Origin of the sequence: Alcaligenes sp. NLF5-7 (assembly GCF_024266725.1) — a bacterium.
GTDB classification, from domain to species: Bacteria; Pseudomonadota; Gammaproteobacteria; order Burkholderiales; family Burkholderiaceae_B; genus Alcaligenes; species Alcaligenes phenolicus.
The window spans coordinates 2,186,137-2,241,356 of the sequence record NZ_CP100755.1; the positions used below are offsets into that span (position 1 = coordinate 2,186,137).

The 55,220-nt window shown below is 53.5% G+C and carries 54 protein-coding genes and 1 riboswitch (2 of these 55 only partly in view); of the genes, 23 read left to right on the forward strand and 31 right to left on the reverse strand.

The window, feature by feature from the left end:
• Positions 1-1,011, forward strand: partial view of a F0F1 ATP synthase subunit beta gene (atpD, locus tag MID00_RS10065; RefSeq protein ID WP_003805012.1) — the 3' portion only. The gene continues 411 nt to the left of window position 1, outside the view; the window shows 1,011 of its 1,422 coding nt (coding positions 412-1,422); its start codon lies off the left edge, out of view; it ends in the stop codon at positions 1,009-1,011.
• Positions 1,012-1,023: 12 nt separating this feature from the next.
• Complete coding sequence (locus tag MID00_RS10070) at positions 1,024-1,446, forward strand: F0F1 ATP synthase subunit epsilon (RefSeq protein ID WP_009464130.1); 423 nt, start codon at positions 1,024-1,026, stop codon at positions 1,444-1,446.
• Between the two features lie 510 nt (positions 1,447-1,956).
• On the opposite strand, the gene rfbD is transcribed toward MID00_RS10070, so the two are convergent.
• From rfbD to rfbB, 4 genes are read right to left on the reverse strand one after another with little or no spacing between them, the layout of a single operon-like run.
• Positions 1,957-2,871, reverse strand: coding sequence for a dTDP-4-dehydrorhamnose reductase (rfbD, locus tag MID00_RS10075; RefSeq protein ID WP_254500269.1), 915 nt, complete (start codon positions 2,869-2,871; stop codon positions 1,957-1,959).
• 7 nt (positions 2,872-2,878) lie between these two features.
• A complete protein-coding gene (gene rfbC / locus MID00_RS10080; protein ID WP_254500270.1) occupies positions 2,879-3,427 on the reverse strand; it encodes a dTDP-4-dehydrorhamnose 3,5-epimerase in 549 nt (182 codons plus the stop codon).
• The gene (gene rfbA / locus MID00_RS10085; RefSeq protein WP_254500271.1) at positions 3,424-4,296 is read right to left on the reverse strand and encodes a glucose-1-phosphate thymidylyltransferase RfbA; all 873 of its coding nucleotides are present in this window, start codon (positions 4,294-4,296) and stop codon (positions 3,424-3,426) included. The genes rfbC and rfbA overlap by 4 nt, the downstream gene beginning before the upstream one ends.
• On the reverse strand, positions 4,293-5,369 hold the full coding sequence (rfbB, locus tag MID00_RS10090; protein WP_254500272.1) for a dTDP-glucose 4,6-dehydratase: 1,077 nt from the start codon (positions 5,367-5,369) through the stop codon (positions 4,293-4,295). The genes rfbA and rfbB overlap by 4 nt, the downstream gene beginning before the upstream one ends.
• Before the next feature lie 454 nt (positions 5,370-5,823).
• Here rfbB and MID00_RS10095 point away from each other — a divergent pair, with 454 nt between their 5' ends.
• The 4 genes from MID00_RS10095 to MID00_RS10110 all read left to right on the forward strand — a co-directional run bounded on the left by MID00_RS10095 (position 5,824) and on the right by MID00_RS10110 (position 10,401).
• Positions 5,824-7,050 carry an O-antigen ligase gene (locus MID00_RS10095; RefSeq protein WP_254500273.1) on the forward strand — a complete coding sequence of 409 codons (1,227 nt, stop codon included), beginning with the start codon at positions 5,824-5,826 and terminating at the stop codon, positions 7,048-7,050.
• A 1-nt stretch (position 7,051) separates the two neighbouring features.
• The gene (locus MID00_RS10100) at positions 7,052-8,290 is read left to right on the forward strand and encodes a flippase (RefSeq protein WP_254500274.1); all 1,239 of its coding nucleotides are present in this window, start codon (positions 7,052-7,054) and stop codon (positions 8,288-8,290) included.
• Between the two features lie 191 nt (positions 8,291-8,481).
• Entirely contained in the window at positions 8,482-9,474 is a 993-nt protein-coding gene (locus MID00_RS10105) for a hypothetical protein (RefSeq protein ID WP_254500275.1), read from the forward strand.
• A 27-nt stretch (positions 9,475-9,501) separates the two neighbouring features.
• Positions 9,502-10,401, forward strand: coding sequence for a glycosyltransferase family 2 protein (locus tag MID00_RS10110; RefSeq protein WP_254500276.1), 900 nt, complete (start codon positions 9,502-9,504; stop codon positions 10,399-10,401).
• Positions 10,402-10,429: 28 nt separating this feature from the next.
• On the opposite strand, the gene MID00_RS10115 is transcribed toward MID00_RS10110, so the two are convergent.
• The 3 genes from MID00_RS10115 to MID00_RS10125 are packed head-to-tail and all read right to left on the reverse strand — an operon-like array spanning position 10,430 to position 13,877.
• Positions 10,430-11,359 carry a glycosyltransferase family 2 protein gene (locus MID00_RS10115; RefSeq protein WP_254500277.1) on the reverse strand — a complete coding sequence of 310 codons (930 nt, stop codon included), beginning with the start codon at positions 11,357-11,359 and terminating at the stop codon, positions 10,430-10,432.
• Between the two features lie 32 nt (positions 11,360-11,391).
• Positions 11,392-12,807 (reverse strand): undecaprenyl-phosphate galactose phosphotransferase WbaP, encoded by a 1,416-nt coding sequence (wbaP, locus tag MID00_RS10120; RefSeq protein ID WP_254500278.1) that lies wholly within the window; start codon positions 12,805-12,807, stop codon positions 11,392-11,394.
• Entirely contained in the window at positions 12,804-13,877 is a 1,074-nt protein-coding gene (locus MID00_RS10125; protein WP_254500279.1) for a Wzz/FepE/Etk N-terminal domain-containing protein, read from the reverse strand. Before MID00_RS10125 ends, wbaP begins: the two co-directional genes overlap by 4 nt.
• A 1,760-nt stretch (positions 13,878-15,637) precedes the next feature.
• On the opposite strand from MID00_RS10125, the gene MID00_RS10130 reads away from it, so the two are divergent.
• The 4 genes from MID00_RS10130 to hpaI all read left to right on the forward strand — a co-directional run bounded on the left by MID00_RS10130 (position 15,638) and on the right by hpaI (position 19,185).
• On the forward strand, positions 15,638-16,651 hold the full coding sequence (locus tag MID00_RS10130) for an ABC transporter substrate-binding protein (protein WP_254500280.1): 1,014 nt from the start codon (positions 15,638-15,640) through the stop codon (positions 16,649-16,651).
• Positions 16,651-17,478, forward strand: coding sequence for an ABC transporter permease (locus MID00_RS10135; RefSeq protein WP_238441731.1), 828 nt, complete (start codon positions 16,651-16,653; stop codon positions 17,476-17,478). The genes MID00_RS10130 and MID00_RS10135 overlap by 1 nt, the downstream gene beginning before the upstream one ends.
• Positions 17,454-18,197 carry an ABC transporter ATP-binding protein gene (locus MID00_RS10140; protein WP_254500281.1) on the forward strand — a complete coding sequence of 248 codons (744 nt, stop codon included), beginning with the start codon at positions 17,454-17,456 and terminating at the stop codon, positions 18,195-18,197. The genes MID00_RS10135 and MID00_RS10140 overlap by 25 nt, the downstream gene beginning before the upstream one ends.
• 181 nt (positions 18,198-18,378) lie before the next feature.
• The gene (gene hpaI, locus MID00_RS10145) at positions 18,379-19,185 is read left to right on the forward strand and encodes a 4-hydroxy-2-oxoheptanedioate aldolase (protein WP_254500282.1); all 807 of its coding nucleotides are present in this window, start codon (positions 18,379-18,381) and stop codon (positions 19,183-19,185) included.
• A 120-nt stretch (positions 19,186-19,305) separates the two neighbouring features.
• Here hpaI and MID00_RS10150 read toward each other — a convergent pair whose 3' ends face one another.
• From MID00_RS10150 to rimO, 5 genes are all read right to left on the reverse strand, one after another.
• Positions 19,306-20,193: a LysR substrate-binding domain-containing protein gene (locus MID00_RS10150; RefSeq protein ID WP_009458583.1), complete on the reverse strand. Its 888-nt coding sequence runs from the start codon at positions 20,191-20,193 to the stop codon at positions 19,306-19,308.
• Between the two features lie 300 nt (positions 20,194-20,493).
• The gene (locus MID00_RS10155; protein WP_009458584.1) at positions 20,494-21,255 is read right to left on the reverse strand and encodes an aspartate/glutamate racemase family protein; all 762 of its coding nucleotides are present in this window, start codon (positions 21,253-21,255) and stop codon (positions 20,494-20,496) included.
• A gap of 122 nt (positions 21,256-21,377) precedes the next feature.
• On the reverse strand, positions 21,378-22,385 hold the full coding sequence (gene galE / locus MID00_RS10160) for a UDP-glucose 4-epimerase GalE (protein ID WP_254500283.1): 1,008 nt from the start codon (positions 22,383-22,385) through the stop codon (positions 21,378-21,380).
• Positions 22,386-22,422: 37 nt separating this feature from the next.
• Positions 22,423-22,947 (reverse strand): gamma carbonic anhydrase family protein, encoded by a 525-nt coding sequence (locus tag MID00_RS10165; protein WP_009458586.1) that lies wholly within the window; start codon positions 22,945-22,947, stop codon positions 22,423-22,425.
• Between the two features lie 161 nt (positions 22,948-23,108).
• Positions 23,109-24,428 carry a 30S ribosomal protein S12 methylthiotransferase RimO gene (gene rimO / locus MID00_RS10170; RefSeq protein WP_252605578.1) on the reverse strand — a complete coding sequence of 440 codons (1,320 nt, stop codon included), beginning with the start codon at positions 24,426-24,428 and terminating at the stop codon, positions 23,109-23,111.
• 159 nt (positions 24,429-24,587) lie between these two features.
• Between rimO and rsmB the strand changes: the two genes are divergently transcribed.
• Genes rsmB through MID00_RS10190 form a run of 4 tightly spaced genes read left to right on the forward strand, consistent with a single transcriptional unit; the run spans position 24,588 to position 29,623 of the window.
• The gene (gene rsmB, locus MID00_RS10175; RefSeq protein ID WP_254500284.1) at positions 24,588-25,937 is read left to right on the forward strand and encodes a 16S rRNA (cytosine(967)-C(5))-methyltransferase RsmB; all 1,350 of its coding nucleotides are present in this window, start codon (positions 24,588-24,590) and stop codon (positions 25,935-25,937) included.
• A gap of 48 nt (positions 25,938-25,985) precedes the next feature.
• A complete protein-coding gene (locus tag MID00_RS10180; protein WP_026483737.1) occupies positions 25,986-26,570 on the forward strand; it encodes a DUF4390 domain-containing protein in 585 nt (194 codons plus the stop codon).
• A complete protein-coding gene (locus MID00_RS10185) occupies positions 26,570-28,906 on the forward strand; it encodes an ATP-binding protein (RefSeq protein WP_035270606.1) in 2,337 nt (778 codons plus the stop codon). The genes MID00_RS10180 and MID00_RS10185 overlap by 1 nt, the downstream gene beginning before the upstream one ends.
• 21 nt (positions 28,907-28,927) lie before the next feature.
• Positions 28,928-29,623, forward strand: coding sequence for a response regulator (locus tag MID00_RS10190; protein ID WP_009458594.1), 696 nt, complete (start codon positions 28,928-28,930; stop codon positions 29,621-29,623).
• Positions 29,624-29,735: 112 nt separating this feature from the next.
• On the opposite strand, the gene MID00_RS10195 is transcribed toward MID00_RS10190, so the two are convergent.
• The 3 genes from MID00_RS10195 to MID00_RS10205 all read right to left on the reverse strand — a co-directional run bounded on the left by MID00_RS10195 (position 29,736) and on the right by MID00_RS10205 (position 32,521).
• Positions 29,736-30,230, reverse strand: a complete 495-nt coding sequence (locus tag MID00_RS10195) for a 6,7-dimethyl-8-ribityllumazine synthase (RefSeq protein ID WP_009458595.1) — start codon at positions 30,228-30,230, stop codon at positions 29,736-29,738.
• Positions 30,231-30,327: 97 nt separating this feature from the next.
• Positions 30,328-30,470: riboswitch (FMN riboswitch) on the reverse strand.
• A gap of 33 nt (positions 30,471-30,503) precedes the next feature.
• Entirely contained in the window at positions 30,504-31,844 is a 1,341-nt protein-coding gene (locus MID00_RS10200) for a HAMP domain-containing sensor histidine kinase (RefSeq protein WP_250756181.1), read from the reverse strand.
• The gene (locus tag MID00_RS10205) at positions 31,841-32,521 is read right to left on the reverse strand and encodes a response regulator transcription factor (RefSeq protein WP_250756180.1); all 681 of its coding nucleotides are present in this window, start codon (positions 32,519-32,521) and stop codon (positions 31,841-31,843) included. Before MID00_RS10205 ends, MID00_RS10200 begins: the two co-directional genes overlap by 4 nt.
• An 83-nt stretch (positions 32,522-32,604) precedes the next feature.
• Here MID00_RS10205 and MID00_RS10210 point away from each other — a divergent pair, with 83 nt between their 5' ends.
• Positions 32,605-34,626, forward strand: a complete 2,022-nt coding sequence (locus MID00_RS10210) for a TonB-dependent receptor (protein ID WP_250756179.1) — start codon at positions 32,605-32,607, stop codon at positions 34,624-34,626.
• A gap of 7 nt (positions 34,627-34,633) precedes the next feature.
• Here the strand turns inward: MID00_RS10210 and MID00_RS10215 are convergent, their stop codons facing one another.
• Complete coding sequence (locus MID00_RS10215) at positions 34,634-35,548, reverse strand: methyltransferase domain-containing protein (RefSeq protein WP_254498784.1); 915 nt, start codon at positions 35,546-35,548, stop codon at positions 34,634-34,636.
• An 81-nt stretch (positions 35,549-35,629) separates the two neighbouring features.
• Here MID00_RS10215 and MID00_RS10220 point away from each other — a divergent pair, with 81 nt between their 5' ends.
• Positions 35,630-36,379: a ComF family protein gene (locus MID00_RS10220; protein ID WP_254498785.1), complete on the forward strand. Its 750-nt coding sequence runs from the start codon at positions 35,630-35,632 to the stop codon at positions 36,377-36,379.
• Between the two features lie 54 nt (positions 36,380-36,433).
• Entirely contained in the window at positions 36,434-36,904 is a 471-nt protein-coding gene (locus MID00_RS10225; protein WP_009458610.1) for a tRNA (cytidine(34)-2'-O)-methyltransferase, read from the forward strand.
• 152 nt (positions 36,905-37,056) lie between these two features.
• Here MID00_RS10225 and MID00_RS10230 read toward each other — a convergent pair whose 3' ends face one another.
• The 5 genes from MID00_RS10230 to MID00_RS10250 all read right to left on the reverse strand — a co-directional run bounded on the left by MID00_RS10230 (position 37,057) and on the right by MID00_RS10250 (position 40,273).
• On the reverse strand, positions 37,057-38,055 hold the full coding sequence (locus MID00_RS10230) for a tripartite tricarboxylate transporter substrate binding protein (RefSeq protein WP_009458612.1): 999 nt from the start codon (positions 38,053-38,055) through the stop codon (positions 37,057-37,059).
• A 78-nt stretch (positions 38,056-38,133) separates the two neighbouring features.
• A complete protein-coding gene (locus tag MID00_RS10235; protein WP_254500298.1) occupies positions 38,134-39,183 on the reverse strand; it encodes an NAD(P)H-dependent glycerol-3-phosphate dehydrogenase in 1,050 nt (349 codons plus the stop codon).
• Positions 39,184-39,185: 2 nt separating this feature from the next.
• On the reverse strand, positions 39,186-39,674 hold the full coding sequence (gene secB, locus MID00_RS10240) for a protein-export chaperone SecB (protein ID WP_009458614.1): 489 nt from the start codon (positions 39,672-39,674) through the stop codon (positions 39,186-39,188).
• Between the two features lie 39 nt (positions 39,675-39,713).
• Complete coding sequence (gene grxC, locus MID00_RS10245) at positions 39,714-39,971, reverse strand: glutaredoxin 3 (RefSeq protein ID WP_009458616.1); 258 nt, start codon at positions 39,969-39,971, stop codon at positions 39,714-39,716.
• Between the two features lie 23 nt (positions 39,972-39,994).
• Positions 39,995-40,273, reverse strand: coding sequence for a rhodanese-like domain-containing protein (locus MID00_RS10250; RefSeq protein WP_228125827.1), 279 nt, complete (start codon positions 40,271-40,273; stop codon positions 39,995-39,997).
• A gap of 230 nt (positions 40,274-40,503) precedes the next feature.
• On the opposite strand from MID00_RS10250, the gene gpmA reads away from it, so the two are divergent.
• From gpmA to MID00_RS10270, 4 genes are all read left to right on the forward strand, one after another.
• Positions 40,504-41,250, forward strand: coding sequence for a 2,3-diphosphoglycerate-dependent phosphoglycerate mutase (gene gpmA, locus MID00_RS10255; protein ID WP_009458620.1), 747 nt, complete (start codon positions 40,504-40,506; stop codon positions 41,248-41,250).
• Between the two features lie 3 nt (positions 41,251-41,253).
• The gene (locus MID00_RS10260; protein ID WP_254498786.1) at positions 41,254-42,828 is read left to right on the forward strand and encodes a murein hydrolase activator EnvC; all 1,575 of its coding nucleotides are present in this window, start codon (positions 41,254-41,256) and stop codon (positions 42,826-42,828) included.
• A 164-nt stretch (positions 42,829-42,992) separates the two neighbouring features.
• Complete coding sequence (locus tag MID00_RS10265) at positions 42,993-44,504, forward strand: S41 family peptidase (RefSeq protein ID WP_021447177.1); 1,512 nt, start codon at positions 42,993-42,995, stop codon at positions 44,502-44,504.
• A gap of 15 nt (positions 44,505-44,519) precedes the next feature.
• The gene (locus MID00_RS10270) at positions 44,520-45,290 is read left to right on the forward strand and encodes a HesA/MoeB/ThiF family protein (protein WP_009458628.1); all 771 of its coding nucleotides are present in this window, start codon (positions 44,520-44,522) and stop codon (positions 45,288-45,290) included.
• Between the two features lie 19 nt (positions 45,291-45,309).
• Here the strand turns inward: MID00_RS10270 and MID00_RS10275 are convergent, their stop codons facing one another.
• Positions 45,310-46,239: an AraC family transcriptional regulator gene (locus MID00_RS10275; RefSeq protein WP_152978324.1), complete on the reverse strand. Its 930-nt coding sequence runs from the start codon at positions 46,237-46,239 to the stop codon at positions 45,310-45,312.
• 195 nt (positions 46,240-46,434) lie between these two features.
• On the opposite strand from MID00_RS10275, the gene MID00_RS10280 reads away from it, so the two are divergent.
• On the forward strand, positions 46,435-47,889 hold the full coding sequence (locus tag MID00_RS10280) for an aldehyde dehydrogenase family protein (protein WP_254498787.1): 1,455 nt from the start codon (positions 46,435-46,437) through the stop codon (positions 47,887-47,889).
• A 6-nt stretch (positions 47,890-47,895) separates the two neighbouring features.
• On the opposite strand, the gene MID00_RS10285 is transcribed toward MID00_RS10280, so the two are convergent.
• From MID00_RS10285 to MID00_RS10310, 6 genes are all read right to left on the reverse strand, one after another.
• On the reverse strand, positions 47,896-48,621 hold the full coding sequence (locus tag MID00_RS10285; protein ID WP_035270278.1) for a pyrimidine 5'-nucleotidase: 726 nt from the start codon (positions 48,619-48,621) through the stop codon (positions 47,896-47,898).
• A gap of 3 nt (positions 48,622-48,624) precedes the next feature.
• Positions 48,625-49,521, reverse strand: a complete 897-nt coding sequence (argB, locus tag MID00_RS10290; protein ID WP_009458643.1) for an acetylglutamate kinase — start codon at positions 49,519-49,521, stop codon at positions 48,625-48,627.
• 79 nt (positions 49,522-49,600) lie between these two features.
• Complete coding sequence (locus MID00_RS10295; RefSeq protein ID WP_021447175.1) at positions 49,601-50,101, reverse strand: peroxiredoxin; 501 nt, start codon at positions 50,099-50,101, stop codon at positions 49,601-49,603.
• Positions 50,098-50,787 carry a BON domain-containing protein gene (locus MID00_RS10300; protein ID WP_009458644.1) on the reverse strand — a complete coding sequence of 230 codons (690 nt, stop codon included), beginning with the start codon at positions 50,785-50,787 and terminating at the stop codon, positions 50,098-50,100. Before MID00_RS10300 ends, MID00_RS10295 begins: the two co-directional genes overlap by 4 nt.
• Positions 50,784-51,377, reverse strand: coding sequence for a phosphoheptose isomerase (locus tag MID00_RS10305; protein WP_009458645.1), 594 nt, complete (start codon positions 51,375-51,377; stop codon positions 50,784-50,786). Before MID00_RS10305 ends, MID00_RS10300 begins: the two co-directional genes overlap by 4 nt.
• Positions 51,378-51,563: 186 nt before the next feature.
• Positions 51,564-52,022: a YraN family protein gene (locus MID00_RS10310; RefSeq protein ID WP_254498788.1), complete on the reverse strand. Its 459-nt coding sequence runs from the start codon at positions 52,020-52,022 to the stop codon at positions 51,564-51,566.
• Positions 52,023-52,056: 34 nt separating this feature from the next.
• On the opposite strand from MID00_RS10310, the gene rsmI reads away from it, so the two are divergent.
• On the forward strand, positions 52,057-52,995 hold the full coding sequence (rsmI, locus tag MID00_RS10315; protein ID WP_254498789.1) for a 16S rRNA (cytidine(1402)-2'-O)-methyltransferase: 939 nt from the start codon (positions 52,057-52,059) through the stop codon (positions 52,993-52,995).
• An 11-nt stretch (positions 52,996-53,006) separates the two neighbouring features.
• Here the strand turns inward: rsmI and MID00_RS10320 are convergent, their stop codons facing one another.
• The 3 genes from MID00_RS10320 to hprK all read right to left on the reverse strand — a co-directional run.
• Positions 53,007-54,095 carry a septal ring lytic transglycosylase RlpA family protein gene (locus MID00_RS10320; protein ID WP_009458648.1) on the reverse strand — a complete coding sequence of 363 codons (1,089 nt, stop codon included), beginning with the start codon at positions 54,093-54,095 and terminating at the stop codon, positions 53,007-53,009.
• Positions 54,092-54,967 carry an RNase adapter RapZ gene (gene rapZ / locus MID00_RS10325; RefSeq protein ID WP_009458649.1) on the reverse strand — a complete coding sequence of 292 codons (876 nt, stop codon included), beginning with the start codon at positions 54,965-54,967 and terminating at the stop codon, positions 54,092-54,094. Before rapZ ends, MID00_RS10320 begins: the two co-directional genes overlap by 4 nt.
• Positions 54,968-55,065: 98 nt before the next feature.
• Positions 55,066-55,220, reverse strand: the final stretch of a protein-coding gene (hprK, locus tag MID00_RS10330) for an HPr(Ser) kinase/phosphatase (protein WP_009458650.1). The gene runs 772 nt beyond the window's last position; 155 of the gene's 927 nt are visible here — the last part of the coding sequence; its start codon lies beyond the right edge, outside the window; the stop codon is at positions 55,066-55,068.

Genomic DNA, 55,220 nt, shown 5'->3' on the forward strand with positions numbered 1-55,220 from the left:
GTGATTGACCTGGTTTGCCCGTTCGCCAAGGGTGGTAAGGTTGGTCTGTTCGGTGGTGCCGGTGTGGGCAAGACCGTGAACATGCTGGAGCTGATCAACAACATCGCCAAGGCACACAGCGGTCTGTCCGTGTTTGCCGGTGTGGGTGAGCGTACCCGTGAAGGTAACGACTTCTACCACGAAATGGCCGATGCTGGCGTTATCCAGATGGATAACCTGAGCGAGTCCAAAGTGGCCATGGTGTTCGGTCAGATGAACGAACCTCCAGGCAACCGTCTGCGTGTGGCACTGTCCGGTCTGACCATGGCCGAGAAGTTCCGTGACGAAGGCCGTGACATCCTGTTCTTTGTGGACAACATCTACCGCTACACGCTAGCCGGTACCGAAGTGTCCGCTTTGCTGGGTCGTATGCCTTCCGCAGTGGGTTACCAGCCTACGCTGGCCGAGGAAATGGGTAAGCTGCAAGAGCGCATTACCTCCACCAAGACCGGTTCGATTACGTCCATCCAGGCCGTTTACGTTCCAGCCGATGACTTGACTGACCCATCGCCTGCTACGACCTTCTTGCACTTGGACTCCACCGTTGTGTTGTCGCGTGACATTGCTGCTCTGGGTATTTACCCCGCTGTGGACCCTCTGGACTCCACCAGCCGTCAGCTGGATCCACAAATTGTGGGCGAAGAGCACTACGCAGTGGCTCGCGGTGTTCAGCAAACGCTGCAGCGCTACAAGGAGTTGCGTGACATTATCGCGATTCTGGGTATGGACGAGTTGTCTCCAGAAGACAAGCAGGCTGTTGCCCGCGCTCGTAAGATCCAGCGCTTCCTGTCTCAGCCTTTCCACGTGGCAGAAGTGTTTACCGGCTCGCCTGGTAAGTACGTTCCACTGGCTGAAACCCTGCGCGGCTTCAAGATGATCGTCGACGGCGAGTGTGATGCACTGCCAGAACAGGCGTTCTACATGGTCGGTTCGATCGACGAGGCTTTCGAAAAAGCCAAGACTATTCAGTAATAAGGATTACTCATGGCTAAGCTTCATGTTGACGTGGTTAGTGCTGAAGAATCGATCTTTGCTGGTGAAGCAAAGTTCGTGGCACTGCCCGGCGAGGCTGGGGAGCTGGGTATTTTGCCCGGTCACACTCCACTGATCTCGCGGATTCGTCCCGGCACGCTGAAGATCGTTATGGACGATGGCAGCGAAGAGCATATCTTTGTCGCTGGCGGCATACTCGAGGTTCAGCCTGGGAAAGTCACTGTATTGTCGGATACCGCGATTCGCGCACAAGACCTGGATGAAGCAAAGGCGCTGGAAGCCCGCAAGCATGCGGAAGAAGCCCTGCGTAACACCAAGGACAAGGCCGATATTGCTGTTGTGGAAGCCGAGCTGGCCATGCTGGCCGCTCAAGCTGCCGCAGCACGTCGCTTGAGCAACGCGCGCAAGCACTAAGCTCAAGTCGGTAGCATCCGTGAAAAAGCCACCCTTAGGGGTGGCTTTTTTGCGTCGGTAGATTCGTGTTGTGCATGTCTCATATTTTGCTACAGCGTCGATTGGGCATCATCTATCCCTATAGTTTGCTGACGGTATGAACTGCCTCAAGACTCGAGGAGGGGGGCAGTACAGCATTTATCGGCATGGCTTCAGGGCGAGTGCGATGATAGAGCTCTTCAGCTGAACCAAGGTTGTATCTATTGCCACGGCTGCCAACAGATAGCTCGATGCCTACTTCGGCTAGGTGGTCGGTATAGCGGATAGAAGTGTTTCGCGATCCTCGATCAGAATGGTAGACCTGGGAGTCGGTGGAACGTCGGCAATACGGAACATACTCCAGGTCATTGGGCATGGGGTTTTTATTCATGGTCTTGCTCACTCGAATTTTTCGCCACCACTTCAGCTTAGCCGCTGAGGGGCTGTTGACAAGCTAGCAAGCTCCCTGAGTTGTGATCTCATTTCTCTGTTTTATTGCCTCTTGGTTTTCTTTTCCTGTAGCAGCATTTGCAAGCTTTCCTGAATACCATCCCGCCAGTTGCGCGGTATGTGTTTCCGTCCCAGAACGTTATCCAGTATGTCCTGCCGTAATGTTGAATTGGTAGGACGGCGGGCGGCGGTAGGGTAGGCACTGGTGGGGATGGGCTCTAGTGTCGGGATGTGGCTTAAGTAGCCGCAAGCTTGAGCCTGGCTGAAGATCTCTATAGCAAAGTCATACCAACTGACAGCGGGTTCACCGGCAAAATGGTAGATTCCGCTTGGGGCTTCGGAGCGTGCTGCCAGGTCCAGTAGCACCCGGGCAATATGTGGCGCATAGGTGGGACCGCCGGTCTGGTCGGCCACGATGCTCAGGTTTTCGCGCTCTGCACCTAGGCGCAGCATTGTCTTCAGGAAGTTATTGCCAAATTGGCTGAAGACCCAGCTGGTGCGCAGAATAATGGCGCTTGGTGCACAGTCCAGAACCGCTAGCTCTCCGGCTCGCTTGCTGCGACCGTATTCGCTAGCTGGATGGGTAGAGGCGTCTTCTTGGTAGGGGTCCGCCTTTATGCCGTCGAATACATAGTCAGTGGATACGTGCAATAGCCTTACCCCATTTAGCGTGCACGCTTGGGCTAGTAGGCCGGGCGCTAATCCGTTGAGTTGCATCGCCTGTTCCGGCTCGGACTCGGCCTTGTCCACGGCGGTGTAGGCAGCAGCGTTTATTAGGATGTTGGGTCGGTGTTTAGACAGTGCGGCTTCGATAGCCTCTGGTCGAGTAATATCAAGTTCCGCTCGACTCATTAGAATTAACGACTGACCTGGTGTTTGACCTTGATTTTGCAACCAGTCCAAAGATTGCCCAAGCTGTCCCTGTGAGCCTGTGATAAGAATTTTTTGCGTGGGCATAATACGTTTATCCTTGCCGTGCTTGTGCCAGCTCGCTCAAGCTTGGGTAGTGCTTATCTTTTTCAGAAAGTTTTGGACTCGTTATAGGCCAATCGATTGCCACCTTAGCACAATCCCAGGCTAGGCCGCCTTCATCCTCTGGTTGATAGTAGTCCGTACACTTATAAGTGAAGTCAGCCACATCCGAGAGGACGCAAAAACCATGTGCATAGCCTGGCGGTATCCAAAGCTGACGGTGATTTGTATCGCTGAGCTCGACTCCAACATACTGACCGAATGTAGGAGAGGTCGGGTTGATATCGACCGCAACATCATAAACGCTGCCTCTACTGACTCCTACCAATTTCCCTTGTGGGCGGGTCTTCTGGAAATGTAGGCCGCGAAGTACGCCATGTTCGGAGCGTGACTGATTGTCCTGAACGAAGGCTAGCTTGATCCCTGCTAGTTCTTGATAGCGTTGGGCGTTGAAGGTCTCTTTGAAAAAGCCTCGATGGTCACCGAAGACTTTAGGCTCAATAACCAGAACCCCAGGTAGTTTTGTTTCTATGACGTTCATGCGTGCTCCTCGGCGAGTTTGATCAGATACTGGCCGTACCCTGTCTTAGACAGAGCTTGACCCTGACTTCGCAAATGTTCTCGAGTGAGCCACCCATTACGAAAAGCTATTTCTTCCAGGCAGGCTACCTTGAGCCCTTGACGATGTTCAATGGTTCGCACAAAGGTGCCAGCTTCCAGTAGGCTTTCATGAGTCCCAGTGTCAAGCCAAGCAAAGCCTCGGCCCAACAGGGACACATGAAGATCACCCGATTGCAGGTAGGCGTTATTAACGTCTGTAATTTCTAACTCGCCGCGGGTAGAGGGCTTGACCTGGTGAGCAATCTCGACAACGCGATTATCATAGAAGTAGAGCCCGGTCACAGCAAAGTTGGACTTAGGTTTTACTGGTTTTTCCTCGATAGAAAGCGCTTTCCCCTGACTGTCGAACTCCACAACGCCGAATCGTTCTGGATCGTTCACTTGGTAACCAAATACAGTAGCTCCAGTTTTGCGAGCTGCTGCCTCCTTCAGCATCTGGCTGAAACCGTAGCCGTAGAAGATGTTGTCTCCCAGAATCAGGCTAACACTATCTTGTCCGATGAATTCTTCTCCGATGATGAAGGCTTGTGCGAGTCCATCGGGGGAGGGCTGTTCAGCGTAGCTAAGTTTCACGCCGTAACGACTGCCGTCGCCAAGCAGCTTCTGAAAGTTGGGTAAGTCTTCGGGGGTGGAGATGATCAATACCTCGCGTATGCCAGCAAGCATCAGTACTGACAGGGGGTAGAAGATCATGGGTTTGTCATAAATCGGAAGCAACTGCTTGGAGACCCCCATAGTGATTGGATGCAGTCGTGTGCCCGAACCACCGGCCAAGATAATGCCTTTCATACTTTGTTTCCTATACGTGTCAGGCGGTAGCTGCCGTTTAGCACACGTTTCCACCAGTGGGAGTTTTCCAAATACCAAGTTACTGTCTTTTTTAACCCCGACTCAAAGGTCTCTTGGGGTGTCCAACCTAGCTGCTGAGCTATCTTGCTTGCATCGATAGCGTAGCGCTTGTCGTGACCGGGACGATCAGTAACAAATGTGATGAGATCCGCGTAGTGGTTCACTCCATCAGGTTTATTGGGAGCGAGTTCTTCTAGAATAGTACAGATGCTGTGCACTACTTCCAGATTCTGCTTCTCGTTATGCCCTCCAATATTATAAGTTTCACCCACTTGGCCATGAGTTACTACTTCCACCAATGCTCGAGCATGGTCTTCTACGTACAACCAGTCGCGCACCTGATCGCCCTTCCCATAAATGGGCAGCGGCTTGCCTCGTAGTGCGTTAAGGATGACGTGAGGTATCAGTTTTTCGGGAAAGTGGTAGGGACCATAATTGTTAGAACAGTTCGTTACTATCACAGGTAGGCCATACGTGCGATGCCAAGCGCGAACAATGTGGTCCGAACTGGCCTTGCTCGCAGAGTAAGGTGAGCTGGGAGCGTAAGGCGTAGTTTCCAAAAAAAGGTCGCCTGTACCATCCAAATCGCCATAAACTTCGTCTGTGGATATGTGATGGAACCGAAAGCTTTTCTTGCGCGTATCGTCTAAGCCAGCCCAGTACTTGCGAGCTGCCTCCAGTAGTGTATAGGTGCCTACGATATTGGTCTGTATGAACTCTGCGGGACCATCTATTGAGCGGTCTACGTGAGACTCAGCGGCTAGATGCATGATAGCGTCTGGTTGAAACTGGCTAAATAGCTGGGCCATGCTGGAGGCATCGCAGATATCAGCGCGAGCGAATTGATAGCGTTCGTTGTTTTGGATAGGCGCGAGCGAGTCAGTGTTACCAGCGTAGGTAAGCTTATCTACATTCAGGACCAAGTTAGGAGTGGTCTGAATGAGGTAGCGAATAACGGCAGAGCCGATGAAGCCAGCACCGCCGGTCACCAGAATACGTAGTGGGGTTGTCATGGAAAAGGCACCGTACGCAATTGAGTTAGGTTTCTGTGAAGTACTCGGAGATAGGAAGGATAAATAGTTAGATTACTGATGTGCCTTTCGCAAAAATAGAACTCATACTGCTTGACTATATAGATATAGACGATATCAGTGGTTCGTTAGGCTTGGCGGCACATCGAGTCTACTCCGTTCCTAAACGGAGGCTGGAGGGATTATACTCGTCCCGCTAACCAGCTTGTCTATGGGCTGCAAGCCGAACCCGCGGTAAAGTGCAAGTTTCATTTCAATATGCTTATTATATCGCTGGACTGTTCGAAGTCGACACTTACTAGAAGTATGAGCAGAGATTTGCATTTATACGCATTGCCAGTGTCATTGCTTTGAAAAAAATCTGTCAAGGCTTTACAGTGTGGATTAGACAGCCTTGTATACCCCTCAAATGGCTCCATTGTAGGCATCTAAATTTATGTATCCCCTCTCAACTCTCAGCTTACTTTCTAATGTGGGCATATTTCTTTTCTTTGCGCTTAATCTTGGTTTAAATCGTGGGCCACTAATTGGAAGCGTTGTTATTTTAATTTCTGCTATAGCGGCTTTACCCCTATATAAAGGCTTTTTTCAATTTAAAGAAAGCTTAGTTCTTCTAGTCTTGCTTTCGCTTACTAGTCTATGCATGATCTTGATTTCATTTCTGCATGGGAATTCGTTAAGTAATATCGATTTGTCATCCAGATATATATTGTCAGTGCCAGTTTTTTTGTTAATGTTGTATCTCACTCCAAATGTCAAATTATTTTTGACTGGTTGTGCGGTAGGTTGTTGGTTGGGGTTACTGGTCGGTGCTTGGCAAATTATTGGGCTAAACTTCGAACGTGCAATTGGATTTACTGGTGTAATTCAATTCGGAAATATTGCTTTGCTTATGGGGCTGTTTTCTTTAGCAGGGTTGTTTTATCAACCTGAAAAAAGTTCAACTTACTGGAAAATATTTTTAAGCATAAGTGGGTTAATAGGCATATATGTGTCTTTTCTTTCTGGTAGCCGTGGTGGCTGGGTAGCCATTCCTATAGCTTTAATAGTATTTATAACTCCACTATATAGCAGAGATAAGCTAAAGAAGCTCCTGTTTTACGTGCTAATTGGGGGGGCTGCAATAGTAACCATAGCTTCACAGTCCAACAGTCTGCATAAACGTTTAGAGGTCGCGAAAACTGATATTGTTGCTTATGGGCATGGTAACACTGAGACGTCCATAGGAGCGCGCCTTGGTTTATGGGCTTATGTAACAGAAATTATTAGCGAGAGACCTTTGCTCGGTTGGTCTGATAGTGATTATCAACAGGGGCTAAAAGAGCTGGTTAGGCTAGACCCTTCCAAAGCTACGATGGCTGGGCTAGCGAATACTCATAATTCTATACTGGAGGTTACTGTTTTCAGTGGAATTGTTGGGTTAATACCTTTTCTACTCTTGCTTGGTTATCCATTTATCTTTTTTTTGAGAGGTTTGCGTTCTATATCATCTTTGGAAAGGTTTGCGTCGGTAAGCGGCACATCATTAATAGGATGTTATTTCGTAATGTCTCAATCTCAAGTTATGTTTCATCGTAATAATACACTTATGTTTTTCCTAATAAGCTTAGCTATTTTTTGGTCTTATTTGAAGAAGTCGCAAGTTAGATCAGCTCAGGTGTAAGATGAGCTTGTTAAGAAATTCAGTCTGGAATTTGCTTGGGTTTATTCTTCCAGCTCTGGCAATTATTCCTGCATTTGGGGTTATAGCTCGCCTCTTGGATATCGAGCAATTTGGAATTTTTACCTTATGCTTCGCAGTTATGGGGTATGCGAGCGTCTTTGATGTGGGAATGGCGAGGGCAGTCATCCGCTCGGTAGCTATGAAACAGGGAGACGAACCAGAGGTAAAGAGGATCATAAGCACTGCAAGTGCAGTTGTGCTTATATTGAGCCTTGTGACTGGCTTTTTCTTCTACATTTACAGTGGTAGCCTAGTAAGAATATTAAGCGTGTCCACCGAGTATATGAGAGAAGCGCAGGAAAGCTTTGAGTTGTTAGCTCTTGCAATGCCCGCTTTTTTGCTAAGCACAGTATGGTTTGCATACTTAGAAGGCAGCCAGAGATTTTATAAACTTAACGTTTTAAAGTCCATATATGGGTTATTGATGGCAGTCATGCCATTAGGGGCAGTAGTTTATCAACCTAGCTTGGTGTCTTCGATTGCCGGTCTAGTTCTGGCAAGGTATTTAACTCTAGTTATTGCGTATTTTTGGAGCTTACCTAGGCTCACTCTGACTAAGCTCTTTAAGTTCTATACAGGAACATTTAAAGAGTTACTTGGTTTTGGAGGGTGGATTACCGTGAGTAATCTTATTAGTCCAATTATGGTTTACTTTGATAGATTTTTTATATCATCGATTACTGGAACAAAGGACATTGCGTTTTATACCACCCCTTCTGAGGCTGTCTCGCGCCTTTCTTTTCTACCTACATCAGTAGTGCGTGTGATTTTCCCTAAAATTAGTGCACGAGGCGAAAACTATAAAAAAGATACGATGTTAAGTTATTGGATTGTAGGGGCAGCTTGTGCAATAGTCTCCTTGATAGGAGTGCTAGGTGCAAAATATATCCTTCTTATATGGATGGGAGAGCCATATACAGGTATAGCTGCAACTGTGCTTTCTATTCTTTTAGTGGGTTATTTCTTTAACTCTCTAGCTCAAGTACCTTATGCTGTAATTCAAGCAGGTGGGCACTCAAAGGTGACCGCCCTTCTACATATGGCAGAGTTAATTCCGTATATAGGGCTGCTCTATATTCTCATTCATGGTTATGGAATGATAGGGGCCGCAATAGCCTGGTCTATCAGGGTTTTTATTGATTATCTAGCTCTTCTTATTTTATCAAGAAAATATCATTAATTTTCTTTGATGCGTTAAAGTGTGGCGGGAGGGGGAGATTGTTTAGAAATCTACACGTTAGTTCTACAAGTATTTATTTTTTATTTTTATTAATATTCGTTTTTCCGGGTATTTATCAAATACTTACAGTAAAAACCCCTCTTTTTCTGCGTATAGGGGGAATAAGAATCGAGAATGCTTGGCTGGTTTCTATGATTATTCTTATTCTTTCTTTCTTGTTTTTTTTGCTTTCGGTTTTTTTGGGTTTATTGGCAAAAAGAATGAGAAATGCTTTTTGTCTGGATCTTTCAGTGGTGTCGCGAGGTTTGCTGTGCAGCATATCTAGTATATATGTTGTGGTTGGAATGCTTGCCGCTTTAAAAATTAATTTATTACTTGATTCATTTAATCTCTATTTTATTGAGCCTGGGAAAATAGGTGTTATTTATGGTGAGCTCAATGTTTTCAGGTATTACATTTTGCTTTTTTTGTTTCCGATAGGGCTTTATTATTTATTTTACGATCGTTATGATTTTCGAGATAGGTTCTTTGTTACGGTTCTATCGCTGTTTTTTTTGGTTTTGATTTGGTTTACTACTAGGCGTGAGCAAGTACTTTTAAACCTAATTTTTCTTTTTTTCTACTATAATAAATTTAAATTCAGCTTTAGATTTCGTAGTGTATTTTTAGCAGTGATATCAGTGGTGCTGTTAACTTATTTTCAACTAAAACTGCGTGGGGTAAGCTTCAGCGAAGGAATAGGCAGCATAGAGGACTTTTCTCCTGTCTCTTTAGGGGGGTATCTCATTGAGAAATGGATGTTTTTTCCATTTTTCATTGATAACAGCATCAGTTATTTGTATGGAATAGTTGACGGATTGAGCTCTTTAGGTGTCAATGAAGCAATTCAATCACACCTCGGTGGGGGGTGGAATAATCCTACTTTAGGTTTCTTTGCTCTATTTTTTATTACTGGGTTTTTGCCGGCTACTTTATTATATATAGCTTATTCTGCATCTATAGATTATTTTTCCACTGACTCGATTTATAATAAAAGCTATACGTCTAGTATCTTGGTGCCGTTCTTGATATTGAGGTTTCTTTTATTTTTAAGAAATGGTGAGCTTTTTAATGCTTTTTTAGATAATGTATTTTTCTTTATTTTTCTTTTGCCTTTCTTTTTTGGGCAACGCCTTTATAAGTAAATACATAAATTTGCTATGAGAGAAAATATGAGTTTAAAGGTTGTAGCTCTATTGGTTTTATATTTCCCTGATAGAGATATAGTAAGAAGGGTAGAGAATACACTTGCTCAGTGTGATTTTCTAATAGTTTATGATAATACAACATATGAAAATGGAAGTGGATTTGATTACCCTTATGAGGAGGATCAGCGAATCTTATATGTATCAGAAAATAAAAATATGGGGATAGGGGAGGCGCTAAGTTTTGCGCGTAGGTATTCCATAGTTAATGATTTTGATTTTCTTCTAACACTTGATCAAGATACTGATTTGCCGCAGAATTATGTAAATAATATGCTTTCTTTATCTTATTTAAAGAGCGAGCATGCTATATTTGGGCCTAGATTTTATGATCGGAATAATAATAGGTACGCCAAGTTTCCCATTAAACACGGTCAGCTCCCTATTAGAAAAGAGCTGAAGAGCGAAGGTGAGCCAGAAGAGGCTTTTTGTATAATTACCTCTGGTGCGTTTCATAGAGTCAGTTCATTGCAAGAACTAGGTGATTTTCGGTCTGATTTTTTTATTGATTATGTTGATAATGAATATTGCCTGAGGGCATGGTTGAAAGGCTACAAGGTGCTTGTATGTCCAGACGTATGCATAGAACACTCTTTAGGGAATCGAACTGTAACTAGGGGAGCACTAAAATTTTCCCCAACTAATTATAGTCCTATAAGGAAATACTACATTACAAGAAATAGATTAGTGGTATATCGACAGTATTTTTTTAAGTTTCCAGTAATGATTGCCTATGATTTTTCTGCCTTGATTTTAGATCTCTTCAGAGTGTTTCTCTTTGAGAAAGAAAAAAAGAAAAAGCTTAAAGCCTACTTAAATGGAATTAGTGATTTTTTTAAAGGTAGGCTCGGCCCTTTTCAAGGTTAAATATTATTTGTAGAGATAGTAGAAGGCGTTAATTTTTCCAGTAATTTTTATGCATACTGAGTTTTTTCTTAAAGATACGAGGTATAAATTTTTGTTTTTTTCCCATATTGTAAAAAGTTAGCTTTAAAAAGACACGTATTAATGCATGTGGTATAGCGCTGGGTGCATTTTTTGATAAATAAAAGAGTTCTGAAATTACAAATCGCTTTCCTTCACCCTTTGGAGAGCCGAAGCTTTCTAGTAGCCAACGCTGTTCGCTAAAAAAAGCTCCTATGTCAAAGTAGCGTTTGGCCTCTTCAACGAGAGTATAGTTATGTGAGTGATGGCATTGTGCCGTACCCTCATATGCTATAAGCCAACCATTTAGGATCATCTTCGCTGCTACGTACATATCTTCCGATAGTATGACATTACTCGGAAATCCTCCCACGTCAAGCAAAGCCGTTCTTCGGTATGCGGAGAATGAATTGGACATGAAAGCTGCCTTAATACCTTTAGTTGGTATGTCTTGTGCGCTACGTACATGTGATGTAGACGGATAGTTGAATAACCTGGCATGAGCTGCTATAGGATTCGCGTCTATATGCGGAAGTTGTCGCCCACAGACAGCTGCTACCTTTTCATTTTTAAACTCCCTCACTAGTTGGATAAGTGCGTCAGGTGTGGCGAGGTAAGCATCCTGCGTAAGATATATAAAGATGTCATATTCGGGGAACATCTCAGCCATGTATTGCCGTGTTCCCCCGTGGTTAAATTGACTGGCGGATATCTGTACCACTTGATTTGCAGTTTGTAACGCAAACTCATGAGTGCCGTCAGTTGAGCTGGAGTCAACTACTAATATGTCAGTAGAAAGCGTTTGCTCTTTAATTGAAGTTATAAGTCTTTCTAAGTCTTTCAGCCCATTATAGGTAGGTATGATGCATGCATATTTAAAGGTACAGTCACCAGCATGCATTTTTTTACTAGAATCCTTTGGGGATGACGGCATTAATAAGCCCCTCTACGGTTTAAAACTACATTAACTGTTTTGAAAAGAATGGCGAGATCATTCCATAGGGACCAATTTTTAACGTACCAAGCATCGAAGTACACCCTTTTGTCGTAATCAACGTCATTGCGACCACTAACTTGCCAAAGTCCAGTCATGCCTGGTTTAGCGAGCAAATAATAGTCTGCATTTTCCCCATAGCGAAGTAACTCCTCTTGGACGACCGGCCGTGGTCCTACTAGGCTCATTTGGCCCAAAAGCACATTGAAAAGCTGAGGTAGCTCATCTATGCTCGTCCTACGTATGAAATGGCCTAAAGGCGTGATTCGGGGATCATTTTTCAGTTTAAAATCTTTTTCCCATTCGGCGCGAGCACTAGGATCTGTAGCTAATATATTCTCAAGAATTTCTTGGGAATTTTTCAGCATAGATCGAAACTTCCAGCATTTAAATTTTTTTCCACCACGCCCCACCCTTTCATGTCCATACATTGGGGCACCTCCATCCCTGATAATAAAAAGACTCAGGAATAAAAAGATTGGAGAGAGTAGTGATAATAAAATTAAAGATATGGTTATATCAAAAAATCTTTTTAGTATCTTTGACGATAACCGTGTTAGGCTTGTATTAAGATTTAAAATTAAAATTTCTTCACTGAATAAGAATGACATTTTAATATTGTTGAGAGGAACGCCACGTGTAGTAGGTATTATGGAAATAGAGTGGCAATGATTACTTGTTAAATATTTTATCCAATGTTCACGGGTTTTATCTTGCTCAATGTCTGTGGCAATAAAGTATTGTAGTTTTCGATAGTTATGAAGTTTCTTGAGCTCTGATTCTTCAGTCAGAAGGGGGAGTTTATCGGCTAATGGAGATTTTTCTCCCGGTACTGTTAATAAGGCAATAAATTCATAACCTAGATACTTTTCTCGCTCTAACGCTTCATATGCTTCAAGGGCATTTTCTCCACCACCTAATATAACGGCTTGTACTCGGTAATGATTAGCTTTTTGCCATGCGAATTTAATAGCAATCCGAAAAGTGGGGACAAGGATTAATATGAGTATCCAAGTGGCAAACCATAAGTAGCGTGAAAATTCCCACTTTGAAAAAGCGATGATGGCAAGATCTACTATAGAAAATATAACTATCGTTCTTAGTATTTCTTTAAGCTCAAACCAGAAAGGGAGTCTTTCTCCGTAGTGCTTTAGCTTGAAACCGTACCAGCCTGTCGTCAGAAGCGAAAGTAAAAAGTAACAAAGTAAGCGAGAATTTATTTCTGCTTGGGGTATATATCTATAAAGGTCTGTAGTAATAAAATAAAGAAAAAATCCCGCCAACAGTGGCGATATATTAAATGCTAGTAGATCTGATGCGATAAGTGTCGCTGGGATAAAGGAACGAAGCTTCATGCTGCTATACCATTGATCTTGCGATTTAAAGTTATGATGCCCACTATAGCAAGGCATGTGAGAAGACCTCCAGCTAGACCGAGGCCTAAGAGAGTAAACCAAGATAAATCCACCGACTCTTCTGGGACCTGAGCCTGACGGTCAATCGTAACGGGTTTTATGTTCGCGGAATTAATAGATATCATGCTTAAGAGGTTTTTATCCATAATCAAACCTTCTAAGCCTGTAATGTATGGATCATTATTACTACGGGTAAGAGTTATTTCAAGTTCAGAAGTAAGGGTTTTTACGCCACGCATGTAGAGATTATCGCCGCTATATGAAGTGATTAAATTTCCACTCAGTGGAGCTTCTTCTAGCCCGCTACCTTTAGCGATCTGCAATGCGTCTTTTAAACGTTGTACTCGTTTTAATCTCGCGTCTTCAGCTGTGATTCGTAGTGCTTCTATCTGTTGGTCTATTAGGTCTCTCTCGATCTGGATGTTGTCTATTAAGGTTTGCGCCAATTGCTCTCTGCTTGCCTTGGTCGCCAGATTTATGTATTCATTAGCCCAAGAGGAGATTAGCTCCCGGTCTTTGCCTGTTATTTCTATGGTCGAAATAAATTCATTTTGTTGTTTGGGGATTGTGATTCTTAGTTCTTTTTTCAGATCAGACCATAGTTCTTCTTCTGCTGAATTTATTTCTCGTTTTTGAGCAGGGAGATAGTATTCGTAGAAGAATCTTTGCTTGATCGTATTTGAAGTTAGATGACGAATAAAGATTTGATAAGCAGAGTCGGGTGAGATTTCCACTAAGGAAGTTTTGTTCGAATTTCGCTCACGTGCCCCAAAACCTATCATTTTTATCGATGAGGCTACAGAGTTATAAGCCATTAGATCAGCGGGGGTTGGAGGTAAAAGCTGTATTTCTGTTTTATAACTGGGTGTCTTGAAAAAGTATACACTACCTGCAAGTAATACACAGGCCAAGATAACGGCAAGGAGTAATTTTTTTTTGGAACGCGCCGTGGCAATAAGATCATGAAATGTTATTATTATAGCGGAATTATCTTGGCTGTCAGAAGTCATTTAGCGTCCTGGGGGAATTAAGCAAAGAGGCTAATAAGGAAAATTAAAATTAATCTAAGGTTAATTTTTGGTTTTTAAGTATTGGTTGTGGTGTTTTCGTTTTTTATTTTTGGGAGGTGGTTTATTTAATTATTTATCATACAATTTTAGTGGTTAATAATGGATTTTTTAAGTTCAGTGAGTGGTGTTTTTGAAAATCTATTTTATCTCATTTTTGATTCTATGAGTCTTAACGATTTTAAAGAAGTTTCATCTAAGCGGGAAAATGGCTAAAGGTTAGCTTAATTGTAAATTGGTTTTATTTTCATTTGCAGCCTGTATGCATCTTCAAAGCTACTGCTTGCTTATGGAGTATTAGCAGCTTTATTTGCAGCAGCACTGGTGATTTACAGTAAGAATTATCAGATTTGAGACTTGTATAGTGGCACTCAGGGGAAGCTGGGGTGAGTGTTTTTTTAAGGGTTGGCTAGGTCAGGTTGTAGGATACAGCCGTATGTGAAACCTGATCGAATGCTACTGCTTGCCTGTATTCTAGACAAGCTTAAGTGGCTATGGGCATGGCTTTAAAGAGGAGACTGGCAATTCTAAGAAGCGAGCCAAGAGCTATGTAATTAGCTAAGGATAATTATAAGCAATGAAACAGCTTACGCGTGAACTTGGTTAGATAAGCTACATATAGAAAGAAGATATCTCATTGTAGTATTTTGTTGCGTGTGCAAGTTAGCATGAGATCTAGGATTTTGTGGACGCTGTGTGTTGAAGTGAAACGGCGTCGTCGGTCGAGTACCGCGTTAGTTGTCAACCTTTGTCGTGGGTAGGGCGATTGAGGCTGGAATGCAGCTCAAGAGTTGACTGCTTGACAGATTTCTTGCCTTTGTTGGGCGCATGGCGGCGGATTGTACATATGCGGGCAGTATAGCGACGATCGGCCGACGAAGTGGCTAGTAACACTTTTCAGATCGACTCGATTCAGTTCACACCTTGTGCCGTTCAATGTAGACGTTTGTGGTTGAAGGCTCTGCTTGCGTGAGGAAAATGTTAGCCGTGTGCAAGATGTTATTGGCTCGCTGCAATTCGTAGACCTCCCACCCTGGCGCTATGACTGGTTTACGTTGGGTCGTGGTGATGCCTTCGCATGGCCTGCTACCGATCTTGTGATGCTTCGACTAGGCCAGCAACTGCTGTGTCAAATAGCCAGTCCTAGAGGAGACTGGTAATCATTAGTAAATGGAACGGTCTTAAAAGCTAGGTTCTTTAAGCTGTAAGTCGGAAGTTTTGTCTTGAGCATGACGTGAGTGGCGCCACATTGTATAAATAACGCGTTAAGTCACCGTACGATGCAGCTTATCAGTGTGAGTACCTGCCCGAAGGGTATACACAGAACTTTCCGAAATAATTAAAGATGTATTCTGGGGGATTCTTTTTTATGCAGTATGAATAAGTAGGGAGAACCGTTAGCCCAATTAGTCGAAGGCCATTGTGACGTGTATTGTGCAATTAAAGTAGTGGCTCAATGTCGGGTCAGTTACTCCATTGTCAAAGGGAGAAGGCTGTAATCTGGCCCACATACATTGGTAGTTCGGCAGTACACCTCTCAAGATCGTTGCATACCTAGGCATTTATCGAGATGGATAGTTTGTGAGGCTAATTCTAATGAGAGGTTTGAGGTAAGACTTATATTTCTCAATGGAATAAGCAAATAAAGATGCGTCTCCCCAACAGGTTTAAGCTTCAGTTTTCGCCTGTTTCACGAGATCGTTATGTTTTCCCGTTATTTAGCCCCCAGCCTTCTTGCCCTCTCTGTTTCCTTCTCCGCACAGGCTGCCGAGCAAGCGCTGGAGATCGGCTATTTGCCTATCATGCCTGCCGCTCAATTGTTCGTGGGCTTAGGGTCTGGCGACTTATTGCCAGAGGGACAAGCGGAACCCAAGCTGGTTCAGTTTCAAAGCGGTCCAGCGCTGACCCAGGCCTTGATCGCCGGGCAGCTGGATGTTGCCTATGTGGGTATTGGCCCCGCTTTGGTGGCCAAGGCTAAAGAGGCCGACGTTAAAGTTGTCGCCTCCAATATTGTGGAACAGGTCAGTGTGGTCGCTATTGGTGATCTGGCTGCTTATCTGGATGCCGACCAGCCTGACTTCGCAGCGGCTGTCGCCAAGTTCACCCAAGAGAAGGGTCACAAGCCCAAAGTTGCCAGCTACCCCAAAGGCGCTGTGCCAGAGGCTGCCTTGCAGTACTGGCTGCGCAATATGCTGAAAGTAGACCCGAATGTGGTCGAGGTGATCTACCAGGGCGAGGCACAGATTCAACAGGCCTTGAGCAATCACGCTGTTGATGCCGCCGCCATTCTGGAACCTACGGTTAGCCAAATTCTGCAGCGCCAGCCCGATGCCAAGATTGTGGCTCACGGTGGGGAGTTGTTCCCCAATGAGCCAGGTTCGGTGCTGCTGGTACGCGAAGGCTTGATCAAGTCCAATCCTGAATTGGTTCAACATCTGGTGAATGCACACCTGCGTGCTACGGCTTTGTTGCGTGATGAGCCTGCCAAAGCCACTCCTTATGTGCAGAAGTATGTAGGCGGTGGTCGCTTGCCTAAAGAGATTGTGCAAGCCGCTATCGAGCGCTCGCGTGATCAGTTCCAGCCTGACCCTCACAAGATTATTGATGGCACGGTTCAACTGCAGGATTTCCAGGTTTCTTTAGGCACGCTGGCTACCAAGCTGGATGATGTTCAAAGCCTGTTTGACGTTCGCTTTTATGAAAAGGCAGCACCGTAATGAGCGTTGCGAAACAAGCTAGTTTGCCCGCTGCAGCACCCGCAACTGCGGGTGCCCTGGTTGATGCCTTGTGGCGTCGCGGTCTGGAGCGGATTGTTTACGGCGTAGCCGGTCTGGCCTTGTTTATCCTGGTGTGGCGCCTGGCTTATGTCTATGGCTGGGCTCCGCGGGGTACCTTGCCTGATCCATTGAGCTTGCCCTCGGCTTTGTTCCAGGAGATTGAAGCCGGTCGTCTTTGGCCGGCTGCTCAGTCCAGTCTGGTGCATTATTTCTGGGGCTTGGGCATCGGCACTTTCCTGGGTATTGCTTTTGGTCTGGCGGCGGCAACGATCCATCGCTTTGATTTGCTGCAAGCTTACTTGGTTCGCTTGCTGCGTCCTATCCCGCCCTTGGCGTGGGTGGTGTTTGCCATTGCCTGGTTCAAGGTCAGCCATACTGGCGCAGCCTTTGTGATTGCAATCGGTGTGTTCTGGCTGAATTACTTTGCTACTTACAGTGCGGTGCGCTCGGTCGATCCCCGCTATTACGAATTGGCTGCGGCTTTCGGGCATAACTCCTATTTCGCTCGCGCCTGGACGGTAGTGTTGCCAGCGATCAGCCCCGGCTTGTTGAGTGGTGTGCGTGCTGGTATCGGTCAAGCCTGGATGACGCTGATTGCAGCCGAGTTGCTGGGTGTGCCTGGCATGGGTCAGGAAATGAATGCCGCTGCGGGTGTGGGTGCTTACGATGCGGTGGTGGTCTATATGTTGATCATCTCGGTGGTCTACACCTTGTGCGATATGCTTTTTCTGGCTTTCAACAAATGGGTACTTCAGTGGCAGCCTTGATTCAGTTCCAGGGGTTTGGTTTTCAGTACCCCGGTGCGCCTGCACCAGTGATCCGCGATGTGAATCTGGAAGTTCAGGCAGGGCATTTTGTGGCGATTGTAGGTGGTTCGGGTGTAGGCAAGAGCACCTTGTTGCGTGCGGCAGCCGGTTTGAGCCAGCCTAGCTTCGGACATCTGCGTTCCAACCTGCAAGATAGTCTTGGCCGTCGTGCCAATGCCTTCGTGTTTCAGGACAGTCGTCTGTTGCCTTGGCGACGTATTGCTTCCAACGTGGCTTATGGTCTGGAAGGGTTGGGCCTGTCGCGTGAAGAGCGCGATCAGCGTGTGGATGCCGCCTTGAATCAGGTGGGTTTGGCGCATCTGAAAGACCGCTGGCCGCATCAACTGTCGGGTGGTCAGGTACAGCGTGTTGGCATTGCCCGCGCCTTGGCTGTGCAGCCGGATTTGTTGTTGATGGATGAACCTTTTTCTGCCGTGGATGCCTTGACTCGTCAGGCCTTGCAGGATGAGCTGGTTCAAGTGTGGCAGCGTAGTTCAGCAGCAGTTCTGTTTGTGACGCACGACATTGATGAAGCGGTCTTTTTGGCCGATACCATTATCGTTCTGGGTGGCAGCCCGGCTGGTGTCAGCGCCCGGATAGAGGTAGACCTGCCACGTCCGCGAGATCGCACTACACCCCGCTTTGGGGAGTTGGTGAAAGAGGTTGGTCAGGCCTTGTAATTACGTCTGCCATTGCATCAAGAAGAACGGCCCATTGAGTGGGCCGTTTCTGTTGCCTACTCTTGTCTGCTGGTTCTGCATGGGTATGCTCAGAGACAAAACAATCAGGCCCTGTGCTCACTTCTACCTTGTGCGCTTTACACTACTTGTTTGATGCCTAAGCACATGACAAGGAGAGGACATGAAGCACCCGGTAAATGCATTCAAGCAGGCTTTGCGGCAGGGCAAGTCCCAGATTGGTTTGTGGCATGGCTTGGCCAGCCCGTATGTGGCGGACCTCTGTGCAGGCCTGGGCTATGACTGGATCTTGCTGGATGGCGAGCATGTTCCCAATACGGTACAGACTTTGTTGGCGCAGTTGCAGGCCGTATCGGCCCATCCTATTGCGCCGATTGTGCGTCCCAGCTGGAATGACCCTGTGCAGATCAAGCTGCTGCTGGATATGGGGGCTCAGAACCTTTTAATTCCCATGGTGCAAAACGCGGAGCAGGCCAAAGCGGCTGTTGCCGCGACACGGTATCCTCCGCATGGCATTCGAGGGGTGGGTGCAGCCTTGGCGCGTGCTGCTCGCTGGGGGGCGACCACGGACTATGTGGCGCGGGCCAATCAGGAAATGTGCGTGATTTGTCAGGTGGAAACTCGCGAGGCGCTGGATCATCTGGACGAGATTCTGGCGGTGGAGGGCGTGGACGGTATTTTCATCGGCCCGGCGGATTTGGCGGCCAGTATGGGGTATTTGACCGAACCAGGGCATCCAGACGTTTTGTCAGCGATTGAGGATGCGATTGTGCGTATCAGCAAGGCGGGTAAGGCTCCCGGAATCTTGCAGGCCAATGTCGAGGCAGCGCATCACTATTTGTCCTTGGGGGCCTTGTTTGTGGCCGTAGGCGTGGACGCGGTGTTATTGCGGCAGGCGGCAACGGCTTTGTTGGGTCAATTCAAGGACGAGGTTGAGGGGCCCGTTGCTCAGCCCGGCGCAGCTTACTAACGCTGGTTTGATCGCCAGGCGTCTTGCGGATAGCTGCTCCGCCTCAGTTATGTTGTAAAGGCCGGGCCTGCTTATTAGACGATATGACCTTGGCCGTAGCACCGGCTAAGGTCGGCTTTCTTAAGCGCCGCTCTCGAGCAGGAAGCTCAGCAAGCTTTCTGCGCTCGGTTGCAGGTCACTGCGGCGGCGCACACCGATCAGAATTTCTCGCTGGCTCCATTCTTCGTCCAGCTCAATCACACGGGTATTGGGGATCTGATAAATGCTGGCGCTCTTGCGCGGCAAGATGCCTATACCCATGCCTGCATTGATCAATAAGCACATGGCGTCGTAGCCAGAAACCTCGGTGCGGATACGCACCGAGCGGTTGGCTTCCATGGCGATTTTGGTGATCTGGTAATGCAGCTGCGTGCCCGTTAGCAGCGTGATCTGCTCATGCTCCAGCGTTTGCTCGAAACGGACTTTGTCATGCTGAGCCAAGGGGTGATTGATAGGCACCAGCACGACCAGCTTGTCACTGCGAAATGGGTAAGCTTCGATATCGGCTGCGTAAGGCAGGCGGGTAAAGACACCCAGGTCGGCTTTACCCTCTGCCAGGGCCCGAATAATGTCCAGGCTGGTTTGTTCTTCCAGTTGCAGGGGAATAGCCGGGTGCAGACGTCCAAACTCGCCCAGTGGCTCGGCCAGAAACTGAGAGATGGCCGATGTATTGGCCAGGATATGTACCAGCCCTTGTTGGCCTTGCGAAAACGCTTGAAGGCGCGTCTCGATCTCTTGCGCACTGTTGAGCAAGGCACGTGAGCGGTACAGCAGCTCCAGGCCCGCCGCAGTTGGGCTGACACCTTTGTTCGTACGCAGCAGCAAGGTGGTGTTCAGAGACTGTTCCAGATCCGCAATCCGGCGGCTGACCGCGGCGGCAGCAATATGCTCACGCTCTGCCGCTTGGCTGATCGTGCCTTCTTCCAGGATGCGGACAAACAGTTTGAGGGTTAGAAGGTCCAGTTTCATGCAGGCATCATATCGCTTTTTTTTGCTTATCTGCATCTGGGCTGACGGTGGCAGCGGAGAGAGTCATCGCTCCAAGCTATAGGGCTATTTCGCGGCGCGTCTACGTCATATGTCCATAAGGATGTAGTAGCAGAGGGTGTTATCAGCCTGTATCGAGGGCGAACGACCGGCCATGGCTTGGCGTTTGTTTATGAGTCGCTACAACTGCGGTTTTTACGGTACGCATTGAGGACGTCTAAGCATAAAAAAAGCCCCGCCGACTGTATGTCGGCAGGGCTTTGTACCGCTAAGCCTGTTCGATCAGGCTTGTGGCTTGGCGCCAGACAGGATGTGGCCAGCGTTAGGCACGCGGGTTTCCAGACCCAGGGTCTTGAGCATTTGGTACACGGTGCAAACAGCGGCGGACAGAACGGGCTTGCCGATCTGGTCTTGAGCGCGCTGGATAGCAGGCAGGGAAGGCATCTGCACGCAAGCGGACAGAATAACTGCGTCCACGCCGTCGTGGTTCAGGCGCTTGACGTGCTCCAGCAGGTTCTCTGGATTCAACAGGCCCACTTCCAGGTTGTCCGACACTTCCAGGCTGATGGAGTCTTGAACTTCGATGCCTTCAGCTTCGATGTAGTCAGCCACGCGCTTGGTCAGCGGCTTCATGTAAGGGGTGATGATGGAGACTTTCTTGTAGCCGAATTCTTTCAGCGTATCGACCAGGGCGCCGGCCGAGCTCAGCACAGGAATTTCCACGCCGTTATCTTTTACGGTGTTTTGCAGACGCTCTTGCGAGACGCGGTGGTAGCCGTCGCCTTGGGCCATGATGGCGACCAGGCAAGCGTAGGCCATCACGCTCATGCGGGCGTCGCTCAGCTCAACAGCGCAGCGATCGCTGGCGATGTCCATGGCTTTCAGCTCTTCGGGATTCACGTGCATCATGCGCATGCGCGAGGAGTGGAATGTGAAACGCTCTTCAGGAAACTCGGCGTAACGAGCCTGCAACATGGCAGGAATCTCGGTTTCCATGGTGGTGTTGGAGCTGGGAACGATCTGACCAATGCGGTAGGTTTTCATAGGGATCTGTCTCTGAAGTTGGTTTTTAGATTGACGCCTTCATTCTAGGACCCGTTTTCTTCCTTGCAAATCAATCATCTGTCAACGTGCCATCGCCAACGGCGATGGCAGGAGGGCAGAGATCAGGACTGGCCGGATTGCCAGCGCCAAGCGTCGTCGCACATTTCCTGGATACCTTTTTTGGCTTCCCAACCCAGTGTTTCGCGGGCTTTTTGGGTGTCGGCCCAGCAAGCAGCGATGTCGCCCGGGCGACGAGGGACCAGTTTGTAGGGAATAGGGCGTCCGGAGCTGCGGGTGAAGGCGGCGATCATGTCCAGCACGGAATAGCCCTGGCCGGTTCCCAGATTGACTGCCAGCAGTTCGCTGTCTTTGGTGTTTAGATAGTCCATTGCAGCAACGTGGCCTTTGGCCAGATCGCAGATATGTATGTAGTCGCGTACGCCCGTGCCATCCGGCGTGTCGTAGTCATTACCAAAGATCTGTACATGCTCGCGTTTACCCGCTGCAACCTGGGCGACATAAGGCATCAGGTTATTGGGAACACCTTGGGGTGTTTCGCCAATCAGGCCAGATTCATGGGCGCCGACGGGATTGAAGTAGCGCAGCACGGCAATTCGCCATCCAGCCTCGCTTTGATAAAGGTTGCCCAAAGCCTGTTCAAGCACTAGTTTGGTGTGGCCGTAGGTATTGGTTGTGGACAGCGGGTGAGTCTCTGGAATGGGTAGCTGTTGAGGGTCACCGTATACGGTTGCGGACGAGGAAAATACCAGGCTGCGCACATTGGCCTGTTGCATGGCCTGCAACAGCGTCAGCGTGCCGGTGATGTTGTTGTCGTAGTACTTGAGCGGTTGGGCTACTGATTCGCCAACCGCTTTCAAACCTGCAAAATGAATGACTGCTGCAATTGTGTGTTGCTGAAAAATCGTGTCGAGCAAGGCTCGATCCCGGATATCGCCTTCGATGAAACCGGTTTGAGTACCCGTAATTTTCTCGATGGCATCCAAGACGCTTTTTTGGCTATTGCTCAAGTTGTCCAGGATCAGAACCTGATAACCGTGTGCAATCAACTCCACACAGGTGTGAGAGCCGATAAAGCCGGTACCGCCAGTGACAAGAATGGTTTTGCCCATGGGTCTTTCCAGTTAAATGCAAGTTGAAAAGAAGTGCTTAGTCTATGCGTTTCAAGGCCGTTTTGTAGTGGCCACCGCGTTGGGCGTAAACACTGGCGTTTTGACGTAGCTTGGCAATGTCCTCATCGCTCAGGGTACGTACGGCTTTGGCAGGCGATCCGATGATCAGGCTGCGTTCCGGGAAGACTTTGCCTTCCGTGACCAATGCTCCAGCACCAACCAGGCTATCGCGACCGATGACGGCACCGTTCAGCACGACCGCCTGGATGCCGATCAGCGCGCCTTCACCGATGGTACAGCCGTGCAGCATGGCTTGGTGGCCGATGGTGACATGGTCGCCAATATCCAGCGGGTAGCCTGGATCGGTGTGCAGTACTGCGCCTTCTTGCACGTTGGAGCCTACACCCACGGTAATGGTTTCGTTGTCGCCACGGATAACGGCACCGGGCCAGACACTGCTTTGCTCTTTCAAAACGACCTTGCCAATCAGGGTGGCCTCTGCGGCAACAAAGCTGCTGTCGTCGATTTGTGGGGCGTGTTGATCTAATTGGTAGACAGGCATGAAAGATCCTTGGGTAATGTGCCGGGCCGCCTATGCCTGAATGAGAAGGGATAGGCAGCAGAGCAGGTGAGCAGGGAAGTTAATGAGGGGCTTGCGTATAAAAGCCAGTGTGATCATTGTGACCCCACTGGCTCGATCAGGCTATCAGGACTAGACAGTGCTTAAATCTGTTCACCAAACAAGTCATATTCACTGGAATCCGTAATACGCACGCGCACCATCTGGCCGGGTTCCAGTTTTTGTTCGCTGGTGATGAAGACGTTGCCGTCAATTTCGGGGGCGTCGGCGCTGGAGCGGCCAACGGCATCGCCGTCTTCGTCGATCTCATCAATCAGCACGTCCATTTCGCGGCCCACTTTGGCAGCCAGGCGAGCGGTGGAGATGGCTTGCTGATGTTCCATGAAGCGTTCCCAGCGCTCTTGCTTGACTTCGTCAGGGACGATGCCGTCGAGTTTGTTGGCGGGGGCGCCTTCCACGGGGGAGTACTGGAAACAGCCGACGCGATCCAGCTGGGCTTCGGTCATCCAGTCCAGCAGGTACTGGAAGTCTTCCTCGGTTTCGCCGGGGAAGCCCACGATGAAAGTGGAGCGGATGGTCAGATCCGGGCAGTCCTGACGCCATTGCTTGATGCGAGACAGGGTGCGGTCCTCAAACGCAGGGCGCTTCATGGCGCGCAGCACGGAAGGGCTGGCGTGCTGGAAGGGGATATCCAGGTACGGCAGCACTTTGCCCTCGGCCATCAGGGGAATGATATTGTCCACATGCGGGTAGGGGTAGACGTAGTGCAGACGCACCCACGCACCCAGCTCGGACAGGGCGGCGCTCAAGTCCAGCATGCTGCTCTTGACGGGGCGGCCATTCCAGAAGCCGGTGCGCTGGCGGATGTCCACGCCGTAGGCGCTGGTGTCCTGCGAGATCACCAGCAGCTCTTTGACACCTGCCTTGACCAGACGCTCGGCTTCGCCCAGCACCTCGCCGACAGGACGGCTGACGAGCTTGCCGCGCATGGACGGGATAATACAGAAGCTGCAGCTGTGGTTACAGCCTTCGGAAATCTTCAGGTAGGCGTAGTGACGCGGGGTCAGCTTGATGCCTTGTGGCGGTACCAGATCAATGTAGGGATTGTGGTCCAGCGAGGGCGGGGCGGCTTCACGCACGGCACGCAGGACTTGTTCATATTGCTGGGGGCCGCTGACGGACAGCACCGAGGGGTGTACGTCGCGAATCAATCCTTCGTCCACACCCATACAACCGGTGACAATGACACGGCCGTTCTCAGCCAGTGCCTCGCCGATCGCTTCCAGCGATTCAGCCTTGGCGCTGTCGATAAAGCCACAGGTATTGACCACCACCACATCCGCATTGTCGTAGCTGGGGGTGATCTGATAGCCGTCGGTACGCAGCTGGGTAAGAATTCGTTCGGAATCGACCAGGGCCTTGGGACAACCCAGGCTCACGAATCCGACTTTGGGGGCGCTCATAGAGGGTCCTTCTGGAGCTTGAGGGCTCGAAATTGGGAAATAGGCTTGATTTTACCGTCCCATGCCCGGATGCGTGCGGATCTTGTGCGTTTGAGCCCGGTTTATGCGGCAAATAGTGCTACAGTCGCAGTCATATTTTTCTTTTCTAGCGGTTGTTCTGTGTCCGACACCCATCTTTCCCCCTCTTTGCCCCTGTCCGAAGTCATGCTGCTGAGCGCGCGCAATATTGAAGGCGTGCTGGCAGGCAAGTCCCTGACTGAAAGCCTGGCTGCAACGCCAGCGCCAGCCCGTGCGGCAGTGCAGTCTGTCAGCTTCCATGTTTTGCGCCGTCTGGGCCATGCCCGTCAGATTCGTATCACGCTGGTGCCGCGCCAGCCCAGCAATACCTGGCTGGATGCCTTGCTGATGGTGTCGCTGGCCTTGCTGGATACAGCCATGCGCGTGCAAGAGGATGCCAGGACTTTTGAGGATCGCCCGGATGTGCCGGTCTATGCCGTGCATACGGTGGTGGATCAGGCTGTGCGTGCGGCTGATAGCCAGGCTGCGCTGCGTCTGTCCAAGGGCTTGGTGAACGGGGTGCTGCGTCGCTTTACACGCGAGCGCAAGATGATCCTGTCTCAGGTACAGAGCCGTCCCGAAGCACGCTGGAATCATCCTGGCTGGTGGGTCAAGGAATTGCGTCGTGCTTACCCACGTGATTGGGAAGCGTTGTTGCAAGCGGCTAATCGCCCCGGTCCTTTGACCTTGCGTGTGAATCAGCGTCGTTGCTCGGTGGAGCGCTTGCAGGCGGTGCTGACGGAAGCCGGGATTGCGTCCAGCAGCCCCGGCACGGGTGCCGTTACCTTGGACAAGGCCATGCCGGTTCAGGCGATTCCTGGGTTTGATCTGGGCTGGTGGTCGGTGCAGGACTGGTCGGCTCAGCAAGCCGGTCTGCTTTTGCCGGTCAAGGATGGCATGCGCGTGCTGGATGCTTGCGCGGCCCCGGGTGGCAAGACCGCTCATTTGCTGGAGCAGGCGGATGTTTCCTTGTTGGCCCTGGACTCGGACGGCGAGCGTCTGGAGCGCGTAGGTCATAACCTGCGTCGTCTGGGCCTGGCCAGCGACAAAGTTCAATTGAAACGGGGCGATGCGGCTCGTCCTGCCCAGTGGTGGGATGGTCAGCCCTTTGATGCCATCCTGGCTGACGTGCCTTGTACCGCTTCGGGTATTGTGCGTCGTCACCCCGATATTCGCTGGTTGCGCCGCGAGTCGGACATTGCCGATACCGCGCGTTTGCAAAGCTCTATACTGGATGCCTTGTGGTCCACATTGCGGCCCGGCGGGCATTTCCTGTATTCGACCTGCTCGATTTTCCCGGCTGAAGGGGAGCAACAGGTCGAGGCATTTCTGGCCCGTCACCCCGAGGCGCAGCTTTTGGACTCTCCTGGCCAGATTTTGCCCGGCGTTGCGGGACGATCGCTGGTAGATGGCGACGGTTTTTTCTACGCCTTATTTACGCGCCCGGTTTGACTTGTCACAATTAGGGCTCTGACTTTGTCCTTTTTGCGGTTAATCACGATGTGGCGCGTTTTTCTGTCTTTTCTGCTGATTTTCAACTGCGCGCTAAGCTCGGCCAATACCATTGTGCCGGTCGCTACGTCGGGAGAGCGGGTCGTCAAGGTCGAGCCCCATATTCGGGATGAAAAACTGTATATCGACGCGGATGTCGAATTCGAGTTAAGCCCGGAATTGCGCACCGCTGCCGAGAAAGGGGTGCCGCTGTATTTCACGGTTGAAGTGGAATTGGCCAAACCCCGCTGGTACTGGTTTGACAAAAACGTTGTCAAAGAACAACAAACTTGGCGGGTTGTGTATAACGCCCTGACCCGTCAGTGGCGCGTGGGCACCGGGGACCTTTCTCTGCCCGAATCCTCCATGAACGACGCATTGGCCATGCTGCGGCATATTCGCGGCTGGGCCGTGGCCTATGTGGCTGATCTGGACCGCGACCAGGAATACCAGGGTCGTGTGCGTTTGCGCCTGGATACCTCTTTGCTGGCCCGTCCGTTTCAAGTGGACGCCATCAATAGTTCTGCCTGGACATTGGCTACTCCATGGAAAACCTTTTCCTTTTCCGTCTCCGTCGACGAGCCCCAACCTTGATACGTTGGATCTTGCGCACCGCTCTGTTCGGAGCGGGTGTCAGCGCGTTGGCGCTGTTTTCTCTTCTTGTCTGGTCTACGGGTAACGCTTCGCGCTATGCGCAGCAGTATGACTTGCTGCTGGTGCTCAACGGTGTACTGGCCGCCACGCTGATTTCCTGGGTGCTGTTGCTGACGATTCGTCTGTTCAGACAAATACGCCGGCGTCAGTTTGGTGCCCGCATGACGGCGCGCTTTGCCTTTTACTTCACCTTGATCGGCATTATTCCGGGGGCGCTGATCTACCTGCTCTCGGTGCAGTTCATGTCGCGCTCGATCGAGTCCTGGTTCAACGTGCGGGTAGATACGGCGCTGGAATCAGGCTTGAGTCTGGGCCGCGCCGCCCTGGATTCGCAGCTCAATGAGCTGGAAGGTCGTGCCAATGAAATGGTGTCGGCACTGAACAAGGCGGATAGTGCGCAGTACAGCAGCTTGCTGATCTCCTTGCGTGAGAACAGCGGGGTGACGGAGGCAATGGTATTTTCGGGCAATGGTCGTCTGATTGCCTTTTCCTCGGGCCGCTATGACACGCTGCTGCCTGATATGCCGCCCTCCAGCGTGATGAATCAGCTGCGTATTGCAGGCCGCTATTCGGCTGCCGAGGTGGATGATGATGCGCCTGTTCACGACAACGGCCTGGACGAAGGCGGGGTTCCCGCAGAGTCCACGGGCTTGCGTCTGCGCACGGTTCTACCATTGGCCGATCCCAATCGCTTTGCGGCAACCTTGAGTGGCACGGCAGACTCGCGCTGGCTGCAGGTCATTCAGCCAGTGCCGGACAAGATTGCACGCAATGCCAACCAGGTGCAGCAAGGTTTCCGGGATTATCAGGAGCTGGCTTTATCTCGTCAGGGCTTGCGCAAGCTCTACGGCATAACGCTGACGCTGGCCTTGATTCTGGCGGTGTTTACGGCTGTGGCGGCTGCCTTGGCCTTGTCGCGCCGCCTGACGCGTCCTTTGCTGACATTGGCTGCCGGTACGCAGGCGGTAGGGGTAGGGGATTACCGGGCTTTGCCTGAGCCACCTGCCAAAGATGAAGTAGGCCAGTTGACTCGCTCTTTCAATGCCATGACTCGGCAACTGGATGAGGCGCGCCGCATGGTCGAGAAAAATCGTCTGCAGCTGGAACGCTCCAATATGTACCTGGAGTCCGTGCTCAGTAATCTGTCCAGTGGTGTACTGGCGTTTGACGAGATGTTCCGCGTCACCATGTTCAACCAGGGGGCGCAGCGTATTTTGCAGGTGGACTTGCGCTCCATTAAGGGGCGTCCGCTGGAAACGCTGGAAGGGGCCATGACCTTTGCCTCGGTGATACGTGAAGCCTTTTCCACGCATCAGGCCATGGGCTCGGATCATCCTTATTGGCAGCAGCAGTTTGAATTGGAAATGCAAGAAGGTAATGAAGCGCGTGATACTATCGTCACCGTTTTGGCCCGTGGTACCTTGCTGCGTGTAGATGGTCAGCCAACCGGGTATCTGGTGGTGTTTGACGATATTACCGACGTGATTTCCGCCAGCCGTCTGGTGGCCTGGAGCGAGGTGGCTCGACGCCTGGCACACGAGATCAAGAACCCGTTAACGCCTATTCAGTTGTCGGCCGAACGACTGGCCATGAAACTGGAGTCGCAGCTGGATGAAGTCCATGCTGCCATGTTGCTGCGTTATACCAATACCATCGTCAATCAGGTCAGTTCGCTGAAAAAGATGGTGGAAGATTTCCGAGAGTATGCTCGTAAACCGGCGACTCAGATGCAAGCTCTGAATCTGAACGAGCTGATTACCGAAGTGCTGACTTTATATGGTTGGGACCCGGAAGAAGGCATGGTCCGGGACGATGGTTATAGTGTGGCAATTGATGTGGAGCTGGACCCTGATTTGCCCATGGTTCAAGGCGACCCCACGCAGCTGCGGCAGGTTATCCATAATCTGCTGGCCAATGCTCGCGAAGCGGCTGCCCAGGATCAATCACTTGACCAGGCGCATGTATTTGTTAAAACCATGATTGCGGGCGTAGAAGGTTCCGACTCTTCTGATGCGGTCAGTTTTGTGGTGTCAGATAACGGGCCTGGTTTTGATCCCCAGATGCTGGTGCGCGTTTTTGAACCTTACGTAACCACCAAGCCCACCGGCACGGGTCTGGGACTTGCTATAGTTAAGAAAATCATCGAGGAGCACGGCGGCAGAATCGATGTTTCCAATCGTCGTGAGGGGGGGGCTCGCATTTCCATCCTCTTTACCCGGCTTGCTGGCCAGCATATTCGTCTGGACTCTGGGCGGCGAGCAAACGATAATGCGTAAAAATCACGTAGGTGACGTTTTATGGCCAGAATTCTGGTAGTTGATGACGAAATCGGCATTCGGGAACTTTTGTCGGAAATTCTTTACGACGAAGGGCACACCGTGCAATTGGCAGAGAATGCCGCCCAGGCTCGCGAGGCACGCTTGCGGGGCCGCCCCGATCTGGTCTTGCTGGATATCTGGATGCCAGACACTGACGGTGTCAGCCTGCTCAAGGAGTGGGCTTCTCAAGGTTTGCTGGATATGCCAGTGGTCATGATGAGTGGTCACGCCACGGTGGATACCGCGGTGGAAGCAACCCGTATTGGTGCGGTGGACTTCCTGGAAAAACCCATTACCATGCAGCGCCTGCTCAAGACTGTTGCTTCAGGTCTGGAGCGTACTGTTGCACCCAAGGCGCTGTCAGCCGCTGCCCGCCCGGTGGTTCAAGGTGGTGATCGCCGCCCTGAAACCGCCACCATGGCTCCCGGTATGGCACCTGCCATGGCCGTCCCTGAAGTCGAGCAGGATGAGTCCCAGCTGGGCAGCATTTCTTTGGATCTGCCTTTGCGCGAAGCGCGTGACGAGTTCGAGCGCATTTATTTTGAATATCATCTGCGCCGCGAAAATCACAGCATGACGCGTGTGTCGGAGCGTACTGGTCTGGAACGCACCCACTTGTACCGCAAGCTTAAACAGCTGGGTATAGACTCGTCGCGCAAGCGTAACCAGTCTTGATACAGTAGTTACCAAATGCATGGCCGGTAAAGTTCCGGCTAGCCCTGTAGCTGCGGGTAAAAGCCGCTCCAGGAGTCGAGAGTATGGCGGCCTTTTCAGGCCGCCTAGTCGTTTAAAGAGCGGCGACGGTTGCCGCAACAGGCAGTGCCTGCAATTTGCTCACGGTATCCAGGCATGTACGGGCCGCTTCCTGGCCCTTGATCACAAAGTGACGGTGGAAGTAATCGTGGTGCTCTTTGCCATCATGGAAATGGTGAGGAGTCAGCACGACTGAAAACACCGGCACGTTGGTGCTGAGCTGGACTTGCATCAAGCCTTGAATCACTGCGGTAGCCACAAAGTCGTGGCGATAAATACCGCCATCAACCACCAGACCGGCAGCCACAACAGCGGCATATTGACCCGATTGGGCCAGACGTTGAGCATGCAGTGGGATTTCAAAGGCGCCGCCCACTTCAAAGAAGTCGATCAGGCTGCTGTCGTGGCCCAGAGCTTTGACTTCGTCGATAAAACCCAGTCGGGCCTGATCCACAATGTCCTTGTGCCAGCAAGCTTGAATAAAGGCGATACGGGGAGCCAGAAGATTGGCTGAGGTAATACTGTTCATGTTGATTTCCTGTTTTATGACAACAAAAACAGGGCATGCAGGAAGCAGGATAGCTCAAGCCCATAGCAGGATGACTCCTGTACAGGTTATGAGGGTATCCCGTTCTCTCTTTATCCGGACTATACCGTCGGCCCCGGAATCACACCGGGTCTGCTGTCCCTGACCACAGGTCAGGCGCTCGCGGGCTAGGCTAGTGCCATTACCGCCGGTGGGGACTTGCACCCCGCCCTGAGAACGTAGTTGGCCGGGGAGGCCAACCGGACGAGTTTACCGCTAAACCGTTTTTTTGTCAGAGGCGGGAGCCGCTAGTGGCAGCAAGAGCCTCAGAGTGCAGGGTGCGCCGGGCAGGAACAGGGCCTGGCCACTGTGGCGCAGCATAATCTGGCGCACAATCGTCAGCCCCAGGCCCGCTCCTTTGCTGGCGCTGTCTTGCTTGTGAAAACGCTCAAAGGCCAGATGAGCTGTTTGCGCGTCCAAGGCTGCACCTTGATCGCTGATATCGATCGCGCATTGGTCTGGCTGTGGGTTATGTAAATGCAAGCTGACCGTGCCTTTGCCATGCGTCAGGGCATTGTCCAGTGCGTTGACAATGGCTTCGGACAGATCGGCCTCGCAGGCTTGAACAGTATCGAGCGAACTATCATCGTGAAATTGGATCTCCCGATTGGTCTGCTCGAAAAGCGGCCATAAGTCTCCCATCACACGGCGGCACAACGGTGCCAAGGCTGTGTGGTCTGTTAGCTCCGTAGCCTGCTCCTGCTTGCGGGCCAGGCTGAGCCATTGGCTGACCAGACGCTGCAAGTGGGTAATATCCTCGCGCAGCAAATCCCAGTCCTGCTCGCTATGGTGTTCAGCCGTTTGCAGACGCAAGGACATCACAGCTAATGGGGTGCGCAGTTGGTGCGCGGCATCTGCGACCAGTTGTTGTTCATGGTGATAGGCCTGCATCAGGCGGTCCAGACTTTGATTGACGGCCTGTGCCAAGGGGCGAATTTCTTTGGGCAGTTCAGTGACCGGCAAGCGCAGCTCGGGTTGTGCGGGACCCAGCGTCGCAGCCAGATTTGCCGCTTGTCGTACCGGGCGCAAGGTCCAATGGATCAGCCAGGTGATCAACAACAGACCCACCGCACACACTGGCAGCCACAAAAGCAGTGAGCGCCACATGCGGGTTTGCAGCAAGGCTCCGATCAGCTCTCTTTCGCGCTGGTCTCGTTTGGCGACCATCAGGATTTCGCCACTGGGTAGCGTGACCGAAACCGAAACTACATAGCCACTGCGATGCTTCAGTCTGAACAAGGCCAGCTCGTCTTCAGGCTGAGCAGGGCGCAGGCGTCGTGGACTTGCCAGATTGGATGAGGCCTGGAGCAGCTCACCCTCGGCGCTGTACAGCGAATAGGACATTTCGCCACCGGCGTACTGACGCGGCAAGCTGTCCAATGATTCCGAGGGTTTAAAGTCGCGGGCGATTTCTTCGGCCTGCAAAAACAGGCTGATGCGGCGCAGCTCGTCTCGTGTATCGAACAAGGACAGGGCCAAAGTGCAAAAGCCCAAGGCCAGCATCAGCAAAAGGCTGATCAGTAATCGCCCGCGCAGACTGAAGGCGCGCCTGCTCACAGAGCGCGCAAGCGGTAGCCCACACCGCGCACCGTGTCGATGCAAACCAGGGCATTTTGCTCGCGCAGCTTGCGGCGTAGTTTGGAGATCAACGCTTCGATGGCATTCAGACTGATGTCGGTCTGGTTTTGATAGAGCTGCTCCAGCAAATAATCCTTGACCAGCAAACGGGGGCTGGCCTGCATCAGCTCCAGCAAGAGCAGGCTTTCCCGCCGTGGCAACATCAAGGCTTGGTCATTGACCCAGGCTTGTCGCACTTCAGGCTCGAATCGTAGATTCGTGATCACCAGTTGCTGGTAACGATGGGGCGCAGCCCGCCGCAGGATTGCGCTAAGGCGGGCCTCCAGCTCAAGCAGATCAAAGGGTTTGAGCAGATAGTCGTCCGCACCGCCACGCAGCCCTTGAATGCGATTGTGGACGGCATCGCGCGCACTCAAGATCAGGCAGGGCAGGCGCTGGCTGCGATCTGGGCGATGCAGCTGCGCCAGAACTTCCATGCCGTCCATATCGGGCAATCCCAGATCCAGAATCAGGGCATCAAAGCTATGTTCTTGCAGCAGGGCAAGACCAATCCGCCCCGTCGTAGCGGTGCGAATTGCATATCCCTGCCCTTGCAGATGGCTTGCCAACAGGCTCAACAAAGGCCGGTGGTCTTCAATAATCAGAATAGTTTTCATCAGACTACGGTCAGAAACCGGGCTCATGATAGTAGCAAATAGAAATGAGTTTGGTTCGTATTATAAATAATGGAAGAAGTCTGATGAAAATGAGAACGGGCTTGCGTTGGCCCTTGGCCGCCTTATCCCTGGCGTGCATGTCCGCCTGGGCTCAGGAACGCAATGAAGTTGAGCAGTTAAGTGCAATCTCGGTGACCGCCTCGGGATTCGCTCAGGAAGTGGTGAGCGCACCAGCCTCTATCACCGTGATTCCGCGCGAGGAGCTGGAGGGGAAACGCTTCGAGTCTTTGGCCGATGCCGTGCGTCAGGTGCCGGGCGTCAGCATTTTAGGTGGCGACAAAGGGGCTATCTCGATTCGCGGCATGGAGTCCGAGCATGTGCTGGTCTTGATTGATGGTCGTCGCCAGGACATGCGTCAGATCACTATGAAGGGTGGGGTGTCTGAGGCTCTGGACATGAACTGGATTCCCCCGCTGGAAGCCATTGAGCGTATCGAAGTGGTGCGTGGCCCCATGTCGACCTTGTACGGCTCTGAGGCTTTGGGCGGAGTCATCAATATTGTGACGCGCAAAGTGGCCGACAAATGGCACGGCTCCTTGACCGGTGGCTATACCTTGCAGGACAGTGGTTCGGCTGGAAATAGCGGCTCGGCTGATTTGTACTTGTCTGGCCCCATCGTGCCGGGGCGCTTGGGCTTGCAGTTCTGGGGCTACCACAAGCAACGTCAGGAAGATCAGGTGTTGAATGGCTTTGCGCGTGCCAAACGTCAAAACGGTACGGTGCGTTTGTGGGCAACCCCCAATAACAATCATGAGTTCATGTTTGAAGCTGGCCGCACGACCCAGCATTTCTGGACCACCCCCGGCAAGTCATTGGCTTTGACGGGCAAGGCCAATGAAAACGAGTACGTGCGCGACAGCTATACGCTGGCCCATACGGGGCGTTGGAGCCGCTTTGATACGGAGCTAAGCCTGAACCGTGAACAAGCCTATCGCGATGGCCCCACTCAAAGCGCCCGCCCTGATCTTCGCAATACCGTGATTGATGGCAAGCTCACTTTGCCTTTGGCCGATCACATGCTGGTGGGTGGTTTTCAGTGGCGCAAAAGCGAGTTGAAGGCCGATGGCTACTACGCCAATCCGAATGGCGCAGGTGTGGATACTTCCGTGCGTGAATACTCCCTGTTCCTGGAAGATGAATGGAGCTTGAGCCCATCCTTCGCCCTGACCGGCGGCGTGCGCATGGACGACAACGAGTTCTATGGCCGTCACTGGACTCCCCGTTTGTACGGTGTCTGGAGTGCGACGGATGCCTGGACGCTGAAAGGCGGGATCGCCAAGGGTTTCAAGTCTCCGACCATCATGCAAAGCAATCCGCAAATCGGTTTGCCGCAGCGTGGCGGTGCTTATACCTGGGGCAATCCGGATCTGGAACCTGAGGTCAGCACCAACGTAGAACTGGGCTTGTACTTTGACGATGGCGGACCGTTGAGCGCCAACGCTACTTTGTTCCACACCCGCTACAAAAACAAGATCGCCAATACCGGCTCGCGTCAGCTGTACTACCCCGATGGCCGTCCTGTGCCACCGGACCCGTATACCAACAGCATGTATAGCACCTACTTCAATATCACTGAAGCACGGGTTCAGGGTCTGGAACTGGGCTTGGCCTATCGCTTTAACGAGCAATGGAAAGTGCGCGGCAGCTATACCTTTAAGGACTCCAAGGTGCGTAATGGCAGCGCCACTATCCTGGGCTTTGGCTACCCGCAGTTTGAAGGACAGCCCTTGGTGGCGACCCCACGCAATATGGGCAGCCTGACCGTGGACTGGACGCCGAATGAAGCCGTGTCAGCCTTCTCGACCTTGAACGTGCGTGGTCGGGAAACCAATATTTCCTGGGGACAGGGCGGTGCTGTCAGCGAAAGCATGGGGACGATTGCTACGGTGGATCTGGGAGCTAGCTGGCGTGCCAGAAAAGATCTGAGCTTGAGCGCGGCCGTCTATAACCTGACCGATCGTCGTCGTGACTCGGGTACCAGCGGAGCCTATTCCTATGCGGAAGATGGCCGCCGCTTCTGGTTGCAGGCCGAATACCGCTTCTAAACGCGGTTTATTCCTGGGGTTTGGGGCGGCGGCTGATTGTGGAGATCGGCACGCTGACCTCGCCCTGGGTGCTGCGACGGCTACGAGCGCGCCAGGCGTGCCCGTACGCAATTTCCAGGCTCAGATGCAAGGTGCCGTCCATATGGCGCTGTTTCTCCAGCGCATTGAGCAGGCGTTGACGCCAGGGCAGGGTGCTCAGGCTGGCCTTGCGTTGTGGGTGCGGATTGCCGCCCAGTAGACGCAAATCATCCAGCAGTTTTTCAGCGCTGCGGTAGGTTAGCGTCACGACCTCCTGATCCATCACGGGATCAGCAAAACCGTTTTCCAGCAACAGATCGCCAAAGTCGTGCATGTCCACGAATTCCAGCGTTTGGGTGCCCAGATCCGCTTGCCCCATGGCACTGCGCAGCTCGGCAAAAGAGCCGGGACCCAGGCAGGAGAACATGACCAGCGTCTCGGGTTTCAGCAGGCGGTTCCATTCAGCCAGGACTCGATGCGGTTCCGGGTGCCAGTGCAGTGCCATGTTCGACCAGACCAGCTCCTGGCTTTCTGCGGGCAGGCCGCTGTTGGCCATATCGGCCTGAACCCAGTTGGCAGCAGGGGTAGGTTGGTTGCGCAGTTTTTGCCACAGGCTGGGTTTGGATTGGTAGCGCTCGCGGGCAACCTCCAACAGCTTGGCGCTGCGATCCAGACCGGTGTAGTTCATATCCGGGTAGCGGGAACGCAAAGGCTCCAGCGCGTGGCTGGCACCACAGCCGGCATCCAGAATATGAGTGGGTTGCAAGCGCACCAAAGCCAGCCGGGACAACATCCGTTGCGCGACTTCACCATAAAGAAACTGAGCGTGATCCAGGGGAGCGCGGCGATTGAATTGCTGCTCGACGTGGGCGGAGTTGATTGGTAAAGAAGGTAACTGGGACATAGTTGCGCGGGCGTTGCTGGCCTGGATCAGTGGCATGTGCTGTGATCGAATCAGCCTGGCTCTGAAAGGTAATGATCTATTATGGCGCATCCCCTGTTTCGGCGCGAGCCGACCCACCGTCTTGTAGGGATTCCACTGTTGGCACGGCCTTGTGTGCTGTGCGGATTGCGTTCGCAAAGTGGCGCACTGTGCCGCTTTTGCCGACACGCGCTGGCAACACCCGCCCAGGATTTGCGCTGCCCTCGTTGTGCTTTGGCCTTGCCGCCCTTGGCTTTACTGGCCTGCCCGGATTGCGGAGTAGGGCAATTGTCCCTGCAAGCGACGGTTGCCGGATTCGATTATGAACATCCTGGCGATATGTTGATACATGCGTTTAAAATTTCCCGTCGGCTGGAAATGGCAGCGGTGTTGGCGGAACTGATGGTGCAGCAATGGCGTAGGCATGGGCCTGTGCTGAACGCCGCTTGCCGGGTCATTCCAGTGCCTTCGCAGCGTAAAGCCTTGCACCGGCGGGGCTTCAATCCGGCAGCGGTACTGGCCAGGCGCGTGGCGCATTCATTGGGATTGTCAGCTCGTTTGCATATCGTCGTGGCGCAAGCACGGCATGAGCAGGCACAGAAGAACTTGGGGCGTCAGGCTCGCAGGCAGGCCATGCGGGGTGCTTTTAACCTACGGGAGTCGCTACAAGGGTGTGATGTGCTGTTGGTCGATGATGTGCTGACCACAGGGGCCACTTTGGACGCCTTGGCCCGGGCCTGCCGTTTGGAGGGTGCACAGTCTGTTTATGCCTTGGTCGCTGCACGAGCTCCCTGGAAATTGAAGGCATCCTAGCCCTGTATACTTCCTCGCTTGTTCGCGGCTTTTTCTGCACTTTTTAGGTTTTTCATGTTTCATATCGTCCTGGTTTCGCCCGAGATCCCCCCCAACACGGGTAACGTCATTCGACTGGCGGCCAATACAGGCTGTGTCTTGCACTTGGTGCGGCCCCTGGGCTTTGAGCTTGAAGACAGCAAGCTGCGTCGTGCCGGGCTGGATTATCACGAGTGGGCGCAGGTGAAGGTGCACGACAGTCTGGAAGAAGCCCTCCAGGCCACTGGCTCCGCGCCTGATCGCGCGTTTGCCCTGACTACACGTGGCAGCCATTTGCTGGCTGAGCAAGGCTTTCAGCCGGGTGATGTATTTGTATTTGGCCGCGAAACCGCAGGCTTGTCTGCAGAACAACTGGCCTTGTTTCCCAATGAGCAGCGGATTCGTCTGCCCATGTTGGCGGGGCAACGCAGCTTGAACCTGTCCAATGCCGTGGCGATTTGTGTTTTTGATGCCTGGCGGCAAGCGGGTTACGAAGGTGGTGTTTAAGCTTGTGCAGAGACAGGCCGAAAGGGTGTAGTCCTGGGCGACGCCACATTTGTCATTGAACGGCGCGTATTTATTTTTTTGGGTAATGGCTGCAAAGAAAACGGCCCTGCAAATTCAAGATTTGCAGGGCCGTTTTTTTTTCGATCTTGTCCTTACTCCAGCGACAGATTCAGGCGTTCAATCACTTCATCCCAACGAGCCTTGTCGGCAATGATCTTGTCCGTCATCTCCTGCGGGGTGGAAGGCTCGGACGAGAAGTAAAAGGCGTTGAGCTTGGCCTTGATGTCGTCGCGTTGCAGGATGGTGGTGATTTCCTGGTTCAGGCGTTTGACCACATCGTCCGAGGTATTGTGGGGCACAAAGAAGGCGTCCCAGGAAATCGCCTCGAAGTTTTCCAGACCGGCCTGTGCCATGGTGTCCAGACCGGGCAGCAATTCGCTGGGCTGCAGGGAGGTTACGGCCAGAGCTTTCACCTTGCCCGCTTCAACCTGGGGCATGGCAATGCCGGGCACCATGAAGGCGGCGTCAATGTCGCCACCAATAATGGCGGTCAGGATTTGTGGAAAGCCCGAGTAGGGGATTTGTTCCAGTTTGATATCAACCGCATGTTCCAGCATGGCCATGGCCAGGTGGGCTGAGCTGCCGGGGCCAACTGAGCCGTAGTTCAATTCGCCAGGACGAGATTTCGCCAGGGCAATGAACTCTTCTACCGTGTTGGCGGGCGAGTTGGCCGGCACGACCAGCACGTTGGGGCTGGTGCCAATCATGGAGATGGCCTGCAAGTCTTTCAGCGGGTCATAGCCCAGCGAGGTCTTGTACAGGGTGGGGGCGGTCACCATGGGACCATTGATGGTCAGCAGCAGGGTGTAGCCGTCGGGTTTGGCATGCGCTACGAAGCGGGTGCCGATATTGCCACCAGCACCGGGGCGGTTATCAACAATGATAGTCTGGCCCAAAGCTTGGGACAGGGGCTCGGAAATGGCACGGGCCAGGGCGTCAGGCGAGGAGCCTGCCGGGAACGGCACGACCATTTGAATCGGGCGCTCTGGCCAGCTGGATTGGGCCAGAGCCGATTGAGCCAGCAAACCAGTGCAGGCCAGCCCCAGGACGGAGCGGATCAGAAGATCACGAGAACGAGCAAGCAATGACATTGTTTTATTCTGAGTAAGAGACGGTTGACTGCAGTTCTGGCAGCGCGGGTGAAGTGCCAGATCGGGCAGACGAAGGTATTAGTGGCCTTCCTGCTTTGCCTCGCGGGTAAGCAAGGCGTGGACAGCTTCGCGCGGGGCCAGTTGTTCAAACAGGATTTGGCAGACCGCGGCGGTAATCGGTAATTCAATCTGGTGTGCTCGGCCCATTTCCAGAACCGAACGGGCACAGCGTACACCTTCAGCGGTAATGCCGGTGGCCAGGATGCTGTCCAGGCTTTCACCAGCACCCAGCGCCAGGCCTACTTGGCGATTGCGGGACAATTCGCCCGTAGCCGTCAGGACCAGATCCCCCAGGCCCGCCAGGCCGTAGAAGGTTTCGGATTGACCACCCAGCGCAACACCCAGGCGCTGCATTTCAGCCAGGCCTCGGGTAATCAGGGCGGCACGGGCGTTATGGCCCAGGCCCAGAGCGTCGGCAATGCCACAGGCAATGGCCATGATGTTTTTGACAGCGCCGCCCACTTCCACGCCGATCATGTCGGTGCTGGTGTACAGGCGCGCTTGCTTGCTATGCAAAGCCTCCAGGGCAATGCCGGCCATATCAGCAGGTTCGCAGGCCAGTGTCAGCGCAACAGGCAGGCCTTTAGCCACTTCCAGGGCGAACGAGGGACCAGAGAGCACGGCACGGCCTAACCAGGGATGGTCGGGCAGGCTTTCACGCACAATCTGGTGGGGTAACAAGCCGCTTTCCTGATGGAAGCCTTTACAGGTCCAGACCAGCAGGACGGGATGGCGGCGTGTGGCAGGCAGGTACTGCGCCAGATCCACACAGGTTTGCGCCAGGCCACGCACAGGCACGCCCAGAATCAGCAGGGCAGGGCCGGTGTCATCAGCCAGGGCAAACTCCATGACTTGCTGCAGGCTGTCGCTGGCCTGTAGCGAGTCGGGCAGCACGACATCGGGCAGGTAGGCTGGATTGCGATGATCCTGCCCGATGGCTTGTGCGGTTGATGCTTTGCGCGCCCATACCATCGTGGGAGCCTGGGTGCTGGCCAGAGCGGCCAAGGCCGTTCCCCAGCTGCCTGCGCCCAGGACTGCAACACGAACAGGAGTGTGCGCGTTTGACATCATCAGGCCTGCAAGGGCTGGCCGTCAGCGGGGGCGGCTTGCTGGGCCAGACGCTGCTCGTACAGGGACTGGAAGTTCACTTCAGTCAGGTGCAGGGCAGGCAGGGACGTGCGGTTGATGGCGTCGGCCACGGCAGCGCGCAAGTAGGGGTACAGCATGGTGGGGCACACAATGCCCAGCAGGGGTTCGAGCTGCTCTTCAGGAATGTTGGCAGCTTCAAAGATACCGGCTTGGGTAGCTTCCACCAGGTACATGACCTTGTCGCCAATGCGTGTGGTCACAGTAGCGGTGACGGTGCTTTCGTAGACGGTGTCAGCCAGGCGTTGGCCGCCCACATTGATCGACACTTCCACGGAAGGGGCCTCTTGCTCCAGAAAGATCTGGGGAGCGTTGGGCATTTCGATGGACAGGTCTTTGATGTAGGTGCGCTGCAGGCTGAAGCTGGGTTGTTGAGCTTCTTGGTCAGCGGCTGGGGTGTTCTGGTCGGCCATGGGTGATCCTATGGGATAAAAAAATTGTTAGAAAAAAAATCAGGCAGCCAGCAGAGGCAGCAGGCCACCTTCGCGGTCCAAAGCGGCCAGATCATCGTAGCCACCTACATGGGTGTCGCCAATGTAGATTTGGGGAACGGTACGCCGACCGGTGCGCTCCATCATGAGAGCGCGCTGTTCGGGTTCGCGATCAATCATGATTTTATTGATTTCAGTTACGCCGCGTTGCTTGAGCAGCATTTCAGCGCGCACACAATAAGGGCACACCATTGTGGAGTACATCGTGACTTTTGCCATGAGAGCCTCGTAGAAGGGGGAGCTTACGATTTTTTGACGGGCAGACTGGACTGCAGCCAGCCTTGAATACCGCCTTGCAATGTGTAGGCTTCGTTGATGCCGTGCTTGCGCAGGACGGCCACGCTGCGCGGAGCGCTGCGACCGGTATCGCACACCAGAATGACAGGCTTGTCTTTGGGCAGTGTGCTGGCCTTGGCGTCAAGGTCGGCAGCAGGAATGTTGCGAGATTGTGCAATTGCCCCGGCCTTGAACTGATCGGCGCTGCGCAGATCAATCAAAATAGCGTCTTTCTGGTTTACCATCTGTACCGCTTCCGAGCTTGAAACTGCGCGTCCCGCACGGCCTTTGAAAAAGCTGGGTATTAACAGCATAATGCCGGCAAGCACCGCAATTGCTAAAATTAGAAGATTGTTCTGACTTAAGATGAAGTCCACGTTAAATCCTGTTGATTACCAAGAAAAGCAAGAAAAAAGGGCAAGATCACACGATTATAGAGTGGCGCCAATTTTTCAACCTCGAGGCTGTTTTTACCATGTATAAACTTGTACTGATGCGGCACGGCGAAAGCCAGTGGAACCTGGAGAACCGGTTTACTGGCTGGACCGATGTCGATCTTACCGAAACCGGGCGTCAACAGGCAAAGCAGGCCGGTGATCTGCTTAAAGAAAACGGTTTTGAGTTCGACCTGGCTTTCGCGTCGGTCCTCAAGCGCGCTATCCGTACCTTGTGGATCGCCCTGGATTCGATGGACGCCATGCACACCCCCATAGGTTTGAGCTGGCGCCTGAACGAACGCCATTATGGTGCTTTACAGGGCTTAAATAAAGCCGAAACCGCACAAAAGTACGGTGAGGATCAAGTCCTGGTCTGGCGTCGTGCCTACGCAATCGCTCCCGAGCCCGTCGCTGAAGACGATCCACGCAATCCGCGTTTTGATGCTCGCTACGCGCGTGTGCCAGCTGATCAGCTGCCTCGCACTGAGTGCTTGCAAGACACCGTAGCCCGCGTGGTTCCTTTCTGGGACGAGTCTATTGCTCCTGCAATCCGCTCCGGCCGTCGCGTTCTGGTGACGGCTCACGGCAACAGCTTGCGCGCGCTGATCAAGCACCTGGACGGCATCTCTGACGAGGACATCGTTCACCTGAATATTCCTACCGGCCAGCCTTTGGTGTACGAGCTGGACGAAAACCTGCGTCCTATCCGTCATTACTACCTGGGCGACCAGGAAGCGATTGCGGCTCAGATGCAAGCCGTGGCCAATCAGGGCAAGGCGCAGTAAATAATGTGGCGCTACAGCGTTTGCCTGTTGCTGGCAGCCTGGACCTTACCGGCCCTGGCTGCTGATCCGGACTTGGCCGCCCGCCAGGCCCAGGCTCAAAAGCAGCAGGCAGAGCTGCGCCAGAAGATCGAATCGCTGCGCAAAACCATCGACACTAGCGAAAGCTCGCGTCGTGACGCTGCCAATGCCTTGCGCGAATCCGAGCAGGCTATTTCCGATATCGATCGCACGCTGGCTCAGATTGAGCAGCGGCAGGAACAATTGCACCAGCAGCTAGGTACGCTGGGCAAACAGATCAGCGAACAGCAAGTGATTAAAGAGCAACGTCAGCAGGAGCTGGCCGAGCAATTACGAGCGCAATACGCCAATGGTGTGTCGCCCTGGTCTGCCCTCTTGTCGGGTGATGATCCCAACGCCATTAACCGCGAATTGCATTACCTGGGCTATGTCTCGCGTCAGCAGACCGAGCAGGTTCATAAGGTACGTCGTACCGTAGAGCGTCTGGATCGTTTGCAGACCCAGGTTGCCGCGCGTGAGAAAGAGCAGGAGCAACTAGCCAAGGAGGCCGCGGCTCAGAAGGAAGCTCTGGAAGAACAAAAAGAAAAACGAGCCAAGGTGGTGGCTGACATCAGCGCCGAGCTGGAACGCCAGCGCGGTCAGGCTGCCAACCTGCAAAGTAATGACAAACGGCTGGGAGATTTGATCTCCGGCCTGGAAACTGAAATTGCCCGACAGGCCGAGCTGGCCCGTCGCGCTGAAGAACAACGCCGACGGGAAGCAGCGCGCCGGGCAGAGGAAGCGCGTAAAGCCGAGCTGGCTCGTCAGCAAGAGTTGCAGCGTAAAGCCAAACAAGAGCAGGCCGTCCGTGAACAGGCACGTCTGGAGCGCGAGCGGGAGTTGCTGGAGCGGGCTCGTGCCACGCAACCGCCTTTGCCTGCTGCCTTGCCTCCTAGCAAGCCGGAACCTGCTGCGCCACAGAAGCCAGATCCGGAACCCATGATTCCGCGTCCACCGCTTACCTACACGCCGCCGACCGCGAACGAGCGTCTCTTGTCAGACAGCCTGGAAGCGTCGTCCGAGCCTAGCGAGCCGATCAGCAAACCGGCCACTCCCAAAGTGCGCGAGGTTCAGGTCGTTGAGGAGCCCGTTGAGCAGGCATCTGCTCCCGCCTGGGAACCAGAAGGTGGTTTCCAGGGTCTGAAACGTGGCTTGCCTTATCCGGTACGCGGCGAAATGCAAGGCAAGTTCGGGGCTGAACGTCCTGATGGCGGCATTTGGCGCGGTATTGTGTTGCGAGCACAGGCCGGCACCACGGTTCGCGCGGTAGCTCCAGGCCGAGTGGTTTTTGCCAGCTGGATGACCGGTTTTGGCAATTTGCTGATTATTGATCATGGCCGCGACTACTTGAGTGTCTATGCCTATAACCAGAGCACCCTCAAGCAAGTAGGCGATATTGTTGGGCGTGGGGATGCGGTTGCGCGGGTGGGAGCCACCGGGGGCCAGGTGGAACCCGGCCTGTACTTTGAGTTGCGCCATCAAGGCAAGCCAATCAATCCGCAGGTCTGGTTAGGTTCCTAAGCCACTTTTGCCTGCGGTGCTTACGTTTGCTCGCATTTGTTGCGCGGGGTAGCGACTCCAGCCTAGTTCACGCTGGTCGACGCTTTACGCTACTCTTATAATGCATGGTCGGGTCAGCTCCGGGAGGTGGCCCCGTCTTGAATCTGAAAATAATGGGAATGTGCATGAGCACTCGAAGGATTGGCAGCATTGGTCTAGTGGCAGCAGGTGCTGTGGGCGGTATCTTGATCAGCCTGGGCATTACTGCGGTCGCTCAACGCGGCGAGCCATTGCCTTTGCGCGAACTGCAGCAGTTCGCCAATGTGTTCGCTGCCATCAAGAACACGTATGTGGAGCCCCTGACGGATCAGGCCCTGGTCAATAACGCGATCAAGGGTTTGTTTACCGATCTGGATCCGCACTCGGCCTATCTGGATGCCGACGCTTTCAAGGAAATGGAAGCCATGACCCAAGGTGGGTTCGGCGGTCTGGGCATAGAGATTGGTAGCGAAGACGGGATGCCTAAAGTTATCTCGCCTATCGAGGATACGCCTGCGGCGCGCGCCGGTATTCTGGCGGGCGACATCATCACGCACATCAATGGCAAACCCACCAAGGATTTGAGCCTGAATGATGCCGTCAAGCAAATGCGTGGCGAGCCCAAAACCTCCATCAAGCTGACGATCCGTCGTGCTGGCCGCGACAAGCCGCTGGAGTTCAACCTGGTGCGTGATGTCATCAAGGTACGCAGTGTGCGCTCCAAGATGCTGGCTGACGATGTGGCCTATGTACGCATTGCCCAGTTCCAGGAACGCACCGCTGCTGATCTGGTCAAGCAGTTGTCCGAAGTTCATAAAGGCCCAGGCGCACCAAAAGGCTTGGTGATTGACCTGCGTAACGACCCTGGTGGCTTGCTGGAAAGCGCTATCGGCGTGACTTCCGCCTTCCTGGATTCGGGTGATCTGGTGGTTTCCACCAAGGGCCGTATTCCTTCCTCCAACCGCGAGTACTACGTCAAATCCATGCAGTCCGTTCTGGGCGAGCTGGATACGGACGCGGATGTTCTGAAGAAACTGGATTGGCTCAAGAACGTGCCTATCGTGGTGCTGGTAAACGTGGGTTCGGCCTCGGCGTCGGAAATTGTGGCCGGTGCTTTGCAAGACCACAAACGCGCCACCATTATCGGTAACCGCACCTTCGGCAAGGGCTCGGTGCAAAGTGTGGTCCCTCTGTCCGAGGAATCGGGCCTGAAACTGACGACTGCCTTGTACTACACACCTAACGGTACTTCCATTCAGGTGACGGGCGTACAGCCGGACGTGGTCGTGGATGACACCGCCCAGGGCAATCTGTTCCGCCTGCCGCGTGAAGTGGACTTGAAGCGCCACCTGGTCAACAGCAAGGTGGATGAAACTACCGAAGAAGAACAGCCTGATCTGGGCATGAGCCCGGAATTCAAGATGTTTGAATTCGGTGGTGACGACGACTTCCAGTTGCAGCAAGCGCTGAACCATCTGGCTGGCCGTCCTGTGATCAAGAATGATCCAGCCAAAGTAGCTGCGGCCAAGGAAGCGGCTGCCAAGCGCGAAAAGGAAGTGGAGTCCGAGTCGCCGGAAAAAAAAAGTCCCCTGAGTCAGCAACCCAGCGTTGAGCGGTTCCGAATCACCCCCAAGGGGCTCGAACCGGTAAAGCCGTAAACACAGGTTCCTGACGTGGAAGATCAGCAATTACTGCGCTATGCGCGGCATATTCTGCTCGATGAATTCGGGGTAGAAGCGCAGGAGCGGATTCTGGCTTCCCGCATCCTGGTCGTTGGAGCCGGGGGACTGGGTTCCCCCGTGGTGGCTTATCTGGCGGCCTCGGGTGTGGGCTCCATCATTCTGGTGGATGATGACCAGGTGGAATTGAGCAATCTGCAGCGTCAGATTGCTCACACCACCGATCGTCTGGGCTGGGACAAGGTTGAATCTGCCAAGCTGCACATCGAGCAGCTCAATCCCGAAGTGAAGGTGACACCCGTCGTTCAGCGTCTGGACGAAGCGGGCTTGATGCATTGGGTTCAGCAAGTGGATCTGGTTCTGGATTGCTGCGACAACTTCGCAACCCGCCATGCTATCAACCGTGTCTGCGTGGCACTACGCAAACCGTTGGTGTCCGGTGCAGCGATTCGCTTTTCGGGTCAGGTCAGTACTTACGACTTGCGTCAGCCCGAAGCTCCTTGCTATCACTGTCTGTTCCCTGAAGCGGACGACGTCGAGGAGCTGCGTTGCGCCACCACAGGCGTTCTGTCGCCTTTGTTGGGTATGGTGGGTAGCGCACAGGCGGTTGAAGCCTTGAAGCTGTTAGGCGGCTTCGGAGAGCCTTTGGTGGGCCGTTTGCTAAGTGTGGATGCCTTCAATATGAATTGGCATACCGTACGTTTCCGCAAAGATCTCGCTTGCCCGGTATGCGGTTCAGCGGCTGAACATGCCGATCACACTTGATCTGTTTCTGATCTCTGCTTCACGACTTCAGGCCATGAGCATGAAAATGGCCTGGCGTGATGCCAAAGCGCCGTCTAAATTGGCGGTGAAAGTAGGACAGATCTGAAAATCCCACTGAATAGGCTATTTGCGCCACCGTGTTGGACGATGTCTGGCGCAGCAGCTGTGCGGCTGCATCAAGCCGCAGCTGCATTAACTGGGCTGTAAAAGTACTTCCCTGTGCTTTGAACAGTTCCTGGACGGTACGCGGTGCCATACCCAGGTGCTCGGACAGGGCTGCAATATTCAAGGCGGGATCACCTAGTCGATCAGACAGATAGCCCAGTGCATCTTCGTACCGAGCCGCGCTTGGAGCAGGCGAGGCAGAGCGCCGCTCGTTAATGCTCATGGCCAACAGGTCGCGCAGACAACGCCAGGCCTGATCGTGCTGATTGGCCCGCAGGCCATCGGCAGACAGCAGCAAGCCTTGTAGATAGTGTTCCAGCAAGTGCAGGCTGGCACCTTGCGCCAGAGGCTGGGCGACCACGTCATTCAAAGGGCCGGTATAGGGTAGCAGCCCCTCCAGCGGCAAGCGCAGCGTGGTCATAATGACCTCGTCCACAAAATCCAGTGTGAAGGGGCTGGTGCCTATATTCAGGCTCAGGCTCCCGGCGGGGAGCCATTGCTCACGCCCGTTCTGAATCAGGCGGCAGTGGCCTTGTTGATGCACATTCAAGAACAACCAGGGTTGATCCGTTTGCGGCCTGCTTGTGCTGACCCGATAGGGCTGAGCGGTCAGCCGGTTGATCGCTACCTCCCCCAGACGTTGCGAGCGCAAGGTGCCATGAAAGTTTTGTCCGTGGCACTGCGTTTGCACATGCTGAAAGGACAGTGAAATGGCTTGAGTCCAGAGCTTGGCGCCTTGTCCGGGTGGCAAAGCCTGCGTATCCCAGTGGTAGTTCGTGCTCATGCGTTTTTTTCCGTCTTCTGCGCCATTGTCCAGATTGGGCTGCGCCCCAGTCCACGACACAGAGAGGCATTCGGCTCAAGAATAGTATCTAAGACAGTACTGCATGGTGAGCTATGGCGCACCTCGGTGGCTATCGGGTTTAACCATGAAGGGTGCCCAAAGCGCACCTGGAGACAACACAGGAAAGGAGCAGTCATGACAGAGCAGCTAAAGCAGGTCTACCCCTACATCAACGGACAGGCCTGGAAATCAGAAGGTCAGTTGCATAAGGACCTGGTCAATCCCTATACGGGCAAACCGCTGGCTCGCGTTTTTCTGGCGACCAAACAGGACATTGAAGAAGCGCTAGCCAGTGCAGAGCGTGCACAGCGCATCTGGGGCAAGATGCTGGCCCGTGAACGTGAAGCGATTTTGTGCCGTGCGGCTGACATTGTGGAACGCCGTCGCGACGACATCGTGCGTGTGCTGGTTGAAGAGGGCGGTAACGTCTTTGGCAAGGCCATGTTCGAGTGCGATTACATCGTCAGCACCTTCCGTATTGCCGCCGGTCAGACCCGCGATATTCGGGGTGAAACCATGCCGTCGGACCTGCCAGGGCGTATTTCCATTAGCATTCGTCGTCCTTTGGGCGTGGTGGCTGGGATCGGGCCTTTCAATGCACCTTTGCTGCTCAATGGCAAGAAGTTGGCCCCGGCACTGGCGGCGGGTAACAGTTTCATCCTGAAGCCTTCGCCGCATACGCCTATGGCTGCCTTGATGTTTGCCGAGATTCTGGAAGAAGCCGGTCTGCCTCCCGGTGTGTTGACCGTTCTGCTGACCACCGACGAAGCTCTGGGCGATACCTTGTTCTCTGATCCGCGCGTCAAACTGGTGACTTTCACGGGCTCGGCTCGAGTGGGTCGTATCCTGGCGGATCTGGCTGGTCGCCATCAAAAGCGCATTGTGCTGGAGTTGGGTGGTAAAAGCCCGGTCGTGGTGCTGGATGATGCCACGCTGGATTACGCTGTGCGCTCCGCCGCTTTCGGCATCTATTTCAATCAGGGCCAAGTGTGCATGGCCAACTCGCGCATCATTGTGGAGCAGGGCATTTACGATGCGTTCTGCGAAGCCTTTGCCAAGCAGGTGGCTCGTATTCCTACTGGTGATCCTGCTTTGCCACAAACCGCGGTTGGTCCGCTGATCAGTTCCGAACAGGCTGATTTTGTGCAGGCCCACATTCAGGACGCCGTCTCCAAGGGGGCCACCTTGCTGGCAGGTGGCGGCCGCGAAGGCAATGTGATCCAGCCTACGGCCTTGTGCGATGTGACCCCGGACATGCATCTGTACCACGAAGAGACTTTTGGTCCTGTGGCTGCCATCTACAAGGCGCGCGACTACGAGCACGCCCTGGAAATGGCTAATGATACTTCCTACGGCTTATCCTCTGCCATTCTGACTAACGATCTGCAAAAGGCCATGGATTTTGCCGAGCGTATCGAGGCAGGTTCGGTCCACATCAACGACAACTCCTTTGATGATGATCCGAATGCGCCTTTCGGTGGCTTCAAGGACAGTGGCTACGGCAAGGAAAATGGCCGCTACTCGATTGCGGACATGACCGAATTGAAGTGGGTCACCATTCAGCAAGGGGAGCGCCAGCTGGCGTTCTAAGCAGGCCTAGGGACGTGGCCAGTTCTTGACCAGTTGTGCGATGCGGTTGATGCGATGGTCAACATACGGGCTGCGTCCATGATACAGAGCGCTAAATGGAGTGCCTGCGTTATAGATATGGATGGTTTGCATCCCTAACTGGCGGGCACTTTTCAAATTGCGCAGGGTGTCTTCGACCAGAACAATGTCGCGGGCCTGGGATTTCAGCACGGCCAGAGCCTGCTTCATCAATGCCTGAGAGGGCTTGGGGCGATAACGGCCTTGCAGCTGCATATGCTCGATGGCCCATAGCCCGTCAAAGACAGGCAGCAGATTCAGGGCTTTCAAGACGCGCTGTGCGTACTCCAGCGGTGCATTGGTCAGCAGCAGTTTGTAGCCAGGCAGACGGCGCAATTGGTAGGCCAGGCCTGGTTCGGCGCTGATCAGGGAAGGCACGTCAAAGTCGTGAGCGTGTCTCAGGAATGTCGCCGGGTCTGCTCCATGGTGGCGTTGCAGGCCGATCATGGTGGCGCCGTAACGTTTCCAGTATTCCAGACGCAGCCGGTCGGCCTCGTCCATATCCACGCCCAGCGTTTGCGCCACGCCGATGCGCATGCGTCCATCAATCGCCTGGAAAATGCCTTTGGAGGCATTGTGCAGGGTGTTATCCAGATCAAACAGCCAGATGGTTTCATCTGGCTGACAGGCTGACAAAGGCCGTGCCCAGGCATGGGCACGGATAGGAGCGCGCACGGATTAGTGCGAGCTGATCATGGTGCCCACACCACGGTCAGTCAGGATTTCCAGCAACAGGCAGTGAGGGACACGGCCATCAATGACATGTACGGAGTTGACGCCATTGCGCGCTGCGTCCAGGGCCGAAGAGATCTTGGGCAGCATACCGCCGGAGATGGTGCCATCAGCGAACAGTTCGTCGATGGTCTGAGCTGACAGGCGACGCAACAGTTGACCTGCCTTGTCCAGCACACCGGGAGTGTTGGTCAGCATGACCAGTTTTTCAGCGCTAAGCACTTCGGCCATTTTGCCGGCAACCACGTCGGCATTGATGTTGTAGGCCTGACCGTCTTCACCGTATCCAATTGAGGAGATCACGGGGATGAACTGATCGTCCTGCAGGGCTTTGACCACTTCAGGCTGGATGCTTTCAATATCACCCACAAAACCAATATCCAGCAGCTCGCCAGGATGCTCGGCATCCGGCAGCATTTTCTTGGTGACGCGAATCATGCCACCGTCTTTACCGGTCAGGCCCACTGCCTTGCCACCGGCTTCATTAATCATCATCACGATGTCTTGCTGCACCTGCCCGCCCAGCACCCACTCCACCACTTCCATGGTTTCTGCATCGGTGACACGCATGCCCTGAATAAAGGTGCCTTCTTTGCCCACTCGCTTGAGCGCGTCATTGATCTGGGGGCCGCCACCGTGCACCACAACGGGGTTCAGGCCAACCAGCTTGAGCAAGACGACGTCATGGGCAAAGCTGCGCTGCAACGCTTCTTCAGTCATGGCGTTGCCACCGTATTTGATGACGACGGTCTTGCCGTGGAAACGGCGAATATAGGGCAGGGCCTCGGACAAAACTTCTGCTTTGACGGTCGAGGAGTAATTCTGCGAATCTGTGGTGCTCATTGATGCGCTCACTTGAAGAAAACCCGGGTCCACTGCTGGTACCCGGGGTTATTATGTGGCTGGGGGCAGAAACAGGCTTTTAGCTGCTGGCCAGGGCTTTTTCGACGGTGGCAATGAATTCCTGCTTGTCGTAGTTACCCAGGTAGCGCTTGATGATGTGGCCCTGTTTGTCGAGTAAAAAGGCAGTGGGCGTCAAACGGACGTCCCCAAAAGCCTTGGCGATTTCGCCCTTGTCGTCATGGACAACCGTGAACGGCAGTTGGCGGGATTGGGTGAAGTTGCGCACGTAGTTGATGGGGTCGTGCTTCATGGCCACGGCCACAATATCAAACCCTTTGCCGGACATGGCATTGAAGTTCTCAATGTTGTCAGGCATTTGCGCCACGCAAGTGGTGCAGTCCGTGGCCCAGAATTTCACCAGGACGACCTTGCCTTGCAAGTCTTTGGTTTCAAAGTGCTTGCCATTCAGATCGGTAAAGGCGACATCGGGGGCGCTGGCCTTGGTGCTGCCGGACATGGTCCAGACGCCCAGACCCACGGCAATGGCAACAGCAAGGGCAATGATGACTACTTTTTTCATTGGACGGGCATAACTTCTACAGAGGAGGCGGGCGCAGGCTCAGTTGCAGGGGCCGCTGTGCCAGAACTATTGCTTGGCTGATTATTGGTGCTCAAAGGCTGTGCCAGGCTTTCGGCGCTGACGTATTCAAAGAGCTTGGCCACCTTGTTCACGCCAGGGACGCTGGAGGCAGCAATCGCTGCGCGTTCGCCTTCTTCACGGGTAACGCGGCCCAGCAGATAGACCACGCCACGCTCGGTGGTGGTGGAGATCGTGCGGCTGGGAACGTCTTTGGCGTTCAGCAAGGCGGTGCTGACGCGGGTGGTGATCCAGGAGTCGTTCGAGCGTACGCTCAAGGGGGTAGGTTCACCCACACGCAGTTCGTTGACCACGCGAGTTACCTTATCAACCTTGGAAACCAGGCGAGCAGCTTCCTCCTTGTCGGCCTGGGTAGGCACATCACCCGTCAGCAGGGCAACCCCGGCGTAAGACGTGGTATTGATGCGGCCTTCCTTGTTTTCCAGCAGGCGACGTGTTTCCGCACCGGCTTTCATGACAATGGTTTTGTCCTCGACCTGCTCGCCCGTAGTGCGGCGGTCGGTAGCGACAACGGCGGTTGTGGCTGCAGCGCCGCCAACTACCAGCAGACCGCAACCGGTCAGCGTAGTGCTGGCCAGCAAGGCGGCCAGAATCAAACGGTGTTTCATAGTGGATCTCCGAGCAGCAGCGCATCAATGCCATCGCACATGGCGTGCAACAGAACAATGTGTACTTCCTGAATACGCATGGTTCGATCGTGCGGGACGCACAGATGGATGTCGGTATCCGAGAGCAGGTCGGCGATTTGTCCGCCGCCCTTGCCGGTCAGGGCAATAATGACCATATCGCGCTCGCGAGCCGCTTCGATGGCGCGGATCACGTTTGGCGAATTGCCGCTGGTGGAGATGGCCACCAGAATATCGCCAGTCTGGCCCAAGGCACTGACCTGGCGTTCAAAGATGCTGTCAAAGCCATAGTCATTACCCACCGCCGTCATGATGGAGGTGTCGGTATTCAAGGCAATGCCAGCCAGGGGCAAACGGTCGCGCTCAAAGCGGCCCACCAGCTCAGCAATAAAGTGCTGAGCGTCGGCTGCTGATCCGCCGTTTCCGCAGGCCAGAATCTTGCCGTCGTTGGCCAGGGTGGCAAACAACAGCTCGACAGCGGCGGCCAAAGGTTCGGCCAGTTCGCGTGTGCTGGCTTTGAGAGTATCGACGGAATCGTCGAAATGCGAAGTCATTAAGGCGATAAGGTCCATAGCGCGCATTATCGCACGGAGAATTTCCCCGTGGGGCAGGCAGATCGTGTCATGTTGAAAAAAACGCCACGGTATTGAAACCAGATGCTGTAACAGGGCCGAAATACGGCGCGGCGGTTGAGATTTTTGTATAGGACAGCGTTCTTGTCTGAAAATTCCCAGGGTAGCTTTGCTGCTTTTTATTTTTCAGCGCTGCTCGAAGGCGTTCTGGATCCAGATCAGGGTGTCGTCTTCAATGGCGATAACGTCAAATCGGCAGGCGGGCAGCCTGCCCTGGAAATGGCGCTGGCATAGCGTCGGCAGCCATTGTTGGGCTGTCAGGATCAAGCGCCGTTGCTTGTCCCGGTTTACACTGGCAAGCGCCCCGCCGTAGCCCTTGTGATTGCGCTGGCGCACTTCCAGAAAGACAAGATAATCTTGATGCCACAGAACCAGGTCAACCTCCCCAAAGCGAGTACCCAGTTGACGGGCCAGAATACGGGCACCCTGCGCGGTGACATGATCGCAGGCGCGCTGTTCAGCCTGGTCGCCGCATTGCTGGCTGGGAGAGCGCCGTGGCCTGTCCTTTCTGGCTGCAGGACGACTACGTTGTTTGCGCCGCAGTTGCCGGTTTTGAGCCTGGCGAGCGTATTCAAAGGGATTCATAGGGATACACGATGATCAATAAGCAGGATCAAGCATGAGCGATACCGAAAACCGAACAGGGAATGCCGGCGTCTGGCAAAACATGATGGACAAGGTGCAAGGCCAGGTCTGGCCACAGTCTTGCCTGTATGTGGTGGCCACGCCCATTGGCAATATGGGAGACCTTAGCCTGCGCGGCTGGCAGGCGCTGGAACTGTGCGACATTATTGCGGCAGAGGATACGCGGGCAACCCGCCCTTTTCTGCAGGCTTGGGGCATACAAACGCCTTTGATGGCGGCGCATCGCCATAACGAGGCCCAAGCCGCTCAGGCAATTATCGAGCGTCTGGAGCAGGGACAGCGAGTGGCCTTGGTATCGGATGCGGGTGCGCCTGCTGTCAGTGACCCCGGTGCTCGTGTCGTACGTTCAGTGCGGGAGGCGGGCTTTCAGGTGATTCCTTTGCCCGGTGCCTCGGCAGTCATTACCGCCCTGATGGGTAGTGGTGCAACCAGTGACGAGAACCCCGCTTTTGCTTTTGCCGGTTTCATGCCGCCCAAAACTGTGGCGCGCCGTAAGTGGCTGCAGCATTGGTCCAGCCTGGGTATGCCGGTATTGATGTTTGAGTCTCCTCACCGTTTGCGTGCGGCCTTGCGCGATATGGAAGAGGTGTGTGGCCCGGAGCGCGAACTGACTTTTGCACGTGAGTTGAGCAAGCGTTTCGAGCAGATTCATACCGTACCTTTGGGGCAGGCCTTGGCCTGGCTGGATGAAGACAGCCACCGCGAGCAGGGTGAATTTGTCCTGATTCTGCATGACGCTGTGAGCGAAGTGGACGAGGATGCGCCGGCGCTGGATGCCACGACAGCGCGCTGGATGAAAGCCTTGCTGGAGCAGGTCTCGCTGCGTGATGCAGCCCGGATTGCCAGCCAGGCGACCGGAATTTCTCGCGATGTTCTGTATGCCTGGGGTCTGGCGAACTCGCCCAAGGACTAGGGCGCCTGGGTTTAGCGAACGGCAACCGAAGGGCTCAAGCCAGTTTGCTGCTGGATACGGTAAGCCGCGTTAATTGCTTCGGTCCGATTCTGATACGGGCCAATTTGTACCCGGTACAGATCGTTGTGCATCTGTACTTGGGCATCGCGATACTCTATCTGCGCAATCTGGCGATTCAACTGCTGTGCCAGGGCAGCCGCATTTTCACGGGCAGAAAAAGCGCCAAATTGCAGGTAGACCCGGCTCTGGCCGGACGGGGCCTGCGGCTTGCTGGTGGCGGCGGGCGAGGACTGCACAATCAACTGCTGATCGCTGGCGTCGCTGCTCCAGCTAGGCGAATCGTCCAGCTCTATCTCTATGTCTTGCTCAGACAAGGCGGCCAGGGCGTCCGGCGTGGGCTCCAGTTTTTCGGTAATCACCAGGCTGGATTTGGGAGCCGGAGCGGCGGGAGTCGGCTTGGGAGCCGGAGCCTCGGCAAGTTCAATGTCGCCCCGGCCAAAACTGCCACTGCGTATTTCTTCCTGTGTGATGGATTCAACTATCACGGTGCCGCTGCCGGGTGCAATCAAGTCCAGCTTGGCGGCGGCAACGTAGGACAAGTCGATGATGCGTGAGCTATGAAATGGTCCACGATCGTTAATGCGCACAATGACGGATTTGCCTGTTTTGGGCCGGGTCACGCGAGCATAGCTGGGAATAGGCAAGGTGGGATGTGCCGCCGTCATGGCGTACATATCGTAGGTTTCGCCATTGGCTGTTTTCTTGCCGTGAAACTTGCGTCCGTACCAGGAGGCGGTGCCGGTCTGGGTAAAGGCTTTGTGTGAAGTGTGGGGAACAAAGCTTTTGCCGAGCACGGTATAGGGGCGGGTATTGCTGCGGGCGATGGGTTCTATTCGGGGAACTGCGTCGGGGGTGGCTTGAAGATTGGCGGGGATGCGGGCGTCGGGGCCATCGTCTTTGTAGTAGCCCCCGCCTCGGGGCGCTGAAACGGTGGCCCCTGATTTGGCTTTGGGCTTGGCGCGTTTGGGGCTGGATGCGCATCCGGCCAATAAGGCCAGGATGCTCAGGATGGCGCCTAGTTTGCGTACAGTTGGGCTCATGGGACGGGATTAATGGGCGGTTGATTGCGATGGCGCACCAGCAAGGGGGCGTAATCGGCAAAGCGCAGCGCCAGTTGTTCGGTAACGTACACAGAACGGTGCTGGCCGCCGGTGCAACCAATGGCGACCGTCAGGTAGTTGCGGGTGTCCTGCATATACAAAGGTAACCAGCGACGTACAAAGCCGGCGATGTCATCTACCATGGTCTCGACGGAACCGAACTGGGCCAGCCATTTGGCTACTGGTTCGTCGCGGCCTGTCATGGGGCGCAGCTCCGGGTCGTAGTGGGGGTTGGGCAGGCAGCGAACGTCGAACACCAGATCTGCATCGCCGGGCACGCCACGCTTGTAGGCAAAGGATTCGAAAGTCAGCACCACGCTGGCGCGGTCGGCTTGCACCAGATCTCTAATCCAGGCACGCAATTGGCCAGGGGTCAAGTCGGTAGTGTCGATAATGTGACCCAGCTCGCGCAAGGGGGCCGTCATTTCACGCTCAACGGCAATACATTCTTCCAGGGAAGGCGAGCGGCCATCCTGACGCAAGCGGTCTGTCAACGGATGACGACGGCGTGATTCCGAGTAACGCTGCATCAGCGTGTGATCGCTGGCGTTCAGGAACAGGACACGCAGGGAGTAGCCTTCTTCATTCAGTTTGCTGATGACACCGGGAAGGATGTCCAGATCACCGGCGCCGCGCACGTCAATGGCAACGGCCAGCCGCTCCAGTCCTTGTTCGGCAGAGCGCTCGACAAATTCGGCCAGAAATCGGGGTGGCAGGTTGTCGATGCACAGGTAGCCGGTATCTTCCAGCAAGCGCAAGGCAACTGATTTTCCCGAACCGGATATGCCGGTAATCAATACAACTTTCAGCATCGTGGCAAAGGGCTCCGAGTCGCCGCCCGGCGGGCAGCGTTTAGGTGAAACAGGACAAAGCTGTCAGGGCCGTTAAGTGCCAACCGGCCCTTGAGCGCCTAGTCGTCGCGACTATTCATGATAGCCAATGCCTGGCGCTCGATGAAGTCGCCCATGGTATCAATGCCGCGAAAGGCCAGAATGGTGTTGCGCACGGCGGCTTCCACCAGCACGGCCAAGTTCCGGCCTGCGGCCACTTGAAGCATCACGCGTT

What these genes read in the sequence shown, in the direction of transcription:
- rfbD (WP_254500269.1), bottom strand. Translation starts at nt 2,871, where the DNA reads ATGCCCACGCAAAAAATTCTTATCACAGGCTCACAGGGACAGCTTGGG.
- MID00_RS10135 (WP_238441731.1), top strand. Translation starts at nt 16,651, where the DNA reads ATGAGCGTTGCGAAACAAGCTAGTTTGCCCGCTGCAGCACCCGCAACT.
- MID00_RS10300 (WP_009458644.1), bottom strand. Translation starts at nt 50,787, where the DNA reads ATGAAACACCGTTTGATTCTGGCCGCCTTGCTGGCCAGCACTACGCTG.
- MID00_RS10225 (WP_009458610.1), top strand. Translation starts at nt 36,434, where the DNA reads ATGTTTCATATCGTCCTGGTTTCGCCCGAGATCCCCCCCAACACGGGT.
- MID00_RS10105 (WP_254500275.1), top strand. Translation starts at nt 8,482, where the DNA reads ATGATTATTCTTATTCTTTCTTTCTTGTTTTTTTTGCTTTCGGTTTTT.
- MID00_RS10115 (WP_254500277.1), bottom strand. Translation starts at nt 11,359, where the DNA reads ATGCATGCTGGTGACTGTACCTTTAAATATGCATGCATCATACCTACC.
- MID00_RS10110 (WP_254500276.1), top strand. Translation starts at nt 9,502, where the DNA reads ATGAGTTTAAAGGTTGTAGCTCTATTGGTTTTATATTTCCCTGATAGA.
- MID00_RS10180 (WP_026483737.1), top strand. Translation starts at nt 25,986, where the DNA reads ATGTGGCGCGTTTTTCTGTCTTTTCTGCTGATTTTCAACTGCGCGCTA.
- MID00_RS10070 (WP_009464130.1), top strand. Translation starts at nt 1,024, where the DNA reads ATGGCTAAGCTTCATGTTGACGTGGTTAGTGCTGAAGAATCGATCTTT.
- MID00_RS10130 (WP_254500280.1), top strand. Translation starts at nt 15,638, where the DNA reads ATGTTTTCCCGTTATTTAGCCCCCAGCCTTCTTGCCCTCTCTGTTTCC.
- MID00_RS10190 (WP_009458594.1), top strand. Translation starts at nt 28,928, where the DNA reads ATGGCCAGAATTCTGGTAGTTGATGACGAAATCGGCATTCGGGAACTT.
- gpmA (WP_009458620.1), top strand. Translation starts at nt 40,504, where the DNA reads ATGTATAAACTTGTACTGATGCGGCACGGCGAAAGCCAGTGGAACCTG.
- MID00_RS10310 (WP_254498788.1), bottom strand. Translation starts at nt 52,022, where the DNA reads ATGAATCCCTTTGAATACGCTCGCCAGGCTCAAAACCGGCAACTGCGG.
- MID00_RS10195 (WP_009458595.1), bottom strand. Translation starts at nt 30,230, where the DNA reads ATGAACAGTATTACCTCAGCCAATCTTCTGGCTCCCCGTATCGCCTTT.
- MID00_RS10155 (WP_009458584.1), bottom strand. Translation starts at nt 21,255, where the DNA reads ATGAAAACCTACCGCATTGGTCAGATCGTTCCCAGCTCCAACACCACC.
- MID00_RS10100 (WP_254500274.1), top strand. Translation starts at nt 7,052, where the DNA reads ATGAGCTTGTTAAGAAATTCAGTCTGGAATTTGCTTGGGTTTATTCTT.
- MID00_RS10265 (WP_021447177.1), top strand. Translation starts at nt 42,993, where the DNA reads ATGAGCACTCGAAGGATTGGCAGCATTGGTCTAGTGGCAGCAGGTGCT.
- wbaP (WP_254500278.1), bottom strand. Translation starts at nt 12,807, where the DNA reads ATGAAGCTTCGTTCCTTTATCCCAGCGACACTTATCGCATCAGATCTA.
- MID00_RS10295 (WP_021447175.1), bottom strand. Translation starts at nt 50,101, where the DNA reads ATGAAAAAAGTAGTCATCATTGCCCTTGCTGTTGCCATTGCCGTGGGT.
- hpaI (WP_254500282.1), top strand. Translation starts at nt 18,379, where the DNA reads ATGAAGCACCCGGTAAATGCATTCAAGCAGGCTTTGCGGCAGGGCAAG.
- rsmI (WP_254498789.1), top strand. Translation starts at nt 52,057, where the DNA reads ATGAGCGATACCGAAAACCGAACAGGGAATGCCGGCGTCTGGCAAAAC.
- rapZ (WP_009458649.1), bottom strand. Translation starts at nt 54,967, where the DNA reads ATGCTGAAAGTTGTATTGATTACCGGCATATCCGGTTCGGGAAAATCA.
- MID00_RS10165 (WP_009458586.1), bottom strand. Translation starts at nt 22,947, where the DNA reads ATGCCTGTCTACCAATTAGATCAACACGCCCCACAAATCGACGACAGC.
- MID00_RS10260 (WP_254498786.1), top strand. Translation starts at nt 41,254, where the DNA reads ATGTGGCGCTACAGCGTTTGCCTGTTGCTGGCAGCCTGGACCTTACCG.
- MID00_RS10220 (WP_254498785.1), top strand. Translation starts at nt 35,630, where the DNA reads ATGGCGCATCCCCTGTTTCGGCGCGAGCCGACCCACCGTCTTGTAGGG.
- MID00_RS10280 (WP_254498787.1), top strand. Translation starts at nt 46,435, where the DNA reads ATGACAGAGCAGCTAAAGCAGGTCTACCCCTACATCAACGGACAGGCC.
- MID00_RS10320 (WP_009458648.1), bottom strand. Translation starts at nt 54,095, where the DNA reads ATGAGCCCAACTGTACGCAAACTAGGCGCCATCCTGAGCATCCTGGCC.
- argB (WP_009458643.1), bottom strand. Translation starts at nt 49,521, where the DNA reads ATGAGCACCACAGATTCGCAGAATTACTCCTCGACCGTCAAAGCAGAA.
- MID00_RS10235 (WP_254500298.1), bottom strand. Translation starts at nt 39,183, where the DNA reads ATGTCAAACGCGCACACTCCTGTTCGTGTTGCAGTCCTGGGCGCAGGC.
- MID00_RS10150 (WP_009458583.1), bottom strand. Translation starts at nt 20,193, where the DNA reads ATGAAACTGGACCTTCTAACCCTCAAACTGTTTGTCCGCATCCTGGAA.
- MID00_RS10210 (WP_250756179.1), top strand. Translation starts at nt 32,605, where the DNA reads ATGAAAATGAGAACGGGCTTGCGTTGGCCCTTGGCCGCCTTATCCCTG.
- galE (WP_254500283.1), bottom strand. Translation starts at nt 22,385, where the DNA reads ATGGGCAAAACCATTCTTGTCACTGGCGGTACCGGCTTTATCGGCTCT.
- MID00_RS10125 (WP_254500279.1), bottom strand. Translation starts at nt 13,877, where the DNA reads ATGACTTCTGACAGCCAAGATAATTCCGCTATAATAATAACATTTCAT.
- grxC (WP_009458616.1), bottom strand. Translation starts at nt 39,971, where the DNA reads ATGGCAAAAGTCACGATGTACTCCACAATGGTGTGCCCTTATTGTGTG.
- MID00_RS10305 (WP_009458645.1), bottom strand. Translation starts at nt 51,377, where the DNA reads ATGGACCTTATCGCCTTAATGACTTCGCATTTCGACGATTCCGTCGAT.
- MID00_RS10275 (WP_152978324.1), bottom strand. Translation starts at nt 46,239, where the DNA reads ATGAGCACGAACTACCACTGGGATACGCAGGCTTTGCCACCCGGACAA.
- MID00_RS10230 (WP_009458612.1), bottom strand. Translation starts at nt 38,055, where the DNA reads ATGTCATTGCTTGCTCGTTCTCGTGATCTTCTGATCCGCTCCGTCCTG.
- rfbB (WP_254500272.1), bottom strand. Translation starts at nt 5,369, where the DNA reads ATGACAACCCCACTACGTATTCTGGTGACCGGCGGTGCTGGCTTCATC.
- MID00_RS10095 (WP_254500273.1), top strand. Translation starts at nt 5,824, where the DNA reads ATGTATCCCCTCTCAACTCTCAGCTTACTTTCTAATGTGGGCATATTT.
- rfbC (WP_254500270.1), bottom strand. Translation starts at nt 3,427, where the DNA reads ATGAACGTCATAGAAACAAAACTACCTGGGGTTCTGGTTATTGAGCCT.
- secB (WP_009458614.1), bottom strand. Translation starts at nt 39,674, where the DNA reads ATGGCCGACCAGAACACCCCAGCCGCTGACCAAGAAGCTCAACAACCC.
- MID00_RS10205 (WP_250756180.1), bottom strand. Translation starts at nt 32,521, where the DNA reads ATGAAAACTATTCTGATTATTGAAGACCACCGGCCTTTGTTGAGCCTG.
- MID00_RS10250 (WP_228125827.1), bottom strand. Translation starts at nt 40,273, where the DNA reads ATGGTAAACCAGAAAGACGCTATTTTGATTGATCTGCGCAGCGCCGAT.
- MID00_RS10215 (WP_254498784.1), bottom strand. Translation starts at nt 35,548, where the DNA reads ATGTCCCAGTTACCTTCTTTACCAATCAACTCCGCCCACGTCGAGCAG.
- rimO (WP_252605578.1), bottom strand. Translation starts at nt 24,428, where the DNA reads ATGAGCGCCCCCAAAGTCGGATTCGTGAGCCTGGGTTGTCCCAAGGCC.
- MID00_RS10140 (WP_254500281.1), top strand. Translation starts at nt 17,454, where the DNA reads ATGGGTACTTCAGTGGCAGCCTTGATTCAGTTCCAGGGGTTTGGTTTT.
- rfbA (WP_254500271.1), bottom strand. Translation starts at nt 4,296, where the DNA reads ATGAAAGGCATTATCTTGGCCGGTGGTTCGGGCACACGACTGCATCCA.